General features: G+C 40.9%; 65 protein-coding genes and 1 other RNA gene (2 of these 66 running past the window's edge). 45 read left to right on the top strand and 21 right to left on the bottom strand.

The features are described 5' to 3' along the window. Both trhA and AAZR19_RS13470 read right to left on the bottom strand, forming a co-directional pair. Positions 1 to 591, bottom strand: partial view of a PAQR family membrane homeostasis protein TrhA gene (trhA, locus tag AAZR19_RS13475; protein ID WP_024428144.1) — the 5' portion only. 48 nt of this gene lie to the left of the window's left edge; 591 of the gene's 639 nt are visible here — the first part of the coding sequence; the start codon lies at positions 589 to 591; its stop codon lies off the left edge, out of view. A 14-nt stretch (positions 592 to 605) separates the two neighbouring features. Beyond that, positions 606 to 1,574 carry a sigma 54-interacting transcriptional regulator gene (locus tag AAZR19_RS13470; RefSeq protein WP_076841083.1) on the bottom strand — a complete coding sequence of 323 codons (969 nt, stop codon included), beginning with the start codon at positions 1,572 to 1,574 and terminating at the stop codon, positions 606 to 608. A 181-nt stretch (positions 1,575 to 1,755) separates the two neighbouring features. On the opposite strand from AAZR19_RS13470, the gene ilvA reads away from it, so the two are divergent. The 7 genes from ilvA to ypmT all read left to right on the top strand — a co-directional run bounded on the left by ilvA (position 1,756) and on the right by ypmT (position 6,586). After that, on the top strand, positions 1,756 to 3,024 hold the full coding sequence (ilvA, locus tag AAZR19_RS13465) for a threonine ammonia-lyase IlvA (protein WP_025093104.1): 1,269 nt from the start codon (positions 1,756 to 1,758) through the stop codon (positions 3,022 to 3,024). A gap of 36 nt (positions 3,025 to 3,060) precedes the next feature. Then, complete coding sequence (locus AAZR19_RS13460) at positions 3,061 to 3,312, top strand: YpmP family protein (RefSeq protein WP_076841082.1); 252 nt, start codon at positions 3,061 to 3,063, stop codon at positions 3,310 to 3,312. 187 nt (positions 3,313 to 3,499) lie between these two features. Continuing rightward, positions 3,500 to 4,342 carry a DegV family protein gene (locus tag AAZR19_RS13455; RefSeq protein WP_024422727.1) on the top strand — a complete coding sequence of 281 codons (843 nt, stop codon included), beginning with the start codon at positions 3,500 to 3,502 and terminating at the stop codon, positions 4,340 to 4,342. Positions 4,343 to 4,365: 23 nt separating this feature from the next. Further along, on the top strand, positions 4,366 to 4,956 hold the full coding sequence (locus tag AAZR19_RS13450) for an SCO family protein (protein WP_041109536.1): 591 nt from the start codon (positions 4,366 to 4,368) through the stop codon (positions 4,954 to 4,956). Between the two features lie 69 nt (positions 4,957 to 5,025). Continuing rightward, on the top strand, positions 5,026 to 5,787 hold the full coding sequence (locus AAZR19_RS13445; RefSeq protein WP_239500391.1) for an SGNH/GDSL hydrolase family protein: 762 nt from the start codon (positions 5,026 to 5,028) through the stop codon (positions 5,785 to 5,787). A gap of 10 nt (positions 5,788 to 5,797) precedes the next feature. Continuing rightward, complete coding sequence (locus AAZR19_RS13440) at positions 5,798 to 6,364, top strand: YpmS family protein (RefSeq protein ID WP_024422724.1); 567 nt, start codon at positions 5,798 to 5,800, stop codon at positions 6,362 to 6,364. A gap of 24 nt (positions 6,365 to 6,388) precedes the next feature. Continuing rightward, complete coding sequence (gene ypmT / locus AAZR19_RS13435; RefSeq protein ID WP_024422723.1) at positions 6,389 to 6,586, top strand: protein YpmT; 198 nt, start codon at positions 6,389 to 6,391, stop codon at positions 6,584 to 6,586. A gap of 32 nt (positions 6,587 to 6,618) precedes the next feature. Here ypmT and AAZR19_RS13430 read toward each other — a convergent pair whose 3' ends face one another. The 3 genes from AAZR19_RS13430 to AAZR19_RS13420 form a co-directional block, all read right to left on the bottom strand. Further along, a complete protein-coding gene (locus AAZR19_RS13430; RefSeq protein ID WP_076841098.1) occupies positions 6,619 to 7,284 on the bottom strand; it encodes a DUF4397 domain-containing protein in 666 nt (221 codons plus the stop codon). A gap of 120 nt (positions 7,285 to 7,404) precedes the next feature. Next, on the bottom strand, positions 7,405 to 7,665 hold the full coding sequence (locus AAZR19_RS13425; protein WP_024422721.1) for a hypothetical protein: 261 nt from the start codon (positions 7,663 to 7,665) through the stop codon (positions 7,405 to 7,407). Between the two features lie 54 nt (positions 7,666 to 7,719). Further along, complete coding sequence (locus AAZR19_RS13420) at positions 7,720 to 8,151, bottom strand: MarR family transcriptional regulator (RefSeq protein WP_007500780.1); 432 nt, start codon at positions 8,149 to 8,151, stop codon at positions 7,720 to 7,722. 137 nt (positions 8,152 to 8,288) lie between these two features. On the opposite strand from AAZR19_RS13420, the gene msrA reads away from it, so the two are divergent. Further along, on the top strand, positions 8,289 to 8,822 hold the full coding sequence (gene msrA / locus AAZR19_RS13415) for a peptide-methionine (S)-S-oxide reductase MsrA (protein WP_076841081.1): 534 nt from the start codon (positions 8,289 to 8,291) through the stop codon (positions 8,820 to 8,822). Then, complete coding sequence (msrB, locus tag AAZR19_RS13410; protein WP_041109531.1) at positions 8,822 to 9,253, top strand: peptide-methionine (R)-S-oxide reductase MsrB; 432 nt, start codon at positions 8,822 to 8,824, stop codon at positions 9,251 to 9,253. Before msrA ends, msrB begins: the two co-directional genes overlap by 1 nt. Positions 9,254 to 9,304: 51 nt before the next feature. Here the strand turns inward: msrB and AAZR19_RS13405 are convergent, their stop codons facing one another. Beyond that, positions 9,305 to 10,333, bottom strand: a complete 1,029-nt coding sequence (locus AAZR19_RS13405; RefSeq protein WP_041109529.1) for an SDR family NAD(P)-dependent oxidoreductase — start codon at positions 10,331 to 10,333, stop codon at positions 9,305 to 9,307. Positions 10,334 to 10,583: 250 nt separating this feature from the next. Here AAZR19_RS13405 and AAZR19_RS13400 point away from each other — a divergent pair, with 250 nt between their 5' ends. Beyond that, the gene (locus AAZR19_RS13400) at positions 10,584 to 11,306 is read left to right on the top strand and encodes a cytidylyltransferase domain-containing protein (protein WP_434703482.1); all 723 of its coding nucleotides are present in this window, start codon (positions 10,584 to 10,586) and stop codon (positions 11,304 to 11,306) included. Between the two features lie 29 nt (positions 11,307 to 11,335). Here AAZR19_RS13400 and AAZR19_RS13395 read toward each other — a convergent pair whose 3' ends face one another. Beyond that, a complete protein-coding gene (locus tag AAZR19_RS13395) occupies positions 11,336 to 12,298 on the bottom strand; it encodes a CgeB family protein (RefSeq protein ID WP_434703480.1) in 963 nt (320 codons plus the stop codon). Between the two features lie 15 nt (positions 12,299 to 12,313). Continuing rightward, positions 12,314 to 12,715, bottom strand: coding sequence for a hypothetical protein (locus AAZR19_RS13390; protein WP_041109522.1), 402 nt, complete (start codon positions 12,713 to 12,715; stop codon positions 12,314 to 12,316). A gap of 206 nt (positions 12,716 to 12,921) precedes the next feature. Here AAZR19_RS13390 and cgeC point away from each other — a divergent pair, with 206 nt between their 5' ends. From cgeC to AAZR19_RS13330, 12 genes are all read left to right on the top strand, one after another. Continuing rightward, positions 12,922 to 13,242 carry a spore maturation protein CgeC gene (gene cgeC, locus AAZR19_RS13385; protein WP_024422713.1) on the top strand — a complete coding sequence of 107 codons (321 nt, stop codon included), beginning with the start codon at positions 12,922 to 12,924 and terminating at the stop codon, positions 13,240 to 13,242. A 17-nt stretch (positions 13,243 to 13,259) separates the two neighbouring features. Then, positions 13,260 to 14,555, top strand: coding sequence for a glycosyltransferase family 2 protein (locus AAZR19_RS13380; protein ID WP_434703477.1), 1,296 nt, complete (start codon positions 13,260 to 13,262; stop codon positions 14,553 to 14,555). 146 nt (positions 14,556 to 14,701) lie between these two features. Next, a complete protein-coding gene (locus AAZR19_RS13375) occupies positions 14,702 to 16,078 on the top strand; it encodes a sigma-54 interaction domain-containing protein (protein WP_326149502.1) in 1,377 nt (458 codons plus the stop codon). Between the two features lie 124 nt (positions 16,079 to 16,202). Beyond that, the gene (gene ablA, locus AAZR19_RS13370; RefSeq protein WP_024428317.1) at positions 16,203 to 17,603 is read left to right on the top strand and encodes a lysine 2,3-aminomutase; all 1,401 of its coding nucleotides are present in this window, start codon (positions 16,203 to 16,205) and stop codon (positions 17,601 to 17,603) included. Positions 17,604 to 17,605: 2 nt separating this feature from the next. Next, complete coding sequence (locus tag AAZR19_RS13365) at positions 17,606 to 17,887, top strand: YokU family protein (protein WP_024422710.1); 282 nt, start codon at positions 17,606 to 17,608, stop codon at positions 17,885 to 17,887. A 79-nt stretch (positions 17,888 to 17,966) separates the two neighbouring features. After that, on the top strand, positions 17,967 to 18,191 hold the full coding sequence (locus AAZR19_RS13360) for a YozE family protein (protein WP_024422709.1): 225 nt from the start codon (positions 17,967 to 17,969) through the stop codon (positions 18,189 to 18,191). A 142-nt stretch (positions 18,192 to 18,333) separates the two neighbouring features. Beyond that, complete coding sequence (locus tag AAZR19_RS13355; RefSeq protein WP_434703474.1) at positions 18,334 to 19,014, top strand: hypothetical protein; 681 nt, start codon at positions 18,334 to 18,336, stop codon at positions 19,012 to 19,014. Positions 19,015 to 19,264: 250 nt separating this feature from the next. Then, positions 19,265 to 19,435: a YozD family protein gene (locus AAZR19_RS13350; RefSeq protein ID WP_065214722.1), complete on the top strand. Its 171-nt coding sequence runs from the start codon at positions 19,265 to 19,267 to the stop codon at positions 19,433 to 19,435. Positions 19,436 to 19,485: 50 nt separating this feature from the next. After that, the gene (locus AAZR19_RS13345) at positions 19,486 to 20,094 is read left to right on the top strand and encodes a phosphatase PAP2 family protein (RefSeq protein ID WP_342499590.1); all 609 of its coding nucleotides are present in this window, start codon (positions 19,486 to 19,488) and stop codon (positions 20,092 to 20,094) included. Between the two features lie 54 nt (positions 20,095 to 20,148). Then, positions 20,149 to 20,466, top strand: a complete 318-nt coding sequence (locus tag AAZR19_RS13340; protein ID WP_024422706.1) for a hypothetical protein — start codon at positions 20,149 to 20,151, stop codon at positions 20,464 to 20,466. A gap of 112 nt (positions 20,467 to 20,578) precedes the next feature. Then, positions 20,579 to 21,274 carry a purine-nucleoside phosphorylase gene (gene deoD, locus AAZR19_RS13335; protein WP_041109512.1) on the top strand — a complete coding sequence of 232 codons (696 nt, stop codon included), beginning with the start codon at positions 20,579 to 20,581 and terminating at the stop codon, positions 21,272 to 21,274. Between the two features lie 68 nt (positions 21,275 to 21,342). Further along, positions 21,343 to 22,173, top strand: coding sequence for a M15 family metallopeptidase (locus AAZR19_RS13330; RefSeq protein WP_024422705.1), 831 nt, complete (start codon positions 21,343 to 21,345; stop codon positions 22,171 to 22,173). 50 nt (positions 22,174 to 22,223) lie between these two features. Here AAZR19_RS13330 and AAZR19_RS13325 read toward each other — a convergent pair whose 3' ends face one another. After that, positions 22,224 to 22,475, bottom strand: a complete 252-nt coding sequence (locus AAZR19_RS13325; protein ID WP_024422704.1) for a hypothetical protein — start codon at positions 22,473 to 22,475, stop codon at positions 22,224 to 22,226. A 92-nt stretch (positions 22,476 to 22,567) separates the two neighbouring features. Continuing rightward, a complete protein-coding gene (locus tag AAZR19_RS13320) occupies positions 22,568 to 23,266 on the bottom strand; it encodes a class I SAM-dependent methyltransferase (RefSeq protein ID WP_041109510.1) in 699 nt (232 codons plus the stop codon). A gap of 150 nt (positions 23,267 to 23,416) precedes the next feature. Here AAZR19_RS13320 and AAZR19_RS13315 point away from each other — a divergent pair, with 150 nt between their 5' ends. Continuing rightward, positions 23,417 to 24,802, top strand: a complete 1,386-nt coding sequence (locus AAZR19_RS13315) for a S41 family peptidase (RefSeq protein ID WP_076841075.1) — start codon at positions 23,417 to 23,419, stop codon at positions 24,800 to 24,802. Between the two features lie 33 nt (positions 24,803 to 24,835). Here AAZR19_RS13315 and AAZR19_RS13310 read toward each other — a convergent pair whose 3' ends face one another. The 3 genes from AAZR19_RS13310 to AAZR19_RS13300 all read right to left on the bottom strand — a co-directional run bounded on the left by AAZR19_RS13310 (position 24,836) and on the right by AAZR19_RS13300 (position 27,382). After that, complete coding sequence (locus AAZR19_RS13310; protein WP_434703470.1) at positions 24,836 to 26,323, bottom strand: sodium:solute symporter family protein; 1,488 nt, start codon at positions 26,321 to 26,323, stop codon at positions 24,836 to 24,838. Further along, positions 26,323 to 26,526, bottom strand: a complete 204-nt coding sequence (locus AAZR19_RS13305) for a DUF3311 domain-containing protein (protein ID WP_024422700.1) — start codon at positions 26,524 to 26,526, stop codon at positions 26,323 to 26,325. The genes AAZR19_RS13310 and AAZR19_RS13305 overlap by 1 nt, the downstream gene beginning before the upstream one ends. A 238-nt stretch (positions 26,527 to 26,764) precedes the next feature. Continuing rightward, a complete protein-coding gene (locus tag AAZR19_RS13300; protein WP_024428323.1) occupies positions 26,765 to 27,382 on the bottom strand; it encodes a nitroreductase family protein in 618 nt (205 codons plus the stop codon). A gap of 138 nt (positions 27,383 to 27,520) precedes the next feature. Here AAZR19_RS13300 and AAZR19_RS13295 point away from each other — a divergent pair, with 138 nt between their 5' ends. Further along, positions 27,521 to 27,853: a winged helix-turn-helix transcriptional regulator gene (locus AAZR19_RS13295; protein WP_041109504.1), complete on the top strand. Its 333-nt coding sequence runs from the start codon at positions 27,521 to 27,523 to the stop codon at positions 27,851 to 27,853. A gap of 75 nt (positions 27,854 to 27,928) precedes the next feature. Next, positions 27,929 to 28,147: a hypothetical protein gene (locus AAZR19_RS13290; protein ID WP_087975894.1), complete on the top strand. Its 219-nt coding sequence runs from the start codon at positions 27,929 to 27,931 to the stop codon at positions 28,145 to 28,147. Between the two features lie 41 nt (positions 28,148 to 28,188). Here AAZR19_RS13290 and AAZR19_RS13285 read toward each other — a convergent pair whose 3' ends face one another. Then, positions 28,189 to 28,662 (bottom strand): Hsp20/alpha crystallin family protein, encoded by a 474-nt coding sequence (locus tag AAZR19_RS13285; RefSeq protein ID WP_087975895.1) that lies wholly within the window; start codon positions 28,660 to 28,662, stop codon positions 28,189 to 28,191. An 86-nt stretch (positions 28,663 to 28,748) separates the two neighbouring features. On the opposite strand from AAZR19_RS13285, the gene rarD reads away from it, so the two are divergent. From rarD to bshB2, 4 genes are all read left to right on the top strand, one after another. Beyond that, positions 28,749 to 29,660, top strand: a complete 912-nt coding sequence (rarD, locus tag AAZR19_RS13280; protein ID WP_029705997.1) for an EamA family transporter RarD — start codon at positions 28,749 to 28,751, stop codon at positions 29,658 to 29,660. A gap of 78 nt (positions 29,661 to 29,738) precedes the next feature. Then, positions 29,739 to 30,020 carry a hypothetical protein gene (locus AAZR19_RS13275; protein ID WP_024428326.1) on the top strand — a complete coding sequence of 94 codons (282 nt, stop codon included), beginning with the start codon at positions 29,739 to 29,741 and terminating at the stop codon, positions 30,018 to 30,020. Next, a complete protein-coding gene (locus AAZR19_RS13270; protein WP_008359999.1) occupies positions 30,017 to 30,367 on the top strand; it encodes a YojF family protein in 351 nt (116 codons plus the stop codon). Before AAZR19_RS13275 ends, AAZR19_RS13270 begins: the two co-directional genes overlap by 4 nt. An 18-nt stretch (positions 30,368 to 30,385) precedes the next feature. Then, the gene (gene bshB2 / locus AAZR19_RS13265) at positions 30,386 to 31,051 is read left to right on the top strand and encodes a bacillithiol biosynthesis deacetylase BshB2 (protein WP_024422693.1); all 666 of its coding nucleotides are present in this window, start codon (positions 30,386 to 30,388) and stop codon (positions 31,049 to 31,051) included. Between the two features lie 45 nt (positions 31,052 to 31,096). On the opposite strand, the gene AAZR19_RS13260 is transcribed toward bshB2, so the two are convergent. Both AAZR19_RS13260 and AAZR19_RS13255 read right to left on the bottom strand, forming a co-directional pair. Then, positions 31,097 to 32,458 carry an MATE family efflux transporter gene (locus AAZR19_RS13260; RefSeq protein ID WP_076841071.1) on the bottom strand — a complete coding sequence of 454 codons (1,362 nt, stop codon included), beginning with the start codon at positions 32,456 to 32,458 and terminating at the stop codon, positions 31,097 to 31,099. A gap of 59 nt (positions 32,459 to 32,517) precedes the next feature. Then, entirely contained in the window at positions 32,518 to 32,643 is a 126-nt protein-coding gene (locus AAZR19_RS13255) for a hypothetical protein (RefSeq protein WP_008359993.1), read from the bottom strand. 82 nt (positions 32,644 to 32,725) lie between these two features. Between AAZR19_RS13255 and cdaS the strand changes: the two genes are divergently transcribed. From cdaS to odhB, 7 genes are all read left to right on the top strand, one after another. Then, complete coding sequence (cdaS, locus tag AAZR19_RS13250) at positions 32,726 to 33,352, top strand: sporulation-specific diadenylate cyclase CdaS (RefSeq protein WP_434703463.1); 627 nt, start codon at positions 32,726 to 32,728, stop codon at positions 33,350 to 33,352. Between the two features lie 402 nt (positions 33,353 to 33,754). Next, the gene (locus AAZR19_RS13245; RefSeq protein WP_076841070.1) at positions 33,755 to 35,077 is read left to right on the top strand and encodes a LysM peptidoglycan-binding domain-containing protein; all 1,323 of its coding nucleotides are present in this window, start codon (positions 33,755 to 33,757) and stop codon (positions 35,075 to 35,077) included. A 78-nt stretch (positions 35,078 to 35,155) separates the two neighbouring features. Continuing rightward, a complete protein-coding gene (locus AAZR19_RS13240) occupies positions 35,156 to 35,734 on the top strand; it encodes a superoxide dismutase family protein (protein ID WP_197203070.1) in 579 nt (192 codons plus the stop codon). Positions 35,735 to 35,823: 89 nt separating this feature from the next. Next, on the top strand, positions 35,824 to 36,702 hold the full coding sequence (locus tag AAZR19_RS13235) for an ATP-binding protein (protein ID WP_041109487.1): 879 nt from the start codon (positions 35,824 to 35,826) through the stop codon (positions 36,700 to 36,702). 11 nt (positions 36,703 to 36,713) lie between these two features. Further along, positions 36,714 to 38,630 carry a vWA domain-containing protein gene (locus AAZR19_RS13230; protein WP_197203071.1) on the top strand — a complete coding sequence of 639 codons (1,917 nt, stop codon included), beginning with the start codon at positions 36,714 to 36,716 and terminating at the stop codon, positions 38,628 to 38,630. Positions 38,631 to 38,854: 224 nt separating this feature from the next. Beyond that, on the top strand, positions 38,855 to 41,689 hold the full coding sequence (gene sucA / locus AAZR19_RS13225) for a 2-oxoglutarate dehydrogenase E1 component (RefSeq protein WP_197203072.1): 2,835 nt from the start codon (positions 38,855 to 38,857) through the stop codon (positions 41,687 to 41,689). Between the two features lie 14 nt (positions 41,690 to 41,703). Beyond that, positions 41,704 to 42,960, top strand: a complete 1,257-nt coding sequence (odhB, locus tag AAZR19_RS13220) for a 2-oxoglutarate dehydrogenase complex dihydrolipoyllysine-residue succinyltransferase (protein WP_434703459.1) — start codon at positions 41,704 to 41,706, stop codon at positions 42,958 to 42,960. Positions 42,961 to 42,995: 35 nt separating this feature from the next. Here the strand turns inward: odhB and AAZR19_RS13215 are convergent, their stop codons facing one another. The 4 genes from AAZR19_RS13215 to AAZR19_RS13200 all read right to left on the bottom strand — a co-directional run bounded on the left by AAZR19_RS13215 (position 42,996) and on the right by AAZR19_RS13200 (position 48,570). Then, complete coding sequence (locus tag AAZR19_RS13215) at positions 42,996 to 43,946, bottom strand: bile acid:sodium symporter family protein (protein WP_197203073.1); 951 nt, start codon at positions 43,944 to 43,946, stop codon at positions 42,996 to 42,998. A 149-nt stretch (positions 43,947 to 44,095) separates the two neighbouring features. Beyond that, a complete protein-coding gene (locus AAZR19_RS13210; protein ID WP_218677272.1) occupies positions 44,096 to 44,917 on the bottom strand; it encodes a superoxide dismutase in 822 nt (273 codons plus the stop codon). Further along, positions 44,910 to 46,784 carry a terpene cyclase/mutase family protein gene (locus AAZR19_RS13205; RefSeq protein ID WP_197203075.1) on the bottom strand — a complete coding sequence of 625 codons (1,875 nt, stop codon included), beginning with the start codon at positions 46,782 to 46,784 and terminating at the stop codon, positions 44,910 to 44,912. The genes AAZR19_RS13210 and AAZR19_RS13205 overlap by 8 nt, the downstream gene beginning before the upstream one ends. Before the next feature lie 301 nt (positions 46,785 to 47,085). Further along, entirely contained in the window at positions 47,086 to 48,570 is a 1,485-nt protein-coding gene (locus tag AAZR19_RS13200; RefSeq protein ID WP_024422684.1) for an aldehyde dehydrogenase family protein, read from the bottom strand. Positions 48,571 to 48,782: 212 nt separating this feature from the next. Between AAZR19_RS13200 and AAZR19_RS13195 the strand changes: the two genes are divergently transcribed. The 8 genes from AAZR19_RS13195 to AAZR19_RS13160 all read left to right on the top strand — a co-directional run bounded on the left by AAZR19_RS13195 (position 48,783) and on the right by AAZR19_RS13160 (position 54,525). Then, a complete protein-coding gene (locus AAZR19_RS13195) occupies positions 48,783 to 48,995 on the top strand; it encodes a DUF6501 family protein (protein ID WP_024422683.1) in 213 nt (70 codons plus the stop codon). Between the two features lie 49 nt (positions 48,996 to 49,044). Then, on the top strand, positions 49,045 to 49,182 hold the full coding sequence (locus tag AAZR19_RS13190; RefSeq protein WP_075611524.1) for a DUF4025 domain-containing protein: 138 nt from the start codon (positions 49,045 to 49,047) through the stop codon (positions 49,180 to 49,182). A 279-nt stretch (positions 49,183 to 49,461) separates the two neighbouring features. Continuing rightward, positions 49,462 to 49,800 (top strand): PH domain-containing protein, encoded by a 339-nt coding sequence (locus AAZR19_RS13185; RefSeq protein WP_024422682.1) that lies wholly within the window; start codon positions 49,462 to 49,464, stop codon positions 49,798 to 49,800. A 175-nt stretch (positions 49,801 to 49,975) separates the two neighbouring features. After that, positions 49,976 to 50,623: an SDR family oxidoreductase gene (locus AAZR19_RS13180; protein ID WP_041109476.1), complete on the top strand. Its 648-nt coding sequence runs from the start codon at positions 49,976 to 49,978 to the stop codon at positions 50,621 to 50,623. 91 nt (positions 50,624 to 50,714) lie between these two features. Continuing rightward, positions 50,715 to 51,215 carry a TraR/DksA family transcriptional regulator gene (locus AAZR19_RS13175; RefSeq protein ID WP_041109474.1) on the top strand — a complete coding sequence of 167 codons (501 nt, stop codon included), beginning with the start codon at positions 50,715 to 50,717 and terminating at the stop codon, positions 51,213 to 51,215. Between the two features lie 132 nt (positions 51,216 to 51,347). After that, positions 51,348 to 51,533: non-coding RNA, 6S RNA (gene ssrS / locus AAZR19_RS13170), on the top strand. Positions 51,534 to 51,666: 133 nt separating this feature from the next. Then, positions 51,667 to 53,469 (top strand): DNA helicase RecQ, encoded by a 1,803-nt coding sequence (gene recQ / locus AAZR19_RS13165; protein WP_226014564.1) that lies wholly within the window; start codon positions 51,667 to 51,669, stop codon positions 53,467 to 53,469. A gap of 234 nt (positions 53,470 to 53,703) precedes the next feature. Continuing rightward, positions 53,704 to 54,525, top strand: a complete 822-nt coding sequence (locus AAZR19_RS13160; protein ID WP_024422678.1) for a LysM peptidoglycan-binding and 3D domain-containing protein — start codon at positions 53,704 to 53,706, stop codon at positions 54,523 to 54,525. 153 nt (positions 54,526 to 54,678) lie between these two features. Here AAZR19_RS13160 and AAZR19_RS13155 read toward each other — a convergent pair whose 3' ends face one another. Next, entirely contained in the window at positions 54,679 to 55,191 is a 513-nt protein-coding gene (locus AAZR19_RS13155) for a GNAT family N-acetyltransferase (RefSeq protein ID WP_029708157.1), read from the bottom strand. Positions 55,192 to 55,389: 198 nt separating this feature from the next. Between AAZR19_RS13155 and AAZR19_RS13150 the strand changes: the two genes are divergently transcribed. Continuing rightward, positions 55,390 to 55,656, top strand: the start of a protein-coding gene (locus AAZR19_RS13150; RefSeq protein ID WP_041109468.1) for a DUF420 domain-containing protein. The gene runs 273 nt beyond the window's last position; only the first 267 of its 540 coding nucleotides appear in the window; the start codon lies at positions 55,390 to 55,392; the stop codon falls past the right edge of the window.

Raw genomic sequence — 55,656 nt, 5'->3', positions numbered from 1 at the left:
CGAGGCGCTGCCGCCGAGAACAAAGCTGTGCCAAATCGCATGATGATAGGGGATTTTTCGCCAAATATAAAAGATGGTTCCGACTGAATATAATATACCGCCTAACAGCAAGAGTCCAAAACCTGCACCTGTTAATTGGATATAAAGCGGTTTGATGGCAATGATGATCATCCAGCCCATCAATAAATAGACAAGGGTAGATACGATAATAAAGCGTTTGACGAAAAAGATTTTAAAGACAATCCCACCAGCAGCAAGCGCCCATACAATCGCAAGGAGCGTATAACCCAGTGCACCTTTTAGTGGTCCAAGTAAAAAGGGTGTATATGTACCAGCAATCAATACATAAATAGCCGAGTGGTCGAGGATTTCAAAAATATCTTTTGTTTTTTTGTGCCGAATGCTATGAAGCAGGGTTGAGCTTAAATAGAGCAGCAGCATGGATGCACCAAATATCGAAAAACTGATAATGTCTGTGACGGTGCCGTATTGAACAGCGAATAAGACGAGAAACACAATAGCTGGAATGGATAAAATAACACCAATGCCATGTGTAATGGCGTTTGCAATTTCTTCTTTTACAGTAAACAATGGATGTCCTCCTTTTATTGAACCGGTATATAACCATCAAGCGACTTCAGGAATGAAAGACCTTCAAGTGTAATCTTCGTTCCGGCCCTGCCTTTTCCTTTCGTCACGTATGCTTTTTTCTCAAGATCATCTAAGCGGTTTCGCACCTGCTGAGGGGTCAGCGGGATGTCTCCTTGTTTGCTTAATTCAGACAAGATGCGCCTGCTGGCTGCTTCTCCTTTTTCATTGAGAGATTTAATGGCTTCCAGCAAGAAAACAAACTCTTGTTTTTCCATTAGTGTGAGCTGGTGTTCTTCCTTTTTACCTTTCACGACTGAGGGAAGAGGTGCTAACACAAAGGGCGGTAAATGATGTAAAAATACCGTGTGGCCTTCGAGTATGGACGCAGCGTAATGAACGATATTTTTGAGTTCTTGGACATTTCCTTCAAATGGATACAGCTGCAAGGCTTCCCAAACACTTGGATCAATATCAGGTGCCATGTTCAGCTTTTGAAAGAAAGCATTTGTTAACACAGGAATATCTGTTTTTCGTTCGGCTAAAGCTGGAAGGGCCAAATGAAGAACATTCAGACGATAAAACAGCTCGGGTAAAAAGGTAGAAGAAACCCTGAGTGCCTCTATTGATAAAGACGAAGAAGCGATTACTTTTGTTGCAGGTGACGTTTCTAGAAAGTGAATGACCTGGTGCTGCATAGAAATACTTAATGCACCGATTTCATCTAAATAAAGAATTTGATTGTTTTTTTCTGTGAAGGCTTTCTGTAAGGTTTCTTCATTCAAGATGGGACAATACATGTGTGTCAGTGATGCGTGTGGAACAGATACGTTCGCCATTTCTTGGGCGAATAGCGTTTTGCCTGTGCCGATGTCTCCTGTTATCAAGACCGGCTGTTCGTTTTTCGAAAATTGTTTTGCCAGATGAATTGCATGCTTGATATCTTGATGATCTCCATAGATAGACGCGAATGATTGAGTGGCCATTGGGTGATTCCTTTCTTTATGGTTCTAATTGGTTCAATTGTAACACCCAATTAAAACAAATGTACAGGAAAACGAAAAAGTTTATAAAATTTATGATGGATCGATGATCTATTGGTTTATTTTTTGAATATTCATGTTATAATGACAAATTAAATAAGGTTAAAGAGAAAGGATCTTGTACATGAAACCGTTGCTCAAAGAAAATACGCTAATTCAAGTGAAAGACATCTTAAAAGCCCATCAAAATTTGAAGGATGTAGTCATTCATACACCACTTCAAAAAAATGAGCGACTTTCTGAACGATATGAATGCAATGTCTACTTAAAAAGAGAGGATCTTCAAGTAGTTCGTTCCTTTAAATTAAGAGGCGCTTTTAATAAAATGAGCCAGCTTCCAAAAGATAAACTAGAAAATGGCATTGTCTGTGCAAGTGCTGGAAATCACGCGCAGGGTGTTGCCTATTCTTGTAAATATTTAGGCATCCATGGGAAAATCTTTATGCCTGCTACGACGCCAAGGCAAAAAGTATCACAAGTGGAGCTGTTCGGAAAAGAATATGTTGAAATTATCTTAACCGGAGATACGTTTGATGATTCGTATCATGAAGCCGTAAAATGCGGAGATGAAGAGAAGCGCGAATTTATCCATCCGTTTGATGATCTGGATGTGATGGCAGGACAAGGAACGACTGCTGTCGAAATCTTAAATGATATCGAAGTGGAGCCTCACTTTTTATTTGCAAGTGTCGGAGGTGGAGGTCTGTTATCTGGTGTTGGTACATATATCAAAAATATCTCACCAGAAACCGAAATCATTGCAGTCGAACCGCTTGGCGCAGCTTCACTGCATGCCTCACATGAGAAGGGCGAGGTTGTGACACTTGATTCGATTGATAAGTTTGTAGACGGAGCAGCGGTTCAGCGGATTGGCGAAAAGACGTTTACATCGCTTCAGTCTGTTGTCGATAAAATCAGTCTTGTACCAGAAGGGAAAGTATGTACAACGATTTTAGAGCTGTATAATCAATGTGCGATTGTAGCAGAACCGGCTGGCGCATTGCCGATCGCAGCATTAGATGCCCATCGCGAGGAGATCAAAGGGAAAAATGTTGTCTGTATTGTCAGTGGAGGAAATAATGACATCGGCAGAATGCAGGAAATCAAAGAACGCTCGATGATCTATGAAGGGCTTCAACATTACTTTATTGTCAATTTTCCGCAAAGAGCAGGAGCGCTTCGGGAATTTTTAGATGAAGTATTAGGGCCAAATGACGATATCTCACGCTTTGAATATACGAAAAAGAATAACCGAAGCAAAGGTCCTGCGCTAGTCGGCATCGAATTGAAAGAAAGAGATGACTATGCAGCGCTGATTGAGCGGATGGATAAAAAAGGCTTCCACTATGTTGAAGTGAATAAAGATCAAGATTTATTCCACCTATTTATTTAGGCTTAACAGATAATTGGAAAAGAGGATTGATCGTTTGTGCTGCTCAAAACAATATGTTTTAGACGGATGGATGGAGCTCAGATCAAGGTAACAGAAGTCCCTGTTCTAAAGGGAGATGAGACGTATTGTTTCATGCTCACCTTTAGACTTGAAGCTTTCTTGAAAAAAGTCTATGTATCTAAAGGAAAGAGAGCTGTGTACTCTTTCAGAGAGGATGTGAAACGTAACGTCAAGTGGAGCACATATGAACAGATCTATCAGGAGCCTACACTGAAACACAATGCGTAAGCAGGAATCTTTGTCAAAAGGGGTAAGCAGCCATTTTGAAATGGCCGCTGCTCAGTTTGGCAAGGATTTTTTTCGTGACATGAAGAAAATGTGACAATTTCAAAAACGTTAGGTCAGTTGTTTTCAAGTGTGCAGGAAATAAGGTAATATCATAAGTAAAGACTAAGACAGCAAGGATGAGACGATAGTGAAACAAATTAAAATTGTAACAGATTCAACTGTGGACCTTCCGCAAGAAAAAATCAATGATCTTTCCATTCACGTGATTCCGCTCAATATCTCCATTTCTGGAGTTGATTATATTGACCGAGTGAATATACAGCCAGATGAATTTATTGAAAAAATGGAGGCCGCTGAGGAACTGCCGAAAACGTCTCAACCTGCGATCGGTCAATTTGTCGAATTATATGAAAAGCTGACGGCAGATGGAAGCGAAGTGATCAGTATCCATTTAACTGGTGGAATGAGTGGTACTGTTCAAACTGCTGAAAGCGCTTCGAAAATGGTAGATGGAAATATCACGGTGATTGATTCGAATTTTATTTCCTATGGATTAGGATTTCAAGTCATCAAAGCAGCAGAACTAGCCAAAAAGGGTGCAAGCCGTGAAGATATTATCACAGAATTAGATAAAATCCGTCATCAAACAAAGCTATATGTCACGATCGATACATTAGAAAATCTCGTCAAAGGCGGCAGAATTGGAAGAGGAAAGGCGCTGATCGGCTCACTTCTTCACATCAAACCAATTGCCAGCTTAACAGACGGGGTATATACGCCAGAAGCAAATGTGAGAAGCTACTCTGCGCTTGTCCGCCATCTGACAAAACAGTATGTACAGGCGGTGAAGGGAAAAACAGTTCAAGCCATTGGGATAGCACATGCTGATGCATTAGAACTCGCTGAAAAGCTAAAAAAAGCGCTGCTTGATCACACACCTGAAGCACTGATTGACATCGCCTACACAACACCGATTATTTCGTGTCATACTGGAAAGGGCGCAATAGGCTTTACTTTTTATACCGATTGATAGAAAAAGGGGATGGACATATCATGTATAGAAAAAGGGGAGCCTTACTTAGTGCGCTTATGATGATAAGCGTGCTTCTTTTAGTCTCATGTTCAAATGGGCAAATCAAGGATGCTTTAAATTATCAAATAGAGCCGTTTGAGTTTGAAAATCAAGATGGCCAAAAGGTGTCATTGGATGATTTGAAGGGGAAAGTATGGGTAGCTGATTTTATTTTCACAAGCTGTGAAACGATTTGTCCGCCGATGACTGCTCATATGACAGAGCTGCAAAAACGGTTAAAAGAAGAAAAATTGGATGCGCATATTATTTCCTTTAGCGTGGACCCAGAGGTCGATTCACCTAAAAAGCTAAAGGAATTTGCAAAAGCCTATCCATTGTCCTTTAAAAATTGGGATTTTCTCACTGGGTATTCACAGTCAGAAATTGAAAAATTCGCAATGAAAAGTTTTAAAACCATTGTAAAAAAACCTGAAGATGAAGACCAAGTGATTCATCAGTCCCTGTTTTTTCTTGTCAATCAAGATGGGAAAGTGATGAAAAACTATGATGGGGTGCAAAACACACCTTATGATGACATCATCAAGGACATCAAAACGCTGAACCGAAGCTAGCATAAGGATGTTCAAATGGGCGAAAACATGATACACTTTTTTAATCAGAAAAAGGAGGGACATCATCGTTTGAAGGCTCGTTTGATTTTGATTGTGATGTCTCTAGCTTTTGTTCTTTCTGCATGTTCCGCGCAAGAGGCTGGCATAAAGGATAAACTAGAAGACACACCAAAAGTAAAAGAACATATTACCATCGCAGCGGTTGGAGATTCTTTAACAGAAGGAATCGGAGATCAAGATAAAAAAGGCTATGCAGGCATGACCCGTGACAAGATAGAAGCAGTGGAAGGCGTGCAGTCTGTCACATTAAAAAACTATGCCATTAAAGGCAGTAGAACAGTAGATTTATTAAAAAGATTAAAAGAAAAAAAGGTGCAGGACGGACTGAAAGACGCTGACTATATTTTCTTTACGATCGGCGGGAATGATCTCATGCATGTTGTCCGTCAAAATGTGCTTAATTTGACGTTTGCTCCTTTTCAAAAAGAGCAGGGTCCTTTTGAAGAGCGCTTTAAAACCATTCTTGCTCAACTGAGAGAACAGAATGATCATGCGAAAATCATGTATGTCAGCATGTACAATCCTTTTAAATTCAGTTTGTCTGAGCTGCGAGATATTGATGAAGTCGTTCAAGACTGGAATGCCGCTGCCAAAAAGGAACTCAAAAAAGACGGCAATGCGGATATGGTCAATGTAGCAGATTTATTTGAAGAAGGTTCTGATGAAAAATTACTGGCAGAAGATGATTTCCACCCAAACCAAAAGGGGTACTCTCTTATGGCAAATCGTTTATTCTCCGAAGTGAAAAAAGAAGGACTGCCGAAGGAATAGGGTGAAACAGATGAAAAAATGGAAAAGCTTATTTTTTATTTTACTTGCAATCAATCTATTGATTGTGATTGGCTGCGGTATTTTGATGCTGCTGCCAGGCGGTCAATCCGCTTCAACCAAAGAAGTGAAAAGCGAATATGCTTTTAATATATCCAGCTCAAAGGAATCACTCACCAGCTTTGTGAATGATTATTTGAAAAATCAAGGATCAAATGATATGCCAGACTTTCATGTAGCAATCGATCAAGATGTGAAAGTAACAGGCGCAATTAAAGCTTTCTCTTCAACGATTGATGCAAACGTCTCATTTACGCCAACTGTTGAAGATAATGGTGATGTGCTTTTGAAAGTGGATGACTTTTCAATTGGACAATTGAGCATTCCGATTAGTTTTGTTTTAAGCTACATGGGTCAGTTCTATGAGCTGCCAGAGTTCGTTCATGTAAAACCGGATCAAAAAACGGTTGAAGTGCGTCTTTCAGAAATGCCGCTGACGAATGATATGTATGTGAAAGCAAACAAAATTGATCTACAGAACGATGAAATTGAATTTTCATATTATCATCCAAAGCAATAGAACGTGTGAGTCAGGAGTGAAATCATGAAGCGAGTCTATCAATATTTTAGTTTACTGTCGTTTTTATTTGCTGCGTACTTCGGCATAACAGCTGCCAATGCTTTAAAAGCAGAAAATATCGATCAGTTTTACTTAAATATTGCCTACTGTGCATTATTTCTTGGCACGATGATTCTTGCTTTTGATTTTCAAAAGCAAGAAAAAGCTGAAGATGTCTCGTAAGGAGCCTTTTCCATTTTAGGAAAGGCTCTTTTTTATAGTTGGCGAGACAAGACCACCTTTGCCATAAGTTCAGGTTCTCCGTTCGCAAAACCATGAAGCAGAATCAGGTATGCACACTTTGTTTGCAGATGAACTTTTGGGATATCAAGCAGTACACTTTGAGTGCCGGCGGCTTTCAATTCAAAATGATATTTATTTGGGGAGAAATGATGAATGTGGGTGCTGTTTACATAATCAAGCTCCTTCGATATAACCCCTTGGTCTCGTTCATATATATCTATAGAAGGAAGGTCCGGAGACAGCTGTACAAATGTAAGTGCTGAGAGGTCTTCTTGTTTGATCAAAGCAGCCTGCTGCTCAGTCAAGAGTGCAAAGCCTGCACGGGCACCTGTGATACATAATGTGTAGACCTCGCCGCTCTTAAAGCGAATGCGGGAATGAAGAATTCTCTCATTTGTAGCCAGTTTGAACACTTCTATTTCATACATTCCCTCATCCCACTCCATATAAGCGGTCAAATGGCTGTAAGGCATTGGTTTCATTACCTGCTTCCGGTTCACATAAACAGCGAGCTCACTGAGATCTGGTGCAGCGTGAAATAATCGAATAAAGGCTTTTGATGAAGGGCTGCTTTGAAGATGCTCGTAGGTGTCAGCGAATGTCCGATATGGAAAGTCATGATAAAAGAGCTGCTGCATGTCATCAATCCCTTCTTTCTCATGCAATGGTGTTTTTTGTAGCGTATGCATGAAAAAGACGATCTGTATAGGCAAAAGAAGCATAGAAAAAAGCCTGACGTATTCCGTCAGGCCGGCATGTTAAGAAGGAGAAGAATATTGATGATATTCAGCTAGTTTAATGAACGTTTTTTCATCCTCAATTAAACCACAAACGCCGCACTGGACTTTCATTTGAGGACCTTGATAGCTCAAGTGAAAGGGAGACAGCTGTTCTCCTTCGTATCTTTCGACAACTGCTCCTGTTGCTGGATCTAGCTTGACAGGTTCTGAAAGCTGCTCAATGAGATTAAAGCGCGTTCTGTTTGTTTTACAGTTTGGACAAAGGTAAGGGCTTGTCATGGTTCATTCCACCTCTTTTTATCCGTAGCATGTCCTGAGCGCTAAAATCTATGCTTAATCCTTTTGACTTTTATCCAGCTTTTTAAATAATTTGATCATGGTTTTTAGTTCTTCGTCATCAAATGATTCAAATCGCTCCATAAAGTATTCCGTTTTCTTTTTCTCAAAATGCTCAGTAATTTCCTTACCCTTATCGGTTAAGTGGATTTTGATGATGCGGCGGTCCTCTTTTGAGCGGATACGGGTAATCCAGCCTTTTTCTACGAGTGTGTCAGTCACAGCGGTAATATGACTTGCTGACACTCCAAGAATGGAAGCGAATTCCGTTACTTTTTTTGCACCTTGCTCACGGAGCAGATTTAAAATAAGAAATTCATTCCGAGATAATTCGTTTTCGAGCAGGCTGTTAATTTCATAACGGATCTGCTTAAATACGGTTCTCAGTAAAGTGTCCATTTCGTACATCATTTGTTTTCTTTGTTCCAATCATTAAACCCCCATTATATTTTAAAGATACGACGTAATGCTTTCTTTTATTTTGGTATACAAGTCGTATCATTTTCATTATTTTTTATCATGTTATAATATGATGATACCATTTTTTAAATGAAGGGGGCACTAATATGTCTGAAAAACAAGAATTAGCCACATTTGCAGGAGGCTGCTTCTGGTGTATGGTTAAACCTTTTGATGAACAGCCGGGCATTATCAAAGTTGAATCAGGGTATACTGGCGGACATACAGTGAATCCGACCTATGAGGAAGTATGTACAAATACAACGGGACATAGAGAAGCGGTTCAAATCACGTTTGATCCTGACGTGTTTCCATATGAGAAGCTGCTAGAGCTGTATTGGCAGCAAATAGACCCAACAGACGATGGCGGGCAATTTGGTGATAGAGGGGAATCTTACCGTACAGGTATTTATGTTCATCATGACCAGCAGCGAAAGCTTGCAGAAGCATCGAAAGAGCAGCTGAGCCACAGCGGGATTTTCAAAAAGCCAATCGTTACAGAAATTTTAGACGCAGGTCCTTTTTATCCAGCAGAGGAATATCATCAGCATTATTATAAGAAAAACAAAATGCACTACGAACGATATCATGTCGGGTCGGGCAGAGCCGGTTTTATTGAGTCCCATTGGAGTGATAAATAATGGCAAATGAAAAAGAAAAGCGTATAAAAGAATTAAACCGCATGCAGTACGAAGTCACGCAAAATAATGGCACAGAGCCGCCATTTCAAAATGAATTTTGGGATCATAAAGAAGAAGGTATCTATGTGGATATCGTTTCAGGAAAGCCGCTTTTTTCTTCTTTAGATAAGTTTGATGCCCACTGCGGATGGCCAAGTTTTACAAAACCGCTTGAAGAGGAAGAAGTAGCAGAGAAGGTTGATACGAGTCATGGAATGGTGCGGACAGAGGTTCGCAGTAAAACAGCTGATTCTCATCTAGGTCATGTTTTTCCTGATGGACCAGGGCCAAACGGTCTTCGGTATTGTATTAACTCAGCCGCTTTAAAGTTTATCCCAAAGGATGATCTTGAAAAAGAAGGCTACGGAGATTTGAAACATCTATTTGATTGATCCATTTAAAAATCGTCACATGGAAAGCAGCTGCTTCCGTGTGACGATTTTTTATTTTTTATGATGTGTATGATGTAATTGTTCGATGATGTGGAACAGCTTTTCTTTTGTAATGAGCGGTGCTTCTTTTGAGGTGTAATTCGTTAAGTCGACTTTTTGAAAGGCAGGGTGCAAATGTGGTCTCGGTAAAATGGCATAAAATTGTTCGTGTTCAAACAGTGCATCTGCTTCGTGCGGAAATGTGAGCTCCTCGTGAAGCTTTTCGCCAGGTCTTTTTCCCACTACAAGAATATCCGGAGATTTAGCATTGATTTGAGCGGCATATTCATGAAACGCTTTTAGGAGATCGGCAAGCTGTAAGGATTCCATCTTGAGAATGAAGGTTTCGCCGCCTTTCATCATGATTGCTGCTTGAAGTGTGAGGGAAACAGCCTCTTCAATGGACATAAAAAAACGTGTCATATGAGGATCTGTCACGGTCAAAGGTTTTTCATTTAATAGCTGCTGGAGCATGATCGGAATAACGGAACCTCTAGATCCAAGCACATTACCAAAGCGTACAGAGCAAAACCTCGTTTTTTGATTCGGAATACTTTCGTTTGCTTGGAAAAATAGTTTTTCTGAAATCAATTTTGTTGCACCCATGGCATTCGTTGGAGAAACCGCTTTGTCAGTTGAAATGTTGACGACATGACTCACTTCATGTTCGAGAGCGGCTTCAATGACGTGCTGCCCGCCGATGATATTCGTTTGAACGGCTTCGAACGGATTATCTTCACAAGTGGGTACTTGTTTTAAGGCCGCTGCATGGAAAATGATATCCACACCCTTGACGAGCTGTCTCACGCGGCTTGCATCCCGGACATCTCCTAAAGCGAATACGACCTCTGGATGATCTGCGTACTCATTTTTCATCATGTATTGTTTGCTGTCATCTTTACTGAAGACGATTATCTTCTTTGGAGAGCAACTTGTTAATTTATTCACGATTTGCCGGCCGATTGACCCCGTACCGCCTGTAACCAATATCGTTTTGTCACGAAAAAAGGTCTTCAAAGTCGTTTCTATCTGTTTGGACATATCTAATCCCCCAACTCTCATTTCTCTACTTTGCATCATATGTGAAAGAGCGGCATTCGTTTGAGGAAAAGAACCACTTCATGTATAAATTAGGTGAACAAATTATAACCATCTGCTTGTCGTCTTAATAGAATATGGAGAGATAAGAGATCAACTAGAAAAACGAGAGACCTGAATACTTCAGTACTGCGGTCAGCTCGGGCAGAGAAGAAAATTGTAGGGAGCTGTGCGCGAGGGGAGAAGAGAAGACATGTATAGGGGAAATCGTATTTTAGCCATGATACCTGCATTTAGAAGTCACGACGGCCAGCACGATGAACACATACGCATATTGGCAGAGAGGCCGCTTATCTATTGGACCATTCAGTCGTTATTGCAAATGATTGAATTAGATGAAGTCATCGTCTCCTCAGAGGATGTCAATACGCAAATCATTTCATCTCACTACGGAGCAAATGTGATTGAACTGCCAAGCACACATGTAACAGAACAAACGCCGTCACTGTTAGCTGTGAAGCATGCGCTTGCTTATTTAGAGCGGGAGGGGAAAACCTTTGATATTGTGCTGTATCTGCATCCATCGTCTCCTCTAAGACAGCCGGCAGATATCGACAAGTGCTTGCAGCTTTTAGTGGAAGGGGGATATGACTGCACCGCATCTTTTACAGAGGCGTTAGAAAACCCAAATGAAACTTGGACACTGCATGAAAACAATGAAGCTACTTTATATAAGGACAATCATTACTTTTTCATGCCAAAGCATGAGCAGCCATATACGTATGGCCGGCTAAATGGTGCGATATATGCTTTTCATGCTCATTATGCCAAAGAATGCATTCATTCCTTTTTAGAAGGATCTGTCGGAGCATATATGATGGATCACACGCGGTCACTTGTGGTGAAACAGGAGGCAGATCGGAAAGAGGCAGAGAAAATCTTATTAGCTCGCCGAGATGCGGAAGATCATGCATAAGCTGGCATTCAACGAGAAAAAGCGCCCAGTTATAGGGCGCTTTTTACAATGTCATAAAGCCTTTGTGGCATCGTATCAAATGTATTCCAGCAAACGGCTTGCTCATAGTTGTTCAGTGCGGCCGCCTTTCTTTCACCTGCATTTGATCCATAGTATTCCACCTGTTTTATCAAATCATCCTCATCTTTGTAAAAAGCAAAGCTTGAAAAAGCAGGCGGCGGAGGTAGATCCGTCAATTGAAAACTTCCAGTTGCAGCAATGTCAAATGCTCTGTTATTGAGGCTCGTATTTTGAATCATGGCTTTGTTTTTGTTATACACAAATTGAGCCGGCCTATGCGGATTCAGGACAATTGCTGTCTGCTGATAGATGTCCGCCATTTGCTGAGGACTCAGCCAATTCGTTATCAGTGTGAAATCACGATAATGTCTCCGTGATTTATTTAAGTGACGGTGCCACTCCTTACCTGCAACGAGAATACGCCATTTGTTTTGCTGCAAGAGTGTATTGATGGCTTTGATGCGGTTGGGATAAGGGTAGCCAATGAGTGCAATGTCATACGTGCACATCTCTTCTGGCGATTCATTTTTCTGAAAGACACGTGTATTTGCCGGAATGGGAAAGTAGTGCGTATGATCAGCGCCTAATTGTTTATAAAATGGCAAAACCCCTTCATCAATCGTTAATATAAGCTGAGCTTCATGTGCGCAAGCAGCTGACACATCTGTATAAAAAGGATCTTCTGTCATCCAAAGAACAATCGGGATTTTTTCTTGTTTGAATTGATGAAGCACATCTTTCGGAACATGATCACCGATCATCATCAAAACAAAATCCGGAGAAAATGTCCGGATTTTGTGCATGTTAGTAGGTAGAGATTCTCTATCAATCTTTACACATGAAAAGGGGGAATCAATGAAGCTTTCTTCTACCCATTGATCAAACATGTGATAGATTCCGCCGTAGCCAGAACTGATATAAAGAAGCTTCATGATGATCCTCTCACATTAAGATGTGAATGTAACACTTTCAACTTTATCTACATCTAATAGAGTCGTTGCTGAGCCTGTAGGTGTGACAGAGCTTTCTTGTGTAACAAATACAACACCTGTTGAAGCATCGAATGATACAAATTGAACTGGCCCAATTAAATCTCCTGAGTCAGTGACAATGCTAATGACTGTTCCTGGTGCAAGTCTTGCGAAGATCCATCTTGCTGGCTGAGATACATCGAGTGTTGTAGCAGAATCTGAAGGTGATGCCTCAGCTGCCACTTCACTTAATAAATCGTTCAATTTTTCTTCCATTTGAACTCCTCCTTCTTCGAGATTAGCTGTTAATGCACGAGTAATTGGTTTGAAAAACACTTTCAATAGTTCCTTTTTTAATTCAGCACGCTTTTCGCTCATTTTTTCCCCATCCTTTCTTCATCAATTCAAACTCACCCCTATGTATATGCCGTTCATTTTTTTTGGCATAAGCAGAACGCTGATTCCTGATCTTTTTTTCATTTAATCACTTCACACATTTTTAAAAATGTTTTCAAATGCTGAGGCTAAATGAAGTGACGCTCATACTCTAGTAAAGATTAAATGTGAAGAGAGAGGGATTATGAATGGAATTTGAACAATTATTAGATGGTTGGAACGAAGAATTACTAGAGTCGGAAGGAGTGCTTGAAGTCATCTTGATTTTACTTCTTCTTCGTCTTTTAGAAGAAAGTGGGGAAGAGAATGTGTCAGACATCAAAGAATTACTTCGTCCATGGCTTGAGCTTGGCATTCCAGTGCCGCGTGTTCATTTAGTCAATGGAGATGTACTTCAAAACGTGGTTGTCGTGCAATTGTTTGATACGGTTGCAGTCTTTAAAAACGCGACAAATCAGCTAAGAGTGAGTGTTCCTTATGTGAACATTGTCAGCTGGGGGGCTTTTTAATCTAATCAAAAAGGATAATGATCATGAAAGTATCGGTGATTTTAACAAGCTACAATAAACCAGATTTCATTGATCGTGTGCTAAAGAGTATGGTAGATCAAACGTATCCGCATTGGGAGCTTTTGATTATGGATGATGGCTCAGAAGAGGGCACCATTCAAAAGATCCAGCCCTATTTAAGTGATGAACGCATTCAGCTGTATTCGCACACAGTTCATCCGGCAAAACGGCTGTTAACTGCACGATATGCGACGCTTATTAATGAAGCATTAACCCGTATAACAGGTGAGCTCATTTGTTATTTAACCGATGATACCGTGTACCATCAAGATCGTTTGCTTAAAATGGTGGATGTTTTTCGGTCGAAGCCTCACATAGATATTGTGTATTCCTCGCAGCGGGTCGTGCATGTTGATCAGCATTTAGTGGAAACGATGAGTTTTATTCGAGAAGCAGATCAAATCTTAGAGCATGCGTCCTTTCAAGTGGACCATTGTTCGGTCATGCACAGAAGCTGCTTGCTTCCACTGATCCATGAAAAATACGGACAATATTGGGATGATGAGCCAAAGCACTGGCATCATGCAGATTCTGTATTTTGGATGAGGCTGAATCACTTCGCTGCGTTTTTTCCATTAAAAGATGTACTGGATACAACGTATAAAACGCCTCATTCCTTTCATCATCTGTTTTCGAGTATGCCGTATGATTTAATTGACGGAACGGTCATTGAAAAAGAAGGAGATTATTATCAAATCGCAGACGGGAAACTTCATGGAATTGAAAAACGCTGGATCAATGAAAAGAACAGGCGTGCGATTCGTGTTCCGCTGTTATGTGAGATGAAATATGAAATGAAAGAGAAGCTGGCAGTACCCAATTATACAGTTGTCACCGCAGATTATGGGAAAACGTTCTTTTATATTGAAGATCAGAAAAAAAGACGGTTTGCTTCAAAACGTGACGTGCAATATTTTCAGTTTCATCCAAAGGAGATCTATACGATTTCAAATGATCAGCTCCAGGCATTTGAGGATGGCAGCATCATTCAAGCTTCTCCGGTTTTCAGTCCGCCAAACAGGCGCCTGTTTAAATGGAAACAAGATGTTTATTTACTTGTGCATCATACCTTTTGCCGAATTGATCCTGAGATCGTGAAGCGATTTGCTTTTTATCATCAGCCGATTAAGCTGTACCCATCCCAATTTACGTTTTTTCAGGAAGGAAAGCCGATTGTGCCGCTGTATAGGGAATCGCTGCAAGAATTCGATATGTCTCTTTATCAAACATCCGGACGAAAGCACTCCTCATAAGAGGGGTGCTTTTTTCGCAATGATTGCAGGAAGTAGAAAGGAAAAAGCGAAACATGAAAAGGACAGGAACCTTTTAGAAATGATCAAGCCGCTGAAAACTCGGCAATTGATGCCGGTTTTTTGGCACTGAAAGTGAGGGGGAAAGAATGGGGAAGGTTGTCGAAAGAGCAGATTGGTTTGAATTGATTTTAGAAGCCATTGATGAAGCCATTCACGTTGTAGATGATCGAGGGATGACGATTTTTTACAATCATAATGCCGCTAAATTTGACTGTTTACAAAAAGAAGAGGTGATTGGCAAGTACATCCTTGATGTGTATCCCTCTTTAACTGAAAAAACAAGTACGCTCATGCATGTGTTGCGAACAGGAAAGCCCATTTATCATTCACTTCAAACCTATTTGAATAAAAACGGAGAAAGGATTGAAACAGTGAACACGACATTGCCTATTATCGAAGATAACGAGTTAATAGGCGCGGTCGAAGTCGCAAAAGATGTATCAAAGCTGTCGGCTCTTTCCAATCGTTTAGGGCAAAAAAAGCGAACACAAGACGCGGCTGAGGCCGTACAAATGCATGATTTTGCTTCATTTTTAACAAATGATCCGCTTTTAAAAGAAATGCTTGAAAGGGCAAAAAAAGCAGCTGCTTATCCATCATCAGTTGTTGTCTACGGGGAAACAGGGACAGGAAAAGAAGTGCTCGTTCAAGCCATTGTCCATGAATCTGACCGGAAAAATCAAGTGTTCATTCCGCAAAACTGTGCAGCACTCCCAGAATCATTACTTGAAAGTTTATTGTTCGGATCTGTCAAAGGGAGCTATACTGGTGCACTTGATCGCAAGGGACTTTTCGAATTAGCTGATGGAGGCACACTTTTTCTTGATGAGCTGCAAGCGATGCCGCTCACGCTGCAGACGAAATTATTACGTGTGTTAGAGGATGGCGTTGTCCGCCGCATCGGTGACGCAAAGTCCATTCAAGTGGATGTTCGGCTCATTACTGCGCTCAATATGGACCCATTCGAAGCAGTGAAAAAGCAAATTTTAAGAGAAGATTTATTTTATAGACTGCATGTATCATCTTTTCATATCCCGCCGCTTCGTGAAAGAAAGCAAGATATCACGCTGCTATCCCGCCACTTCATTCAAACCTATCATCAGCAGTTTTCAAAAAACGTCACACGCCTTTCTGAAGAAACGGAACGATTGTTTATGGCGCACCACTGGCCTGGGAATGTCAGAGAATTAAAACATACGATAGAGCATGCCGTGTTGATGATGCCAAAGGAAGCGGAAGAGATCACCCCTCTATTCCTTCCGGCTCATTTACGTGAGCAAAAGCTGGAAAAAGAAACATCTGAATCCTCCTTAAAAAATCAAGTGTCTTCATTTGAACAAACGTTGATTCAAGAAGCTTTACATCAGCATCATGGAAATATTAAAAAAACCGCCGCTGCTTTAAAAATCCCTCGACAAACGCTGCAATATAAATTAAAGAAATATGCAGATGCCGAAATATAGGCACAACATCCAATTGAATATGACGGGTAAAAGCTCCTTTTGTAAAGAATAGGGGCATTTTCCCATGTTGGCACATAACTTGCATAGTATAAAGTGAATGCTGATAGGGGGAATGGGAATGGATATGAATCAGAAATTGTATGAACCGGCACGTCACTGGAAGGACATTGAGCTTTGGAAGGATGTACCTGAGGAAAAGTGGAACGACTGGATTTGGCAGCTGACGCATACCGTGAAAACGCTTGAGGATTTAGAAAAAATCGTAAACTTAACAGAAGAGGAACGAGAAGGGGTGAAGATTTCCACCAAAACCATTCCACTCAACATTACACCCTACTATGCCTCACTGATGAATCCAGACGATCCAAGATGTCCAATACGTATGCAATCTGTGCCAATTGCAGAAGAGCTTCATAAAACAAAATATGATCTGGAAGACCCGCTGCATGAAGATGAGGACTCACCTGTCCCGGGGCTCACGCACCGATATCCAGATCGTGTGCTGTTTCTTGTGACAAATCAGTGCTCCATGTACTGCCGTTATTGTACGAGAAGGCGTTTTTCCGGCCAGATTGGTATGGGTGTGCCGAAAAAGCAGTTAGATGCTGCAATTGGATATATTAGAGAAACACCTGAGGTGCGGGACGTGTTAATTTCTGGCGGAGATGGGCTGTTAATCAATGATCAAGTGCTTGAATACATTTTGAAAAACTTACGAGATATTCCGCACGTTGAGATCATTCGGATTGGAACCCGCGCGCCGGTTGTCTTTCCGCAGCGTATTACAGATGAGCTGTGCGAGATTTTGAAAAAATATCACCCAGTTTGGCTGAACACCCATTTCAATACAAGTATTGAAATCACAAAAGAAGCAAAAGAAGCGTGCGAACGTCTTGTGAATGCCGGCGTTCCTGTAGGGAATCAGGCTGTCATCCTTGCAGGTATTAACGACAGTGTGCCGATTATGAAGAAGCTGATGCACGATCTTGTGAAGATTCGGGTCAGACCATATTATATTTATCAATGTGATTTATCTGAGGGCATTGGCCACTTTAGAACGCCGGTATCAAAAGGGCTTGAAATCATTGAAGGCTTAAGAGGACATACGAGCGGTTATGCAGTACCAAGCTTTGTTGTAGATGCGCCAGGAGGCGGAGGGAAAATTGCCTTACAGCCAAATTATTTATTATCGCAAAGCCCTGACAAAGTCGTCCTTCGTAACTTTGAAGGTGTCATCACCTCTTATCCAGAACCAGAGCATTACGTCGCAGGCCAGGCAGATGCGTATTTTAATGAAATTTATGAAGAGAAACAAGAACCGGCAATTGGTATTACCGCACTATTTGAGGATGAAGCGAGATCGTTTACGCCTGAGAATTTAAGCCGAATGAAACGTAGAGAAGCATATGAGACAAATCCTGAGCATGACACACTTAAAAACAAACGTGAAAAACGAGACGAATTAAAAGAGAAGAAATATCAAGCGCAGCTCAAAAAAGAACAAACCGTAAAGGAGGAGAAATAGCCTTGCTGACATGTGATTGGTGTGAGGAAAACAAAGCAAATGCGGAGCAGACAACAGTCTATTGGGAACTGATCACGGGCACACAATCAATTGAAATCATCGAAACGCCGTCCATTTCCTGCACGCACTGCGGAATGATCTATCAAAAGGATGAGACGGTCAAAGAGATTGAAGATCAATTAATTTTAGTGGATCAGACAAAACTTCCAGAAAAAATCTCCTACGAGGAATTAATGAGCATGGAGCGGTTATTAAAGCGAAATTACTTTGACTTTTCATCATAAGTTGTACCTCCGCCTATACAAGTCATCAAATTGCTGTATAATATAACAACAAAATAGTGTGTCGCGGAGGGAAAAACAGGTGAAGTCGTTTTACCATTATTTAATGAAGTTCAGACATCCAAAACCGAAAGATGAAATCAGCCATTTCGCAAATGCTGCGTATGAGGATCACAGCTTTCCTAAAGCTTCCACAGATTATCATGAGCTGTGCGCTTATTTAGAATTAAATGGTGATTATTTAAGCTCAATGACAACATTTGACGAAGCGTTTGAGCAATACGAAGTAGAAGTCAAAAAAAAATAACACACAACCGCTTATCCGAATGGAGAAGCGGTTTTTTCATGAGAAATAAAATGGCGTTTTGCATGGTGTGGTTGCCCATGCAGAATTCCTTGCGCCGGCATACGATACGTTAAGACCAAAAGTCGGGCAAGGGGGAGACAGAATGAAGGCGAAAGCACCAAAATATCAAGTAGGGGATATTGTCGTCGTTGTCATGTACGGCACAGTCGGAACGATTACAAAAGTCCATCAAATTGACCAGCACTATTTATATGAGGTCAATCATAATGAGGTGCTTTATTTTGAAACATCACTTCAGCTTTACGATGAGTATAGCGGAGTGATTGTCGATACAGAAAAGCTGGACATTGAATATGAGTTCCTCATTGGCGATGTTGTATATGTAAAAGATTACGGAAAAGAGCTATTTAAAATCATCGGTCATCGGACTGAAATTTGGCGTTACCTTGAAGATGGCTGGGAAGATGTCATTTACGAACTCACGAGGCTGAAAGACGGAGAGTGGCTGGAAACAGAAGAGGAAGATTTAACGCTTGTCCTAAGAAAATATGAGATGGACCAGTTTGTTCATCAGCTTCTTTTTGTGCATTACGTCGGAGAAACCTCAAAAGAGTTAGAAGAAGATATAGTTCAAACGGCTTTATTGCAGCTAGAAGAGAAACAAGAAAGCGAATCTTCACTTGAATTTCTGGCTGTATCTATAGTGGATGAGCTTCTTGATATTTATAACGATTATAAAATTCTCTATGAATTTTTCAAAGATCCAGAATATAAGGATATGATGGATTTTATTTTGGAAAGTTTACACGAACATTTTGGTTAAAGAAAGACTTGTCCTAATACGAATAAAAAATAAGGCACACAGAAAAATGCAATCACATAAAACCATCCCCTCAAGATACGGCCCATCACCTGATCAAAAGTTTCTCCATCTAATATGCTTAACCATTTCATTCTTTCAAGCCCCTTTTCTTTTTGTTTACTGCATTTATATGTATGGAATGAGCCATTATGACAAACTGTAATAAAAAACAGCCGGCGTTCATACATCATAAAAAAGGAGGCGGAATGCAATGAAAGAAGCAGATTTGGTGATTGATACAGAGGAAATTGCGGAGTTCTTCTACGTGGAGCTGATCAAAAGAGGGTACATACCTGCTGAGCTTGAAACATTTGAGCTGGCTGACATTACATTTGAATATATGCTGAAAAAAGCAATGATAGTTGAAGAAGAGGCGTGGTAGGCACTATACTTTGAAGAGATTCTGAAGAGAGAGGGAGGGGAATCCTTCGCGTGTACATCCTATTTCTTTTCATTTTATTTGGCGCCATTGCTGCGCTCATGGTATCTGGGGCTTTTCAAGATTTGGACAACCAGATTATCTTATGGTTTGAAAGCATCAGACTCCCTTTTTTAAATGATGTCATGCTGGCTTTGACGGACTTTGGCATCAGCGCGCTGCTCGTTCCAATCATGCTCATTTTTAGTGTGGTCTTGTTTATGTATAAGCGCTACTACTCTATCATGATGCTTTTTCTACTATATCTCACAGAAAAAACAATCAATCATGAATTAAAGGGGCTGTTTGCTAGAGAACGTCCGGCCTTTGATCACCTTGTAGGTGAAACGTATTACAGCTTTCCGAGCGGACATTCGATGAATGCAGCCACAATCTACCCTTTTATTGCTTATCTATTAGTTGAAATGATCCCATGGCTGAAAGAAAGACAAAAAATCGTCTATTTGATCACAGGGCTTTGCGTTCTGGCCATCGGCATCAGCCGGATGTATATCGGGGTGCATTATTTGACAGATGTTGCAGGAGGCTTTGCGATAGGACTCGCTTTATTTCTCATTTGTAAAAAGATTGACGAAAGATTGCCTGTCATTCGACAAAAATAGAAGAAGGAAATTGACAGATCCCAGCCAATTTTATATAAAAGGGGAGGGATTTGAATGCAATTGACGTTGAGATTTTTTCAAAAGAAACCTTCAGCATTTCACTTAACCATTTATCAGACACCTGAATATGGCGCTGCAAGCGGGCATCAGCCTGTGTACCGGACAAAGATTGGCGGCAGAACACACCTTGATGTACTGGAAAAAGCATTCTCGACATTTAATGTACATGATACAGTCCCTAATGATTACAATGCGCGGTTTATCACAACAGGTGATATTGTTGTGATTGATGATAAGAAAAAGGGGAAGTGCTATTATCAGCTCTCTCCGGCAGGGTGGAAACGCAGTGAACGACTAATGACGATAGGTTAAATAGATAATGAATGATGCCAGCTTGAGATCCAGCTGGTATTTTCTTTTTTAAGCTCGATCGTTTATAATAAATAGGATAAAATACATAGTAAACGTAAGTGGAGGCTAAAAAATGAGTGTACATATTGGAGCAGAAAAAGGACAAATTGCAGAAACGGTATTGCTGCCAGGCGATCCGCTTCGTGCGAAATATATTGCAGATACATATTTAGAAGATGTTGAGTGCTATAACGAAGTGCGCGGAATGTATGGCTATACTGGAACCTATAAAGGAAAACGTGTTTCTGTACAGGGCACTGGAATGGGCGTACCGTCTATTTCAATTTATGTGAATGAACTCATTCAAAGCTATGATGTTCAAAACTTAATTCGCGTTGGATCTTGTGGAGCCATCAAAAGAGATGTCAATGTACGTGACGTCATTTTAGCCCAGACATCATCAACAGATTCACAAATGAATCGTGTCGCTTTTGGACCGATTGATTATGCGCCATGCGCTGATTTTGGCCTGCTCAAGAAAGCCTACGACACGGCTCAAGAAAAAAATGTCGCTGTACGTGTCGGAAATGTATTTACAGCAGACCAATTTTATAATGAAAAACCACTTGAGCTCATGGCTCAATATGGTATCCTAGCGATCGAAATGGAGACAACCGCTCTTTATTCTCTTGCAGCAAAATTTGATCGAAAAGCGTTATCAATTTTGACTGTGAGTGATCACGTTCTAACAGGAGAAGAAACAACGGCTGAAGAGCGTCAAACAACGTTTGATGAAATGATCTTAATTGCGCTAGACTCCGTTTTATAATAGTATAAAGGGTGTGCTACAATGTAGCGCATCTTTATTTTTTTAGAAGAGCAAAAGGAAGGTATGTCATGAAGAAAAGCTACAAAATACTCTCAATCGCATCGATTCTTGGTTTGACAGCCGCGCTATCAGGCTGCCAGTTGCTGGATCAAAAAAGCGGTACATCTGAATCAAACAAAACAAACGAACAAAAAAACGCAGCAAGTTCATCTCCCCAGCACAACTCAAACGATAAGGCAGATTCATCGAATCAAGAGCTGACGTTAAAGAGTGAATATTTCAATGACATCAAGGTTGTGAGCGGTCTGAAAACCATTCAAAATCCTGAAAATGTGCTAGCACTTGTCAACAAAGAATATGCATTACCAGGAACCTATAAACCTTCTGATCTCGTTGTACCAAAAGTAGAATTCTCTTTTTCGGAAGATATTGAAAAGCGATATATCCGCAAAGAAGCAGCGGAAGCGCTTGAGAAGTTATTCAAAGGTGCAAAAAAGGAAAACTTCGAGCTTGCTGCAGTATCTGGCTATCGCTCCTATGACCGTCAAAAGGTCATTTTTGATAGTGAGGTCAAATTAAAAGGCAAAGAAAAAGCACAAGAAGCAGTCGCTTTACCAGGCGAAAGTGAACATCAAACAGGTTTAGCCATGGACATTTCCTCAAAAAGTGCCGGTTTTGAGATATCTGAAAAGTTTGGTGAAACACCAGATGGCAAATGGGTGGCTAAAAACGCCTATAAATATGGCTTTATCATCCGTTATCCAAAAGGAAAAGAAGACATTACGAAATACGAATATGAGCCGTGGCATCTGCGCTATGTGGGAAAAGAAGCCGCAAAAGCGATGCATGATCATGATTTAACATTTGAAGAATACATGAACAAAGTAAAGAAAATCTAAACAAGTTAAAGGCCTCCCAGCTATTCGGGAGGCCTTCTCTTATTCTTCTTTTAAAAAAAGAACAATCCTGCTAATGCGAAGCCGGTAATGAAACCGAGGCCGATGCCATACGCTGCACCCCAGCCATAATATCCGCCCCAATAGCCAAAGCCAAAGCCTCCGCGAGACCCGCCGACTGGACGAATATAAACTTTGCGGTTTGTCACACGCTCAATGCGTCCGACGTGTACTCTGCCATTACGGTCAGTAATTCTAGCGACTTTCCCCATGTGCTGCTGACAAAGCTTGTAGTAGCGCTCCATGTTTTTCCTCCTTATGACAAACTCTTTTCACTCTTATCCTATGCGAGAGACTTCATAGAGTTTGGACAAAACATATAGGAGATTCGCTCATTTTATACGGTACATTCAAATAGAATGTGGCTTAGCTGCTTTCGGTGTGCTTGAATGAGATCGTAGTGTGTTTGCAGCGTCTCGTAAAGAGAAGGGGGTATGTGTTCAGATAATTCCATCTCTGTCGGCTCCTCCTGCACCATATGTTCATCGAATGAGAGAATCTGAATGTCACGGAAGCCTGCTTCGGTTAACTGCTCCTTCCATTCTTCAAGCGACAAGAGCGAGTGAAAGCCGTAAAAATTTCGAACAGCTGCCAGCTCTTCAGGCGTAAGAGGGGCTTTTAACACAGCTTCATTTGCAATCAATTGACTGCCAGGAGCAAGCACACGTTTGATTTCAGCTAGTGCATCAGGCAGCTTGGTAAAGCTTAAAACAGATTCACTGATGAGTAGAGAGAACGCTTGATCTGGAAAGGGCAGCTGCTCAATGGATGCCTCTAAAGCACGGATCGGCAGTTCCTCCCGTTTGAATCGCAGGTTCGCCTTTTCAATCATCAATGGATGCGTATCAATCGCCTCCACCTGATAACCTATATTTCCTAAATAGGCGGCGGTCTGTCCTGTACCACATCCAGCGTCCAGTATTCGTGCATGAGGCGGCAGTTTTATATGCTCAATCATCGTTTTTGTTAACTCAATTCCGCCAGGATGGGCACCTGATACGCCAAAATAAGCAAGCATTTCTACATAATCACTCATATAATCCCTTCTTTCCTTATCCTGTTCCTCTCTAAAGATTATGCAATAGAGGGGCAAATGGCTTATCTTTTCAAATAGAAGTTGATCCTTTGGTTGACGGATGAAGCATCGTCCTTGATAATAATGAAAGGAGATAAAGGTGGTGTTTTTTTGAAAAAACAAATGAAGTTCGTGGTAGCCATTCTGGTGACTGCTGCACTGTCCTCAGCGATTACATTTGTGATCACAAAACAAGGTGCTGTCAGCGTCTCAGGAGACGAGAAGTTTAGTAAACTCATGGCTGCGTATACGAAGGTAAAGGATGAGTATTACGAAAAAACGGATGATCAAAAACTAGTAGATGGTGCGATCCAAGGAATGATTGCATCACTTGATGATCCATACTCTACATATATGGATCAGGAGGAAGCCGAAGGATTTAACAATACCATTTCTTCTTCATTTGAAGGGATTGGTGCACAAGTAGAAGAGAAGGATGGACAAATTTTAATTGTCGCGCCGATTAAAGGCTCTCCTGCTGAAAAAGCTGGTTTGAAACCTCATGATCATATTTTAAAAGTAGATGGAAAAAGCACCAAAGGAATGTCGGTCAATAAAGCAGTCTCTCTCATTAGAGGGAAAAAAGGAACGGATGTTAAGCTGCATCTCAACCGTCAAGGAGTCGGCAATGTAGATGTGACCATCACAAGAGACACGATTCCGCTTGAAACGGTGTATGCAAAACTCACAAAAGACAAAATAGGAGAAATCCAAATTACGTCCTTTGCTGAAACCACATCGAAAGAGCTGGATAAAGCAATTGATGACCTCGAGAAAAAAGGGGCGAAAGGTTTTGTCATTGACCTAAGAGATAATCCAGGCGGCATCATGACAGAAGCCATTGAAATGAGCAATGACTTTATTGATAAAGGGAAAGTCATCATGCAGGTTGAAGAAAAAGGGAAGAAACAAGTGTACAAGGCTGAAAAAGAACGCAAAGTCCATCAGCCGGCAGTTGTCCTTGTAAATGGCGGTTCAGCCAGCGCTGCTGAAATCATGGCGGCGGCTCTGCACCAATCTTCAGGCATTCAAATTGTGGGTGAAAAGACGTTTGGCAAAGGAACTGTTCAAAATGCGCAAAACTATAATGATGGTTCTAGTGTCAAGTTAACCATTGCAAAATGGCTGACACCAGACGGTTCTTGGATTCACAAAAAAGGTATCGAACCACAGGTGAAAGCAGCTCTCCCAAGTTATGCAAAGCTGCCGTACTTAAGCCCGAAAAAATCATATGAGCTAAATGACAATGGAGATGAAGTCAAAGCAGCTCAAAAAATGTTCCAAGCGCTTGGCTACAAAGCAAAAGCAAACGGTGAGTACGATGAAGCATTCCAGTCTATCGTCAAAAGCTTCCAAACAGACAACGATCTCAAGGCAGACGGTATTCTGACAGGAGATACAACGACCGTTCTGATGACAAAGATCCAAGATAAGTTAAAGAACAACGATACACAAATGAAAAAAGCCATTGAAGTCTTGAAAAAAGAAATGAAATAAAAAAAGCAGTCCTCATCAGGGGACTGCTTTTTCTTATCTTGTGACCGCTTCTGTTTTTTCATGATCCTTTTCAAATAGATCATTCGTGACAGAATTGGATGTGACCTTCTTTTGGAAGAATGGATTCAAGATCAAGATAACGACGACGTTTGCTAGTAAACCAAGAAAACCTTCATAAAGGCCGAACGTGACTTGTGAGATATTGGCTGTAAAGGTAACGATGATTCCAATGACTAACCCGGCAATCGTTGCTTCTCTCGATTGTTTTTTCCAGAACAAGCTGATGGCAATAGCTGGGAAGATTTGAACCATTCCTGAAACACCAATGAGCTGAAGCGTGACAAGTGCAGTTGGGAACAGCATGCCGAATAAAAGAGCGAGTCCGATGACGATAAACACCATCGAACGTGTAATGATGGTCAATCTTTTAGGTGACACATTCGGATGAATTAAGTCACGGTATAAATTATTGGCAAATAAATTTGATGCGCCAATGGCCATGATGGAGCATGGAATGAGGGAAGCCAGTGCAATCGTTGAATAAGCGAGCCCCTGCATCACGCCGCCATATGATGTTTGAATTAAATGAAGAAGAGCAAATCTTGGATTTGTATCTTCTGGTAAGACTAAAAAAGCAATAAATCCAAGGAAGATGACCAAAATCAATACAATATTATAAAGAGGCAAAAACATGCTGTTTTTACGGATGGCATCTGCGCTTTTGGCTGTAAAAACCCCAGTTGCTGCGTGTGCCCACATAAACAAAGCAAGAGCAGAAACGCCTGAAGCAGTAATGAACCATAAAATTCCCTTAGGACCGCTTTCAGGGATGGTTAGAAGCTGAGGTGCTTCTTTGGCTAACGTGTTCATCATCGGTGTCCAGCCGTTAAAATGAATAATTGGCAGTGAAACGACCATAAACAGCATGATCACCCAAACGAGAATATCCTTAATAATGGCTGTATATGTAGGACCTTTAATACCACTAAAAAATGTATAAAGTGCGACTAAAATAAATGAAATAATAACTACTGCATTCACATTAATATAATTAGTTCCAGCGACAGTTAACGTATCTTGAATTCCGCTCAGCTGAAGACAAATATAAGGAATCAGCATAAGTACTCCAACAATCGCAATCAAACTGGATAACAGCTTGCTGTCAAACCGCTCACGTGCATAATCGGCAAGTGTTGTAAGGTTGTGATTTTTCGCAACCGTCCATAGTTTCGGTAAAAAGAAATAAGCAATAAAATAAGCTAGGACTGAATAAGGAATAGCGAAAAAAGCGACGCTTCCAGCTGTATAGGCTGTACTTGTAAGCCCTAAAAAGGTATAAGCTGTATATAAGTCTGCGCCAACGAGGAACCAGACGAGCAGTCCGCCAAATTTTCTTCCGCCGACAGACCATTCTTCTACTGACTGTCTTGATGATTTGTCACGACCAGCGGCAAATCCGATGACCACGACGATGAAAATAATACTTGCAGTAATCAATAAAGCTGTTAAATTTCCTTGCATTAGTCAGTTCCTCCATTTGAATGTTGCATCTTATAAATGATAAATGTGCAAATTGGTGTGAGTACAATCCATAGCAAGAGCCAGAAGTGGAAAAAGGGCAGGCCGATGACAAATGGATGAATGCGATTCGCAAAAGGCAGCAATGCGAGCTGTCCGATGAATGGAATCGCGATTAGTAGTGCCAGCATCAATTTTTTGTTCATGATTTCCTCCTGAATATTTTGTAATTTCATAATAATAGCAGTTGTCAGATTAGATCACAAGACCATTTTCAGAAAAAACAATCATTTTGGTGAATATCATACTAATATAACGCTTTCATTCTTGAAAAAGGAGAAAGAGTGAAGTTGTAAAGAGGAGGAAGGTGAAAGAAAGTATGTAGAAATAATATTTAAAGCAAATAAAAAAGCCCCAGCATAAAGGCTGAGGCCTTGCCAATTTTTAAAGGAAATCAGATACTTCTTCGATGTCGAAACGGTTGCTTTTATGAGCTTCTTTCGCTGCTTTACCAACTGAAATCAGCATAACCGGCTCGTAGCGGCCGCTTACATTGAATTCTTTGATGTACGCGTCTTTACTGAAACCACCCATTGCACATGTATCATAGCCCATTGCTTTTGCCGCAATCATTAATTGCATAGCAGCTAATGAAGCATTTGAATACGCTGCTTCGCGTGCATATTGCTCGCTTTGGTATGCGCCATTGATTTGAGTCATCAATGTTTCTTTAATGTCTTCTGTAATGAAGCCTTGTTCTGCCAGCTCACTGTAGATTTTTTCGCCATTTTGGTTAGCTTCAAGGTCACCTAGAACTGCAATAACAGCTGATGCCTGTGATACTTGCTTTTGGTTGTAAGCGATTGGAAGTAATTTTGCTTTTGCTTCAGCACTATGGAAAACAGTGAAATGCCAATGCTGAAGGTTCCAAGCAGATGGTGCTTTTGTTGTGATTTCAAGAAGCTCTGTTAACTCTTCTTTTGTCATTTCATGAGAAGTATCATACTCTTTTACTGAAGCTCTTTGTTTTAAGATGTCAATTGTTTTTTGATCGGTCGCCATATGGATATTTCCTCCCGTTTTTGCAAATAATATGGTACAATAACTAAAAAGTGAGAAACTTACTTATTGTAACTAGAGTTATTTTAAATTGTACACCGTTAGTTTGTCAAACAATCATGAAAAGAAAGGCTGAAATTTATGGAATTCCAATTATGTCCACACATTCAGCAAGCTTTTTTACTCCTAGGCAAAAGGTGGAACGGTCTCATTATACATGTATTGCTTGATGGACCAAAGCGTTTTAAAGACCTCTCAGACACGATCCCGTCGATCAGTCAAAAAATGCTCGCAGAGCGTTTAAAAGAGCTCGAGCAAGAAGGGATTATAGAGCGGACCGTCCTGCCTGAGACGCCTGTCAAAGTCATTTACAGTTTAACTGAAAAAGGGAATGCGTTACATGATGTGTTTCATGAGGTATCTCGGTGGGCAGGGGAGTATACAGACTCACACGGGAAAAAGGAGCAAGCCTAGTTTCAGGTTTGCCCAAACATTTTGACTCCTGATGAATATGCTGATGTTAGGCACATGACAAAGGAGGAGAAATGCATGTACCCTCATGCTCCGTATTTTCGAGGCGGCGCCCCTGGCATTCCGCCATATGAATCCAGAGTCCCTTTGTTTTTTGGTTTTGGCGCTCCTTTAGTCGGCGGACTGCTTGGCGGATTTCTAGGAAGTGCGATTTTTAATTATCCCCGTCCATATTACCCGCCGCCACCACCGCCTGCTCCACCACCTTATGGCGGCGGATATCCACCATATTATTAAGAAAAAAGAGTAAGCCTGCTTCCGTTCTTAAAGCAGGCTTTTTATAATGGAATATCAATTTCAGAAATTCCTGGATCATCATGCTTTAAAAACATAATTTCCAATATACCATCTTGATACGACGCCTTCGTTCCTTTTCGTTTCACAGCAGCAGGGAGGACGACTTTCTTCTGCGTCCCTTCTTCAGGAAAATGATCAATAAACAGCAGATTGGCTGTATGTTTGATTTTGACTTTTTCTGTGTTCGGACGAGCAAGTTCAATTTTGACAAACACATGATCAGTCGTCTCGAACACTTCGACTTCTGGCTCTTTTTCTTTTTCGGCATCACTTTCTCTCGTTTTTTGATTTTGAGAAAGGGGGTCCTGAAATGGGAACTGAGCAGGATAATTGGAGCCGAATACACTTTCCATGACTTGATTGACATACTGCTCAACGTCTTTAGGATCTGAATTCTTTAAGGCTTCTTTTGAGAACTGCTTTTGAAAAGGGAATAATCGGTTCCAGTCGAACATGCGAATCATCCTTTCTAAATGCCCTGAATTAGTATATGCCCATTCGCCTGCGTGCGTGCTATAATATACGTTAGATTTAGAAAGGGATGGTTACATTGAACGAACAGCAATCAAAAGGTGTTCTCTACACGGCAGCATCTTTTACTCTCTGGGGTTTATTCCCGTTATATTGGAAGCTGATGGAGCATATTTCGTCAGGCGAAATTTTAGCGCACAGAATTTTATGGTCATTTGTGTTTATGTGCGGTATTCTTTTGTATTTAAAACAAGTCCGCCCAGCAATGCAGACAGTGAAGGGACTCATACTGGATGGTAAAGCATTTTTTTCATTACTTTTATCTGCTATTTTAATTTCGGTCAACTGGTATGTTTACATTTGGGCAGTCAATCATGGTCTTATGCTAGAAGCAAGTTTAGGGTACTATATTAATCCGCTTGTATCCGTTCTATTAGGCATTATTTTCTTAAAAGAACGACTAAATAAATGGCAAACCATTGCCATCCTCATTGCCGCATTTGGGGTGATCCTTTCAACAGTTCAATACGGGTCATTTCCTGTCGTTGCTTTCTTATTAGCCCTTAGCTTCGGCTTTTATGGTTTGATCAAAAAAAGGATGAGCTTCACGAGCGCGATTGGTTTGACGATTGAAACGCTGCTTCTCGCACCGGCTGCACTTGTGTACTTATTATTTTTCTTAAAAGAACCTGTTGTGACTATGAATCCTAACAGCTTCGGGTCGCTCGGTCTCTTATTTTTTGCAGGCGTTTTTACAGCCGTGCCGCTTCTTTTATTCTCAGAAGGCGCAAAAAGAATTCCACTTTATCAAGTGGGCATTTTGCAATACATTGCACCGACAATTACGCTGTTTTTAGGGCTGTTTGTCTATCACGAACACTTATCCGCAGCTAAAATTGTGACGTTCCTTTGTATTTGGGTGGCGATTTTACTGTTTACCACCTCTCAATTACGCATGAAAAAAACAGCGAATTCTCATTAAGCCAATCGAGCAGTTTGCTTTTTTTTGCAGGCGGATCATGTCATAATAAGTTGTTACCAAAACTGTAGAGGTGATCATATGTCGTCAGCTCATGAGCTTGCAGCCGCCTATCAATCTTTATGGAAAAATCGTCAGCTTGATGTTGATGATATGTCTTCTTTACACGAGGCCATATGTGATGACTTACTTGATGCACGAACACATCCGCGGGCAAGGAAATCATTACACCAAAAGTATGTGCTTGCTGTGGAGAGAATTTTAGAAAGTGAGCTTAAACATGATCATCAGCTGCAGCTGATCAGCTTACATACGAAAAAGCTGCGAGAATTAATTCAAAATGAAGGAAGGAACCACTCATGAAACCAATTCAAACGGAAGATGTCACAGCACATCTTGAATCGTTTTTAAATCGTCCAGTCTTCGTTCATCTTGAAACGACAACTGGTTCTTATTCAGCTCATGTAAATGAACAAAATATGACGGTTGTTGCGTATATCCGCAACGCGAAAGTCGTCTATTCACAGGCGAAAATAAAAGGACAAGGTCCATACCGTGTTGGAATGAAAACAGAAGATGGCTGGATTTACGCAGAAGGATTAACCGATTATGTGTTTGATGACCAAGGCCGCCTGCTATTAGCTGGACACTTGCCAGACGGCAAACTAGCGATCTCATTACAAATTAGTGAAACACCATTTCAGGTGTAGAAGAAAGGGTGACAAGTCATGAACGAACATGTACTAGTGATGCTGCCTCACCCCGATGATGAATCTTTTGGGGTTGCTGGTCTCATTGCACAAAGCAGAAAACGCGGAATTCCCGTCACATATGCATGCGGGACACTTGGGGAGATGGGCAGAAATATGGGAAGCCCAACATATGCTAACCGTGAAACACTTCCTGAATTAAGAAAACAGGAATTAATCAATGCCTGCAAAGAAATGGATATCACAGACTTACGTATGCTTGGCCTGCGTGATAAAACATTGGAATTTGAAGACGACGAGTATTTGGCAGATGTGATGGAAACCATCATTGATGAAGTCAAACCGACACTCATTGTGACGTTTTATCCAGGACACGGTGTACATCCTGATCATGATGCGACAGGTGAAGCTGTGATTCGTGCTCTATACCGCAAGAAAAAAGAAGACCGTCCTGTCACATACTGCATGGCCATTACGAAGAATAGAGAAGAAGTGCTTGGACATGCGGATATTGTGATTGATATTACAGATGTTGCAGATATCAAATTAAATGCACTGAGAGCGCATAGAACGCAAACAGAGGGCATGCTGAGAGAGCTTGAACAAAAGCTCAAAAACAAAGAACCAGTTGTCCAAAAATGGTTTGATGAAGAAATTTTCTGGACGTATCAATGGAATGATTAAACAAAAAAGCAGCTGATCTATGTCAGCTGCTTTTTTGTGTTGTATTTAGTGATTCGATACATGCCTGAGTTGACGTTTTTGAATCAATCTGAGACGGATAAAGAGGACGATGGCGCCTGCGGCAAGCCCGGCAATCAGTCCGATCCAATAACCAAACGCCCCAAAGGAGGTATATGTGCCAATGAGATAACCGGCAGGAAGACCGATGACCCAGTAAGAGACAAAAGCAGCAATGAGCGTATAATTCACATCTTTATAGCCGCGCAGAGCCCCTTGAATGGGTGCAGCAATCGCATCTGACAGCTGGAAAAAGATCGCGTAAATCAAAAAGTGCTGTGTCATTTGTAAAACAGCTGATTCAGCTGTATATAAACCAGCGATCTCTGGTCTGAATAGCAAGATGAGGGCGGCCGTACATAATGAGAATAATACCGCCGTTCCAATGCCGATATAGCTGTAGCTTTGCGCGTCTTTATACCTCTTAGCCCCCGCTTCAAACCCAACAACGATCGTTAACGCCATTGAGATGCTAAGCGGTAAAATATAAAGAATAGAAGCAAAGTTCATCGCTGCTTGGTGACTGGCGATTGTAATGGTATCAAAGTGACCCATTAATAGCGTCACTGCTGCAAAAATACTCGTTTCAAAAAAGATCGCAAACCCGATAGGAAGGCCAATTTTCAGTATTTGCCCTATACGGGAGATATTCATTCGAGGCAGTTTTTGAAACAAACGAAATGAGGCAAATGGTTCTGCTTTAATGACAATACAAATACTCATGATGAAAATCGCCCAATACGTCATTGCAGATGCAAGACCGGCACCCGCACCGCCAAGCTTTGGAAAGCCAAAATTCCCAAAAATAAATACGTAATTTAAAACAAAGTTAATAGGAAGTGCTGTGAGCGTGATGAACATCGTCACACGTGTTTTCCCTAATGCATCAATAAATGACCGTAGCACCGAATAACCAAACAGCGGGAGGATGCCAAAAGCAAGAAAGCTGAGAAAATGCCGGGCAATATCCTCTACAGAGTGATCGAGTCCAAGTCCTCCTAGTATGTAAGGAACGCTGATCGTACCAATGACAATCACAGTGATACTTAAAAGAAAGGATAAATAAATCGCCTGAAAGACAGCCCGGGGAACATCTTCTTTATGCCCAGCGCCCATCAGCTGAGCCACAATCGGAGTAACGGCCATCAAAATCCCGGCAAGTCCCGTATAAACAGGTGTCCAAATACTAGAACCGATCGCAACACCCGCAAGGTCTTCTGCACTCACTTTTCCAGACATCACCGTATCTAAAAAGGTAATAAGCGAAAGACCTGCTTGGGTAATTAAAATCGGAATCAAAATGGTTAAAAATAGTGTCAGCCTTGCTCGAATGCTATTCGTTTCTCTCATCATAAGTTCCTCTCTGAACAGAAATAACGAGAGGAATTATATCATGCTATGTAAAAAAATCAATTCTCCGTCGGATTATTTTTCTTAGATGGCTTCGTTTTTTTAAACATTTGGGCATAAATAAAAGAAAGACTGACAACACCTAAAATGCTGCAAGCATATTGGATGATTTTCTGAATGGTCATATTAAGCTCACCTCCATACAAATAGAATGTGCACAATTTGCTATTTTATAACAACAAGCGAAAGAAGGAGGGAAAAGATCGGATGATCCATCGGACAAACGAAGAAGTGATATTTAAAGCCGGGATGAGAACACATTTGATGAACATTATGAAGGATGCAAGTGACATCATTGATTCTTTTGATGAAACAGAGCAGTGTTTACTTTGTGATCTCGAAGCATTGCATGATCAGTTTAATGAAATGCATGCGGAGGCCTCGTCGTTTTATTTACAAGCGTATATGGAAGAATTCACACCAGGATTTGCTCAATTTTCTTTAGCCATTGAGAATTTATCAAAACAAAAGCATGGAGCACTCATTGTGATCCAAAGACGCGATGAGGTTGAGGATTTTATTCAAAAAGGGACAAACCTTCATGCGAAAATTAGCGCTTCCTTAATAGAAAGCATTTTCTACCCGGGAAATCCACTGCATGACGGTGCTCTTTTAGTCAAAGAAAATACACTTGTCTCTGCTGCAAATGTGCTGCCGCTTACATCGAAAAAAGTGAGTCCTTCGCTTGGCACAAGACACAGGGCAGCGATCGGACTCTCTGGTATGACAGATGCACTTGTTCTTGTCGTATCAGAAGAAACGGGAAAAATGTCGTTTGCGAAAGAAGGCGTGCTCTACCCGCTTACCGTAAAAGATCCGGAAATAAGAAAATAAAAACGAACGCTGCATTCTTCATTCGGAAGGATGCTTTTTTATTTGCGGAGAAAAATCAGCCAATTAAGTAAAAAGTCATTTGATACAGAAAAATTTGTCATGTAGAATAGAACTATGAAACTAGCACCGTGCTTGTTTTGACAAATTTCTAAACGTCAACTTAAAAATTCCTTAAAAAATGTTTATAAATACAACAAACAGCCGATAGAAACGATATGGCTTTGTTTTAGCATTTTGAGTTGGCTGCTTTAGCCTATTTGTTATTGCCCAACGTCTTCATGTCGAGTAATATAATAGAAATACAGATAAAATAGTGCAAGAGAAGCAGAACCATTAAATGCTAAACTCAAAACTAGTACATAAGTCTTATTAAACAAAATCACGAAAGGCGGAGATTCCTCTATGAAGAAAAAAGTAGTAACCGGCCTCACAGTTTCAGCGATCGCTGGCTCAGCTGTGTTTGCTGCACCGGCAGAAGCACAGACGATCAAGGTGAAAAGCGGTGACTCACTTTGGAAGATTGCCGAACAGTACAATACAACTATTTCGGAGCTTCAATCTCTTAATCAATTAAAAACGACAATGATTTTTGCAGGGCAAAGCTTAAAAATTCCTGGTGAAAAAAGCAAGAAATCCAGTTCATCAACAGGGTCAAAAGCAAAGAAATCAAGTGCTTCAACGACTTCCAGCTATACTGTAAAGCTTGGCGATTCTTTATGGCTGATTGCAAAAAATCATAAAATGTCAGTTGCAAGCTTAAAAAGCCTAAACAGCTTAAACAGCGACCTGATTCGTCCTGGTCAAAAGCTAAAGGTCTCTGGCAGCACGAAGACGAGCGGAAGCCAGTCATCAAATTCAAACTCATCTTCAAATTCCAGCTCAAGCAATAAGACAACGAATTCAAATAGTTCATCATCTTCAAGTACATACAAGGTTAAATTAGGGGATTCACTTTGGAAAATTGCGAATTCGCTAAATATGTCGATTGGTGAAATCAAAACATTGAACGGATTAAAATCTGATATGATTTATCCGAATCAAGTATTGAAAGTAAAAGGAACGGCTGCATCAAAACCAAGTCAGCCCAAACCTACTAAACCAAGCAATTCAAACAGTAACCAGTCTTCTAGCGGGAAAACAACATCTTATACTGTAAAATCAGGCGATTCGTTATGGAAAATTGCGAATCAATTCAAAGTACAGGTTCAATCAATCCGCACAGCCAACAGCTTGAAAAGTGATGTGCTTAGAATTGGACAAGTATTAAAAATTAATGGTGCAGCTTCCGGCTCAACTGGATCGAATGGTTCTACGTCTAACGGTTCAACAACTCCGGTCGACAATAACAAAAACAATGTACCAATGAATGCAAAGATCACGACAATGATCCAAGAAGGGAAAAAGCTGACAGGCGTTCCTTACAGATGGGGCGGTAATACACCAGCAGGATTTGACTGCAGCGGCTTTGTTTACTATCTCATTAACAAAGTTTCATCTGTATCCAGATTAAGCACAGCTGGCTACTGGAATATGATGACTCCTGTAAGCACACCACAAGTTGGAGATTTTGTTTATTTTACAACGTACAAAGCAGGCCCTTCTCATATGGGGCTATACCTTGGCGGGGGAGATTTCCTTCATGCAAGTGACAATGGAGTAGGAATCTCGAACTTAAGCAATCCATATTGGAAAAAAGCCTACTTAGGTGCAAAACGTTTCTTCTAAAAAAAGCCGATTTTCGGCTTTTTTTGTTTGCCCGCTGCTGTGATTGTCCATACTGATAACAAAAGGGGGCAGTCATAAATGAAAAAGTCAGTGTGGATGATCATGATATGTTTGATCTTTACCGCATCAGCATGTCATGCACCGCCAAAAAAAGAAACGACAGAAGAAACAAGCGAAGTTGCAGCACCTAAACAAGCACCAGTCACGACGTCACTCATAAACGAAAGCGGGCAAAAAATAGGAAGCATTGAAATAAGAGAGTCCTCAGAAAATGGCCTGGATCTGCATGTAAAAGCGAAAGGGCTGCCGCCAGGAGCTCACGGTTTTCATATTCATGAAACAGGAATATGTGAAACGCCAGATTTTGAAACGGCAGGAGCTCACTTTAATCCAACCCATAGAGAGCATGGTTTTGACAATCCAAAGGGGCACCATGCTGGAGATATGCCTAATTTAGAGGTAGGAGCAGATGGACAAATTGATGTTGTTGTGAACGTACCAGATGTGACGTTAAAGGGAGGCCCGAATCAATTAATCGATCAAAATGGGCGAAGCTTTATCATTCATGCAGAAGCAGATGATTACTTAAGTAACCCTTCTGGTAACTCAGGGAAACGAATCGCTTGCGGATCGATCACAAAAGAAATGGTAAAATAACAGAAGTCTAACCTTTATGTATTGAGTGCATAAAGGTTTTTTTAGTATACTTGGTGAGGAAAATGATCGAAGAGAGGAATTAATCATACATGTTTAACGAACAATCACTCCCAGAAGAAATTCAAGCAATGATTAAAGCAAAAGCAAAAGTGCTGGAAGAAGAATTTCGTCCACTTATTGGAACAGGCGGCTATGAATCACAGGATACTTCTATCATTCAAGATGCCATGATTGCATTAGCACTTGGAAAAAACGTTCTTTTAAAGGGACCGACCGGCTCAGGTAAAACAAAACTCGCAGAAACATTATCCGCTTTCTTTCAGCAGCCGATGCACAGTGTGAACTGCTCGGTTGATCTTGATGCCGAAAGCTTGATTGGCTATAAAACCATCCACAATGATGGTCAGGTGGCTTCGATTGAATTCATTGAAGGACCTGTGACAAAAGCAATGAAAAAAGGCCATCTTTTATATATTGATGAAATCAACATGGCGAAGCCAGAAACACTGCCTATTTTAAATGGTGTACTCGACTACAGAAAAATGATGACAAACCCATTTACAGGTGAGGTTGTTCGAGCAGAAGAAGGCTTTGGGGTCATTGCGGCAATCAATGAAGGATATGTCGGCACAGTGCCTCTAAATGAAGCGTTAAAAAACCGTTTTGTGGTCATTGACGTTCCATATATCGGGGGCGGAATTCTGAAAGATGTACTGCAATCTCAATCTGTTTTAAAGGATGAGCGGTTAATTGATCAATTCGTTCAGCTCTCATCAGACCTCATTACACAAGCTCATAACGGACAGGTGAGTGAAGAAGCAGCATCCATCCGCGCGCTCCTAGATACTTGTGATCTTGCGCAATACATTCCGCCGCTTCGTGCCGTTGAACGAGGCATTGTTGAAAAGCTGGAAGATGACCGGGAAAAAGCAGCGGTAAGAAATATCGCCCAAACATTATTCGAGTGAGGTTCTGACTTTTGAAATTCATCAAATTTAATGACAGCAGAATCGATTCATTTTTATTTATGGAATTAACGGATTTAGCCAAAACGTTAGCAAAAAGTGATGATGTCGAGCTTGAATACGGTGTGCAGTCCTACTATGAACCGTTTGAAAAGAAAATTTTCATCAGTCATTTTTGGGATGATCGTAAACAAGAAGATATGCTAGCAGGGCTGAAAAGTGATGTGTTCCTTCGTGCAGTAGGCACGGTTTATAGTGATCTTACGGTATTTCAGGGGATCATTCGCTTTGCTCATACATTATCCATTCCTGATGTATGTAAACAATTGTTTATGCTGTTTGAAGATATCCGGATTGAAGAGCGGATTAAACATGACCGCCCAGGAACAAAAAAGGTATTTAAACGAAGAAGAGAGCTGTACCGGCGTCACTTTAAGACACAATTAACGATTAACCAAGAACGAAGTATTTTAACAGATGCACTCTTTTGTGCGATTTATGTGAAGCTGACAGCTGATTCTCCGCTCGAAGAGATTCCGCCTCTTCATGAGCAGATCAACCCGATGATTCCGTTTATTGAGTCAAGTCTTGAACGTGTGTATGATGCGGGTTCAACAGCAGACATCGCAGCTATTGTCAAAGAATTGATGGAAGGGTTCGATGAACTGCTTGAAAAGGATATGCTGAATACGTACTTTTTCTTCCCTGAATTGGACTATGAACAAGCGGCAAAAGAACCGCTGTTCCATGACTTAAAAAGAAAACCTACATTAAGTGAGGACATCAAAGTCGACCGAGAAAAAGAAGGCGATGAAGACATTCACCAAGAGTATATGGAAGTGTGGCATCGAGAAACCGAAGCGCCATCCAAAAGCTTCCTTCAATTTGATTTAGAGCACGGCGGTAAAAGTGATCTTGGTAAGGATGCGGCAAGAGAAGGTGATGACGGAGATCAGGCACTCGGAACTGTCCAAGGCTCTGCAAAGCAAACACACCGAAAAGATTATTCAAAGCTTGAAGCGCTGGAAGAGGCTGAAGGTGAAGAAAGCGGAGCAGATGGCCATGAGAATGGAAAAGAAAACAAATATGCGTTTCCAGTCATGATTTCACCAGATCCTCCTAAGCCAGAACAAATCGATGCATACAAGCAGCATGCGAAGGAAATTGAGCCTTATCAGAAACGCTTAAAACAAATGATCCAAAAAACACTTGAACATAAAAAATCATGGCCTAAAACAGACCTTCATGCAGGACGTCTCAGTAAAAAGCTGATTCGCTACTTTACAGAGTCTAACCCGCGTCTTTTCTATAAAAAACAGGCACCGTCTTCTCAGATTGATGCTGTTTTCACCTTATTAGTAGACTGTTCAGCGAGCATGTTTGACAAGATGGATGAGACGAAAAAAGGCATTGTTCTCTTTCATGAAGCGTTAAAATCCGTGCAAGTCCCACATCAAATTGTTGGGTTTTGGGAAGATACAAACGACGCAACAGAAACAAGTCAGCCAAACTACTTCAACACAGTCGTGTCGTTCAAAGATTCTCTATTTGATGCAGGGCCTTCTATTATGTCTCTTGAGCCAGAAGAGGATAACCGGGATGGCTATGCGATCCGTCAAATGACAAAGATGATTTTAAAGCGAAGAGAAGAGCAAAAGTTTCTGATTGTCTTTTCAGACGGAGAGCCAGCTGCTTTCAGCTACGAACAAAACGGGATTGTCGATACGCATGAAGCAGTTCTTGAAGCGAGGAAAAAGGGCATTGAGGTGATCAATGTGTTTTTATCCAATTCACCGATAGAAGAAGCACAGATGAAAACCATTCAAGATATGTATGGCAAGTTCAGCATTTTTGTACCAGATGTCGATACATTGCCAGATGTTTTATATCCATTACTGAAGAAACTGCTGCATAAAAGCATTGGGGCATAAGGTTTTGCCCCTTTCTTCAAATTATTTTTCGGAATGATTTAAATTTTTTGTTTTTCTGTGAATTTTTTATCTTTAATTGAACAAAGAATGTAGAAAGTAATCCAAAACAGTGGTAGAATATTATTGGAAGCGTTTTATTACATAAATTTGGTCATTGTGTTCTGGAAGTTATATCGAGATAGTGTTCAATCACTTGATGATCAAAGTTGGGGGTAGTGTTCAAAATGTTTCAAAATGATGTGAAACAACCGTTGAGTTGGGAAGAATTTCATGGTCCGAACCTCGGCTATGTGCTCGAGCTCTACGATCAGTATGTCCAAGATCCTACTAGTGTTGATGAAGATCTAAGAGGCATATTTGATGAACTTGGTGCACCACCGAGTGAAATGAAGGAGGAAATTGGGAAAAAAGAAAATAGCGTAGTTACTTCTGAACAAATCCAAAAGATAGCATCAGTCGTTAAACTGGCAGAAGACATCAGAACGTATGGCCATTTAAATGCTTCCGTCAATCCTCTTCGCAAAGAAAAGGAATTACAAGAGCTGTTTCCTTTAAAGGAGTACGGTTTAACAGAAGAAGATGTCAAGAATATTCCGATATCTATTATTAGTCCGGATGCACCAAAACACATCTCAAACGGCATAGAAGCCATTAACCATTTGAGAAATACGTATAAACGTACCATTTCATTTGAGTTTGATCACGTGCATGACTTCGAAGAGCGAAACTGGCTCTCAAAATCAATCGAATCTGGTGAACTATTTAAGAAAAAACCAGCAGATAAACTAGTTTCTGTATTCAAGAGATTAACAGAAGTTGAGCAGTTCGAGCAGTTTCTTCATAAAACATTTGTTGGGCAAAAGCGCTTCTCTATAGAAGGTTTAGACGCACTTGTCCCAGTACTTGATGAAATTATTTCAGAGTCTGTTACACAAGGGACTTCAAATATTAACATTGGAATGGCACACAGGGGCCGTTTAAATGTATTAGCACATGTGTTAGGAAAGCCATATGAGATCATTTTCTCAGAATTCCAGCATGCGCCAAATAAAGAGCTCGTTCCATCAGAGGGCTCTATTGGCATCAGCTACGGATGGACAGGGGATGTTAAGTACCATCTTGGAGCTGACCGTCAAATTAAAGACGAAGATACAAAGAGTGCGAGAGTTACGCTTGCTAATAACCCAAGTCACTTGGAGTTCATTGATCCAATCATTGAAGGAAGCACGCGTGCCGCTCAGGAATCACGTACTCAAAAAGGCTATCCAGTTCAAGACGTTGAAAAAGCGTTAGCCATCTTAATTCATGGGGATGCAGCATTCCCTGGAGAAGGAATTGTGGCAGAAACATTAAATTTAAGTCAACTTGTAGGCTATCAAGTGGGCGGAACCATCCATATTATTGCCAACAATATGATCGGGTTTACAACAGAAAGCAATGAATCTCGCTCGACGAAATATGCGAGTGACCTTGCAAAAGGATTTGAGATTCCTATTGTTCATGTCAATGCAGATGATCCAGAAGCGTGTTTAGCGGCTGTTCAGCTAGCAGTAGAATACCGCAAACGCTTCAAGAAGGATTTCCTTATTGACTTGATCGGTTACCGCAGATACGGTCATAACGAAATGGATGAGCCTTCTACAACTCAGCCAATGCTGTACGATGCGGTTAGAAAGCACAAAACGGTCAAGAATATCTTTGCAGATAAACTTGTCTCAGAAGGTCTTTTGACAAAAGAGCAGCGTGAAGAAATCGAGCAGGCTGTGACAGCAAAAATAGAAGAAGCTTATAAAAAGGTGCCTTCAAAGAAAGAGCATACGATTCAAGAAATCGAACTGCCAGAGCCTGTATCAAACGGCTTCCCAGCAGTGGATACATCAGTAGAATTTGATGTATTGCGAAAGCTGAATGAAGAATTGATCAGCTGGCCGAATGATTTCCAAGTATTTGGTAAGCTGAAGCGGATCCTTGAAAAACGTGCAAAAGTGTTTACAGATGACCGTAAAGTAGAATGGTCACTTGGGGAAGCACTCGCATTTGCATCTATATTAAAAGACGGTACGCCAATTCGAATGACCGGACAGGATTCAGAGCGTGGTACTTTCGCTCAAAGAAACCTTGTTCTTCACGACAGTCAAACGGGAGATGAATTTATTGCTCTTCATGAACTAAGTGATGCAAATGCATCGTTTACAGTTCATAACAGTCCACTGTCAGAAGGCTCAGTCATCGGGTTTGAATATGGTTATAATGTCTATTCTCCTGAAACGTTAGTGATTTGGGAAGCTCAATTCGGAGACTTCGCAAATGCGGCTCAAGTGTATTTCGATCAATTTATCTCAGCTGGCCGTGCAAAATGGGGACAAAAATCAGGTTTAGTCATGCTGTTGCCGCATGGATATGAAGGACAAGGTCCTGAGCATTCAAGTGGAAGAACAGAGCGCTTCCTGCAATCAGCTGCTGAGAATAACTGGACAGTTGCGAACCTGACAAGTGCAGCGCAATATTTCCATATTCTTAGAAGACAGGCGAAAATGCTGCTTCGTGAAGAGATTCGTCCGCTTGTCATTATGACACCGAAGAGTCTGCTTCGTAACCCGAACACATTGTCTGAAGTCCAAGAATTAACAGATGGACAGTTCCGTCCAGTTCTTGAACAGCCAGGTCTTGTACATGAACACGAAAAAGTATCGCGTCTCGTGCTATCTAGCGGGAAGGTATCCATTGATATTAGTGATCGTTTTACTCAAATGGAAGAGCCGAAAGATTGGCTTCACGTTGCAAGAGTGGAACAGCTATATCCGTTCCCAGCCAAAGATATTAAAGGAATTTTAACAAAGCTGACAAACTTAGAAGAAATCGTATGGGTGCAAGAAGAACCGCAAAATATGGGAGCTTGGGGATACATTGAGCCATATTTACGTGAAATTGCGCCTGAAAAAGTAAAAGTACGTTACATCGGCCGAAGAAGACGTTCAAGTACGGCTGAGGGTGATCCAACTGTGCATAAAAAAGAACAAGAACGAATTGTATCTGATAGCTTGACTCGCAAAAACTAAGGGGGAAATGAAAAATGGCGGAAATTAAAGTACCTGAATTAGCGGAATCAATCTCGGAAGGAACGATTGCTCAATGGCTAAAGCAGCCGGGCGATTATGTGGAGCAGGGGGAGTACCTGCTAGAACTTGAAACAGATAAAGTCAATGTCGAACTGACTGCTGAAGAATCTGGTGTATTAAAAGAAGTGCTGAAAGATTCTGGTGACACTGTACAAGTTGGAGAGGTCATCGGAACGATTGCAGCAGGTGAAGCTGGCGGAAGCGAGTCCGCAGCTCCAGCACCTGAGCAAGCTTCTGCACCAGCATCGAAAGAAGAACCGGCAGCTGCTCAAAAAGAAGAAGCAGTGAAAGAAGAGCCGAAAGCTGGTAATGGCAGAACCATCGCTTCTCCTGCAGCTAGAAAATTAGCGAGAGAGAAGGGGTTAGACTTATCTGAGATTCCAACCGTAGATCCGCTGGGCAGGGTACGAAAGCAGGATGTCGCTTCTTATCAAAAGAATGAAGCACCTGCAAGTGCACCGAAAGCCGCGCCAAAAGCAAATGCTGCGGTGCAAACTGAACAACCAGGTAAGCCTATTGAACGTGAAAGAATGTCACGCCGCAGACAAACAATTGCAAAACGTTTAGTTGAAGTTCAACAAACGGCTGCGATGCTGACGACATTTAATGAAGTCGATATGACAGCGGTGATGGATTTAAGAAAGCGTCGTAAAGATGCCTTCCTAGAACAAAATGATGTCAAACTTGGCTTTATGTCCTTCTTTACAAAAGGAGTTGTAGCAGCACTGAAGAAATATCCGCTGCTTAACGCAGAAATTCAAGGTGATGAGCTTGTCTTGAAGAAATTCTATGACATCGGCATCGCTGTTGCTGCAAACGAAGGACTTGTCGTACCGGTTGTCCGTGATGCAGACAGATTGTCATTTGCGGGGATTGAAAAAGAAATTGGTCATCTAGCGAAAAAAGCAAGAGATAACAAATTGTCTCTTAATGAGTTACAAGGTGGATCATTCACGATCACAAACGGCGGAACATTTGGTTCTCTGCTATCAACTCCGATTTTAAACAGCCCGCAAGTTGGAATTTTAGGGATGCATAAAATTCAGCTTCGTCCTGTGGCGATTGATGAAGAACGTTTTGAGAACCGTCCGATGATGTATTTAGCTCTTTCTTATGACCACCGCATTGTCGATGGTAAAGAAGCAGTTGGATTCCTTGTTACGATTAAAAATCTGCTTGAAGATCCTGAGCAGCTATTACTTGAAGGATAATCTTCAATTATAAAAAGCTAGCACCTGTTAAGGTGCTAGCTTTTTTTCTTTTCACTGTCATGTTGTCCTCGTTTTGACCAATACGTCGAAAGCCAGGAACCAGATAAATTATGCCACACACTAAAAATCGCACTTGGTACGGCTGCGAGCGGTGAGAAGTGTGCTGTTGCTAGCGCTGCACCGAGCCCGGAGTTTTGCATGCCTACTTCGATCGAGATCGCTCTACGAGAAGGGATATCCATTCTCCACCACTTTGCGATCAGGTAGCCAAAAAAGAGACCAAGTCCATTATGTAATATAACTACGGCAAATATCAGCAATCCAGATTGAAGAATCTGCTCTTTATTTGCACTGACAACCGCTGCAATGATCAACACAATTCCAGCAACAGATACAAGCGGCAATGCTTGAACCGCATAGTTTACTTGTTTTTTCAAAAATACCTTAACGATAACCCCTAAGATAATAGGAATTAGCACAACTTGGACAATCGACAAAAATAATGCCTCCGGTGATACAGGTAACCATGATCTTGCAAAAATATAGATAAAGAGAGGCGTTAAAAAGGGAGCAAGAAGGGTCGATATAGTTGTGACCGCTACGGATAATGCCATATTGCCTTTTGCCAAGAAAGTCATGACATTGGATGCTGTACCGCCCGGGCAGCAGCCCACAAGAATAACACCTACTGCAATTTCAGACGGCAGCCGTAATCCGTAAGCTAATAGAAAGGCGATCAGCGGCATGAGTGTGTACTGCGCCAAAACCCCGATTAACACATAGAGAGGTTTACGAAAAAGCTCCTTAAAATCTTCACCAGATAACGTAAGCCCCATCCCAAACATAATGACACCTAGTAAAAAAGGGATATACGGTCCAATCTGAGAAAATATGTCAGGAAAAGCAAATCCAAGACATGCAAAGATAATGACCCAGATTGCAAAGGTTCTTCCTGCAAATTGACTAATGGTTAAAAGAATATTCATTCATTGCTTCATCTCACTTTCCTCACATATCTTTCTTATTTTAAACGAATTTTCTGAAAAAACAACCTATTCTTTATAAAGGTGTTAATAATAAAATTATGTAAACTAAAAATACCCCATATAAGCATTAGCCTATATGGAGCATCGTTTTAAAAAGGGGTCCATCTCACTTGCTGTGCTTGCTTAAGCCTAGCTTCTGGCTCACGCCAGTCGACTACATTCCACCAACGATCTACGTATTTCGCTTTTTCATTCAGATATTGAAGGTAGTAGGCGTGCTCCCATACATCAAGGGCTAGAAGGGGGATCACGTCCCATTGTGACAAAAATTGATGGCGTTCTGCTTGTAAAATCTCTAATCGCTGAGATCTGGGCGCCCATACGAGAATAGCCCAGCCAACACCTTCTACTTGTTTGGCCGCTGCTGAAAATTGAGATTTAAATGCATCATAGCTCTCAAACGATTGTTCAATGAGACGAAGCATTTGTCCAGTGGGCTTTCGTTTTCCTGAAGGACTCATGGAAAACCAAAAAATACAATGTAAATAGTGCCCCGCACCATTGAAGGCAAGCTCCCGTTCCCAATGCTTGATCATTTTAAAATCATTGGTTCTTCTTGCATTTTTTAATGCAAGCTCAGCTTGGTTCAAACCATCAACATATGATTGATGATGCTTCTGGTGATGCAAATACATAATTTCTTTTGAAATAAACGGTTCTAGTGCATCATACCGGTAAGGGAGAGGAGGTAACTTGTGACTTCCAGCTGCTACCTCTCGCATGTCTTCTTGTGGGTTCATGTCCTCAGCAATACGTTCTGCCAGTTCGTACCACTCTTGTTCACTGGAATGTTCATCATCCATTGAGAACCATAATTGGTCTACTTTCTGACGGATGTTGTCATCTTGAATCGCGGGTTGAATGGAGCTAAGCCACTCTTTGAGCTGCATTCGATACTCTTCCTTATTCATTCTTACGCCTCATTTCTTCTAAAAATGTGGAACAAGCCATCATCGGAAAGACAAATGGGTAGCTATGATAAGTGATGTAAAATTGCTTTGGCAGGCCAATGCCTACTGGATAGTGCAAGGCTTCACTCGTGTGCTGATGATGGATCAAAAATGAGATGGCTTTTAAAATTGTCTTGTCTTCTGGCTTCTCATATTGTAAAAGTGCCTCTGCTGCCCAAGCCGTCTGAACCACTGTGCCAAACGGAAGGGGGACATACGTTTTTACCTCTGCACTTTTACATGATTCTCCGAAGCTGCCATCTTCTCGTTGAATCTGCTTTAAAAATCGGCATGCTTTTTGAACAGCAGGATGGGTGGAGGGGATGCCGGCAGCTTTTAGACCTGTTAATGCTGCCCACGTTCCATAAATATAGCAAACCCCCCATCTGCCAAACCATGATCCATTTTTCTCTTGATGATTTAGGAGCCATTTGACACATTGATCTTTTTGCCTCTGAATAGGCGGTGACATGTTTTTCTCTTCAAGACCAATGAGATGAAGCACGCGGCCTGTAATATCGGGAGTCGATGGATCAATTGCTGCATCCTCCGCAGATTCAAGCGGCAGATGTCGAAGCAGGAAGTGATCTTGATTTTTTTCAAAGGCAGAGAATCCGCCGTCACGGTTTTGCATGGAAAGAAGCCAATGAAACCCTCGCTTCCACTGAACTGGTGCGTATATTTTAGGAATGGCTTTTAATACAATTTGCGTATCATCACAATCAGGGTTATTCGTATTGATATCTGAAAAACCAAAGCCTCCCGGAGCAGCATGCCGGTTATGAATCGCCCAATCTGCTTTCTTCATTTGCTGCCGGTTCAGTAAGTATGAGAAAGATTTTGTGATGACTGGGTCTTCTTGTTTTTTGCCAGCTTTTTGAGAAGCATAACTGACAAGCGCTGTATCCCAAACTGTGGATGTGGAATTTTCTGCATACATTCTGCCCTGACAGTCAGTGACTAGCTTTTTCATGCCTTTGACTGCTTTTAAAATGAGGTGATGTCCTGGGGAGTACCCAAGACTCATAAGTGCATAGACCATAAAAATACTTGCACTTAAATAGCTGTACAGTGTGCCATCTTTTTCGAGGCGGTCAAACATATATCGCTTTGCTGCTTCATATCCGAAAAAGTCCAGCCGGCTGTCGAGTGCTGTATACGATCGCATGTAAGTCAGAAAGTGATGAGTGGAACGTTCTTCTCTTGCCATAAACCAGTCAAATGGATTCTTAGACATGTTTGCATCAAGGTGTGCTAGGCTTGGAAATTTCTCATGAGAAGTATATCGTTTGTTGAGTGCAATCATCATTGGCACAAAGTGAATTCTTGCATATGCACTAAGATGATAGAAGTGAAGCGGAAAGTATGTAGGGATGAGTAAAAAGGAAAGTGGTGCATAGAAGTACGGCCACGGGTGCATGCCGTTGACGGCGAGCATCCACTTTGTCATAAAGTGAACGTTCTTTAATCCGCCATTTGATCGAATATATTGCGCTGCTTTTTCCATATGAGGCTCATCTTGTTGAAACCTGCCTGAAACGAGCATTCCGCAATAGCCCTGCACAGTGGCTGTTACATGTCCCGTTTGATCATGATACAAAGAAAAAGACCCATCCTCATTTTGTTTTTCGCGTATCGCTTCTGCTAATTGATGAACCAAAGCCTGATCCGAATCGCCAACAGCCTTTAACAGCATAATCAAAAAAGCATTTGTCATCATTGGACCTTCAAAGCAGAAAACAAAGGCGCCATCTTCTCGTTGTCTTCGCTGCATTTCTATGTGCAATTCTTCAATAAATTCGTTTACTCTCAATTTAAAATCTTGCATATGCTTGCCATGCTCCTTTCCTTTCATACTATATTCAGGAGCTGGCCTGTCACATGCAAACACAAAAAAAGCCGATGACAGGGTCACCGGCTCAGCGTGTAGACAAACCCTCGCATTCGGTGTCAGGTCTGCGCGCTGGTGCTCACGAATGTCAATTCGCTCCGCGCCAGTGCTCGTCCTTCCTAGACTGCAAAGGTTTTCTATCACGCTGAAAAGAAGACAAAGTGCTAAAATAAAAATCATTTTAGCACTTTGTCAACGATCTGAGCCGATGACAGGGTCACCGGCTTTCTTGACGTCATTAGTCTTGAAGATTAATCCATACACTTTTGACTTCTGTATAGTTGTTAAGGGCATATGATCCCATTTCTCTGCCAAGACCTGATTGCTTATATCCTCCAAACGGGGAGGCGGCATCAAAGACATTATAGCAGTTGACCCAAATCGTTCCTGCTTCAAGACGTGCAGCGATATCATGGGCATGCTTTAAGTTTTCTGTCCAAAGTCCTGCTGCTAATCCATATTCAGACTGGTTAGCTCGTTCAACCACTTCATCAATGGAATCGTAAGGAATGGCAGATAAGACAGGTCCAAAGATTTCTTCTTTGGCAATGGTCATTTCATCTTCTACATCTTTAAAAATAGTAGGGGAGACGAAATAGCCAGCCTCATAAGGGCAATCGCCCCCGACAACGGCTGTTGCCCCTTCGGATTTACCTTTTTCAATATAGCCTAACACGCGTTCGTGCTGTTCTTTACTTACAAGAGGTCCAATTTGCGTATCTTGATGAAGACCAGCGCCTTGCTTGAGGGATCCTGCATATTTGGCCATTTGATCGACCACTTCATCGTATTGGCTCCGATGAACAAAGACTCTGGACCCTGCGCAGCATACTTGGCCTTGGTTAAACATAACGCCATTTAAAGCACCTGGAATGGCTTTCTTTAAATCGGCATCAGGTAAAATAATATTCGGTGATTTTCCGCCAAGCTCTAATGTGACCCTCTTAATGGTTTTAGCCGCTTTCTCCATAATTAATTTCCCAACACTTGTTGACCCTGTGAAGGCCAGCTTGTTCACGTCAGGATGATCAGTTAAGGCTTCTCCGGCTGTTTCGCCAAATCCAGGAACGATGTTAATCACGCCTTCTGGGAAGCCGGCTTTGTCCACTAATTCTGCTAAGTAAAGAGCAGAGAGTGGAGTTTGTTCGGCTGGCTTTAAAACGATGGTGCACCCTGTTGCAAGTGCGGCGCCCATTTTCCACATAGCCATGAGCAGCGGGAAGTTCCATGGGATGATTTGTCCTACAACCCCAACCGGCTCATGGCGGGTATAATTAAAATATCCTTGACTGACAGGAATGGTTTGTCCATTCATTTTTGTCGTCCAGCCCGCATAATAGCGCATGTGCTCTATAGCGAGGGGGATATCTGCATTTGTTGTTTCATTAATTGGTTTTCCGTTATCTAAAGTTTCTAGCTGTGCAAGTTCTTCCTGATTTTCTTCCATTAAATCAGCAAGCTTGAACATGAGGCGGGCGCGTTCAGCGGCAGACATGGAGCGCCAAGGACCATGAAAGGCTTTTTTTGCAGCTTTTACGGCCTCATCAATATCTTTTGCACCTGCTTCATAAACATCAATAAGGGTTTCGCCTGTGGCTGGGTTAGGAGTAGCAAAGGTTTTGTTATCGTGACTTGTGACAAACTGACCATTAATGTAGAGTTTTTTCGTCCCTTGGAGAAAGGATTCGAGTTTTGAACTAATTTGAAGTGTTGTAGAGCTCATAAATAAACAAACCTCCTTAAAGATATGGATTGTTTTCTGCGAGTTCTAGGTGGGAAAAGCGGACATGCAACGAAATTGTATACGCACAAAGATGTAAACGTATACAATTATCATATTACACGACATGTTTGAAAGCAATCCATAACACTCATTGCATTTCGCGAAAATTTGGCTACAATAAATGTATAGATGAAAAAAGGAGTTTTTAAATCATGATCCATCAAAACTGGCAAACGGCTCAAACGTTAAAACAAGTAAAATGTGTACATACAAATGCGAAAAAATATATGGTCGACCGGGCATTAACGGTTGGAAGCACATATGAAGTGAAAAATGAAACAGAAGAATTCCTGTTTGTCGTAGACAATACGGGTAAAGTAGGCGGGTATTACAAGGAGTATTTCGAAGATATTTCAGCTGAATGATTTTGAGGGTCATCACTCATACTAAGAAAAACAGTAAAGGGTGATGATGATGAAAAAGCAGCAAAATGACGAGCAGAAAAATCAAAATGCATGGCATGAACACGAGGACGCTGATATGGCGATTACGCTTGAACAGATTTCCGATGTGTATGCCGAGGGAACGATTGATACACCAAAAGACGAATAGTCATTTAAAAACAGTGATTTGGTATAATCACTGTTTTTTTATTGGAAATGATTCATCATTTTTCTCGAAAAGAACTGAAACTTTTTTCCTGCTTTAACAGTCTAAATAAGTAGAGGAAAGAGCATCGGATCAAAAAGAAAAAGTTAAATGAAATTTAATCTATTCGTAATGGAATAACAACCATTTATAGCGTATTCTATAAGTGAGAATAAAACGTACCCACAGAGCCGTGTGGCCGTTTTGTCATAAAGGAATTTGATGCAGGAAGAGGGGGTTTACGTGGGTATTTTTTCTGTCAGTAAACAAAATGATAAGAAATTCGAATCCTTATTGATTGAAGGGGAAAGAATTGAGGCTGTTTACAGACTGCGTCACGACCAAATTTGCTTTACCAATAAACGACTGATCTTTGGCGATAACCGCGTATTTTCTAAGAAGAAAGTCAGGGTCTCCTTGCCGTATCGATCAATTGAAAGTTTTGCCATACAAGAAGCTGGCGTGTTTGATCAGGACACAGGTATGCTGCTTGTCACAAGCTCAAAAGTATTTGAACTCGACTTTTCTAAAGAGACGGATTTGAGTGATGTGCAAGCCATTTTGACAAAACATCTTTGCTGATCAATCTTGCGATTACATAGATCATATGCACTTTTCTCATTCTTCGTTCTTATTTTTATAGATCGCACATTGCTAAGCCCTTCCCATCTGATGAGAAGGGCTTTTTTCTGCTTAAGTGTTTGAATGATAGCAAAAAAGGATAAAGATGAAACAGATACAGAAAGGAGAATGAACAATGAAAGTGTTAGTTGCAGGAGCAAATGGACATACAGGCAGACTCGTCGTTCGTTATTTAAAAGAAAAAGGACATGAGCCGCTTGCTCTCATTCGAGATGAAAAACAAGCTGATGCACTAAAAGAACTTGGTGCAGCACCTGTCATCGGTGATCTTGAAAAAGATGTGACAGATGCTGTGAAACAAGCAGACGCTGTCATCTTTGCAGCTGGTTCAGGCTCAAAAACAGGTGCAGATAAGACCATTGCGGTCGATCAAGAAGGTGCAAAACGCCTCGTTGATACAGCGAAAAAAGAAAACATCCAGCATTTTGTTATGCTTAGTGCATATAATGCAGATGATCCGAATCAAGGAAAAGGGCAAGGAAGTATGGAAACTTATTATGAAGCAAAAAGAAAAGCCGATGAGCACTTAAAACAGTCAGGTCTTTCCTATACGATTGTCCGCCCAGGTGCCCTGCTGCATGAGGAGAAGACAGGAAAGATTGAAGCTGCCGAACATATTCCAGATGATCAAAACATCGAGATTTCAAGAGAGGACGTAGCCATTGTTCTTGTGGAGAGCTTAACAGAATCCAATGTGAAAAATAAGTCCTTTGACTTGATGAAAGGCGAAAAATCAGTAGAAGAAGCACTTCGCCATCTGTAAGAAAAGAAAGCTGCTGCCAAAGAGGCGGCGGCTTTTTTGATGTTTTCTTTTCCCTTTCAGCGGGAAGGTAATGAGAAAGGAGTGATTGACCGTGGGCTTAACGAAAGAACAACAAGCTGATTTATACGAAAGATTGATTCAATTAAAAGAAGATGTGAAGGGATCAAAAAAGAAAGAAGAATCGATGCTCGTTGAATCGAGTGAGATTTCAAATGGTGTTGGAAATCATATCGCTGATCATGGGAGCATCTATTTAGACCGCATGACAGAACAAACGCTGGATCAAGTCGATGATCAGCTTGAAGGTGAAATCGATGCAGCACTGAAACGAATGGAAGACGGAACATATGGGATATGTGAGAAAACGGGGAAAGAGATCCCATACGAGCGTTTAAAAGCAGTTCCATATACACGTTATTCAATAGATGCAAAGAAAAATGAAGAAACCACTCAAGATCCAAACGCATTTGACCGTTCATTCTCCGATCAAATGCGCGATTTAACAAATAGAGAAACAATGGATCAGATGCATTCAGATACGTATGAAAGATTAGAGGAAGAGCAAGATGTTGATGTAGATGAGGAAAAATAGGATCATAAGCGAAGGTTAAATTTTTTCAGAATAATTTTTTCTTATGTACACATGAACAAATAACTTGTATACATGAGTATTTCACAGAAAAAAGATCTCTTGAAATTTAATAAACTTTCGTGTAATATAGTTTAAAGGCTGCGATGCGCGTAATGTTAATTAAGTTTTAACCTTTAAGCTGTAATAGGGAGTTTTATATTGAAGCCGGAATGTCATGCCTCCTTAGCGAGGAAGACAGGAACGTTTCTGCAAACACCCACTTTGAGGAGTGGTGGTTTAAAACTTTCTTACTTAGATTACGGCATCCGCAGCTTTTCCTAGGATGATTCAAGCCATTTTCCATTGCGGAAAATGGCTTTTTATTTTGTGAAAAAACGAAATTGCACAGTCGGCCGGAAGAGGCATGAATGTATGTTAAAATAGACAAAACAAAAGACGGAGAGGGAATTGGATGTTAGAACAAGCAGAAGCACTCCTGAAACAATACTTTGGCTTTGACGCCTTTAGGCAGGGACAGAAACAAGCCATTGAATCGATTGTAAACAAACAGAAGGATACCGTCTGTATTATGCCGACAGGCGGGGGGAAATCGGTTTGCTACCAGATTCCTGCCCTGATGATGGAAGGAACAACGATCGTTGTATCCCCGCTAATTTCTTTAATGAAAGATCAAGTCGATGCGCTAAATGAGATGGACATACGATCGTCCTTTTTAAACAGCACACTTTCCGTAGCTGAAATGAATAAAAGGCTGAAAAAATGTGAAGATGGGGAATATCAGCTGCTTTATATCACACCTGAACGTTTACAAAATGAGCGTTTTTTTCAGCTGCTTGACCGGTTAACGATCCCTTTAATTGCAATTGATGAAGCGCACTGTATATCTGAGTGGGGGCATGATTTTAGGACAAGCTACCGCTTTATTCAAGAATGCTTAAATCGGCTGACAAAAAGGCCAGTGATTGTCGCATTAACTGCTACAGCCACGAAAAAGGTTCACCGAGATATATGTGAACAGCTTGGCATGAACGAAGAAGAAACCATTTTTACAGGGTTTGCTAGAGAAAATTTATCTTTTCAGGTGGTCAAAGGAGAAAATAGTGACCGCTTTATCACACATTATATGAAGAAAAATAAGCTTGAGTCCGGCATTATCTATACTGCTACAAGAAAAGAAGCCGAAAACATTTACAATCGGCTAAAGAAACAAAAGATCAAAGCTGGCATTTATCATGGCGGGTTAGATGATGATATGAGAGAAGAGCAGCAAAACCTGTTTTTAAACGATGACATCCAGGTTATGGTCGCTACATCTGCATTTGGCATGGGAATTAATAAGTCAAATGTCCGTTTTGTGATTCATCATCAAATTCCAAGGGATATTGAAAGCTACTATCAAGAAGCTGGACGCGCCGGCAGAGACGGGCTCCAAAGTGAATGCATTTTACTGTTTTCGCCGCAGGGCGTACGAATGCAGCGATTCCTCATTGAACAGTCAACAGAAGATGAAGTGCGCTTTCAGCATGAGCTGCTTAAACTTAGACAAATGGTCGATTACTGTCACACTGAGCAATGTCTGCAGCAATTTGTGATGGACTACTTTGATCAATCAGCAAGTGCCCCTTGCCAAAAATGCAGTAATTGCCTTGATGAAAGAGAGCGTGAAGAGGTCACTCGAGAAGCGCAAATGGTTTTATCGTGTACGGTTAGAATGAACGAGCGCTTTGGAAAAATGATGATTGCTCAAGTACTGGCAGGCTCTAAAAATAAAAAAGTGCTTGACCTCGGTTTCGACCGTCTTCCTACATACGCTTTAATGAAGCAGCAATCAGCCCAGCAAATCAGTGATTTCATCGAATTTTTAATTACAGAAGAGTATTTGCACATGTCTGAAGGAGCTTATCCAACATTAAAAGTGACACATAAAGGAAGGAAGGTGTTAGTCGGGCAAGAGGCTGTGTATAAAAAGCAGGCAGTGAAAAGAGAGGCGATTCAAGAAAACGATGCATTATTTGAGCAGCTGAGAGCGGTGAGAATGAAGCTGGCGAGAGAGCAGGGCGTTCCGCCATTTGTTGTATTTTCTGATCAAACCTTGAAGGAAATGTCAGCCGTTCAGCCTAAAACAGAAGAAGAACTTCTCCATATTAAGGGAATAGGCGCTCAAAAAAGAGAGAAATACGGGGATGTTTTTTTAGAAGAAATCCGTTTATTTATAGAAAAAGAGAAAAATAAAAAGGTTGAAGAAGAAAAATAAATTTTTTTCGCTGCGTTTGGACACGTTTTCAACAGGAGGTTTCTGATCCTTTCAAAACCTTGATATGGCGGGTAATCGAGCTGCTTTGTGGTCTGATTTACCAATGGAGAGAGATGTTTCATGTAAAGGAACTGTAATCTAAAACATATCGTTTTGTTATTGAATTGACATTTACATATGTTACGATAGCACTCGTTAGCCGCCATAAAAAGCTAACAAGGGAGGATTTACTTTATGAAGAAGACTATTATGTCCTTGGTTGCTGTTGCAGCAATCTCTACAACAGCATTTGGAGCACAGCAAGCTTCTGCAAAGGAAATCACTGTGAAGAAAGGTGATACACTTTGGGGAATCTCTCAAAAAAATGATGTGTCTCTAAAGGACCTAAAGGGTTGGAACAATTTATCAACAGACATGATTTATGTAGGTGATAAATTGACAATCTCTTCAAAAGAGAAAACTCAGGAGCAGTATAAAGTCCAGAAGGGGGACAGCCTCTGGAAAATCGCTCAAAAATTCAATGTGTCAATTAGCGATATTAAGTCTTGGAATAACTTAAACTCAGATATAATTATGATTGGTTCAACACTAAGTGTTGCTGGTCAAAGCTCAGCTCCGGTAAGCTCAGAGCCTGTACAAAAACAGGAGCCTGTCCAAAAAGAGCAAACAACACAAAAAGCTGCTCCTAAACAGGAAGCACCGAAAAAAGCTGCTCCTAAACAGGAAACAGCTAAAGCAGAATCATCTTCTGCTAGTCAAAGTGTACAAAAAGAAATGACTGTAACGGCTACGGCTTATACAGCAAATGATGGTGGCATCTCAGGTATTACTGCAACAGGGGTAAACTTAAACAAAAACCCAAATGCGAAAGTGATTGCAGTAGATCCTAATGTCATTCCATTAGGAAGTAAGGTTTATGTTGAAGGCTACGGTGAAGCCATCGCAGCAGATACTGGCGGCGCAATTAAAGGTAACAAAATTGATGTTCATGTACCAAGCAAATCCCAAGCAAAAAATTGGGGCGTAAAATCAGTCAAAGTGAAAGTACTTAACTAGTAACTTATTGTTTTTTGGAAGAAAGCATCAGGTGGCGGCCTGATGCTTTTATTGTACCCTTTTTTTGGTCAAAAAAACACACATTTTTCAGAAAAATTTGCATTTTCGACAAATAACAGCGTATATTCCATCATACACGCTGTTTTTTTGTCGTTAGCTGTCCACCCAATAAATTTCTCCGCTTTGTTCTTTCCAATTGATTTGGACATCAAATTGGTGCTTTTCATAAAAGTGAATCAATCGGTCTACGTGATTCCAATCTCTTTTGACGAGGTCACCTGTGATAACTGGGATGTTCTGCTCTCTTGCGATTTCTTTTAAATGCTTCATACAGATTGAGCCGTATCCATTATCGGGAGGGCCTTTTATATCAGCAATATGAATCTTTCCTTCTTCAGGATATTCAGCAATTAAGGAAAAATCAGATTGTCCGCGAAAAGCTTTTTCACAATCGGTCAGCATGATTTTACATGTATCAGCATTTTCAATGGCAGAGACAATCATCCATTCATCTTCTTTCGCCTGATCAATGCCAATGATCTTTGCCTTTTTCGAAATATCTTTCATGTTTTCTTGCATTCGATACATTTGGAACTGCAATTGCTGTAATTCTTGCTCTAACGCCTTCACATCTTTGGGTGTTTCCTGTAAGATTGACAAGTCCATTACTCCTTTCATATAAGAAATGATAAAAATCACATAAATTCCAATTTTAAAGGAAGTGGATGGATCTTTCAAGCCGTTAGAATGCCGATTATCGGCAAGTTTGTCTAAAATTCGACGAAGACAGCGAATTCATTGACTTTATAGAGAAAGTTAAATAACATACTCTTAGTCGGAACTAATAAAGAGAGGTTTTCAAACATGAACGAACAGAATCAAAAACCGAAAAATTTCACCGGCATTGTTGTCATTTTAACAATTGCCATAAACGGATTAATCGCTTTATTATTTTTAATGCCAAAATCAGATAAATTTAGTCATCTGGATATTACATTTCTGCCTTTACTGAATGCCGTGATGAACAGCTTTACGTTTATCTTCTTACTTTCAGCACTCATTATGATTAAACAAAAGAACATTAAAGCACATAGACGATTTATTTTTGCTGCATTTTCAACAACACTTGTC

The sequence above is a fragment of the Bacillus sp. Je.9.29.b genome (genome assembly GCF_051129925.1).
Taxonomy (GTDB): domain Bacteria; phylum Bacillota; class Bacilli; order Bacillales; family Bacillaceae; genus Bacillus; species Bacillus safensis.
Note: the sequence above shows the minus strand (reverse complement) of the source record. Positions and strands in the feature narration are given on the sequence as shown.

Bases quoted from the DNA above. Each gene is read 5' to 3' on its own strand.
- AAZR19_RS13310 (WP_434703470.1), bottom strand. From the start codon at position 26,323: ATGCAAGGAAATTTAACAGCTTTATTGATTACTGCAAGTATTATTTTC.
- AAZR19_RS13245 (WP_076841070.1), top strand. From the start codon at position 33,755: ATGAAGAAAAAAGTAGTAACCGGCCTCACAGTTTCAGCGATCGCTGGC.
- AAZR19_RS13390 (WP_041109522.1), bottom strand. From the start codon at position 12,715: ATGAGCGAAAAGCGTGCTGAATTAAAAAAGGAACTATTGAAAGTGTTT.
- AAZR19_RS13260 (WP_076841071.1), bottom strand. From the start codon at position 32,458: ATGAGAGAAACGAATAGCATTCGAGCAAGGCTGACACTATTTTTAACC.
- AAZR19_RS13195 (WP_024422683.1), top strand. From the start codon at position 48,783: ATGATCCATCAAAACTGGCAAACGGCTCAAACGTTAAAACAAGTAAAA.
- AAZR19_RS13380 (WP_434703477.1), top strand. From the start codon at position 13,260: ATGATCATGAAAGTATCGGTGATTTTAACAAGCTACAATAAACCAGAT.
- AAZR19_RS13320 (WP_041109510.1), bottom strand. From the start codon at position 23,266: ATGAGTGATTATGTAGAAATGCTTGCTTATTTTGGCGTATCAGGTGCC.
- AAZR19_RS13395 (WP_434703480.1), bottom strand. From the start codon at position 12,298: ATGAAGCTTCTTTATATCAGTTCTGGCTACGGCGGAATCTATCACATG.
- AAZR19_RS13240 (WP_197203070.1), top strand. From the start codon at position 35,156: ATGAAAAAGTCAGTGTGGATGATCATGATATGTTTGATCTTTACCGCA.
- rarD (WP_029705997.1), top strand. From the start codon at position 28,749: ATGGTTACATTGAACGAACAGCAATCAAAAGGTGTTCTCTACACGGCA.
- AAZR19_RS13160 (WP_024422678.1), top strand. From the start codon at position 53,704: ATGAAGAAGACTATTATGTCCTTGGTTGCTGTTGCAGCAATCTCTACA.
- AAZR19_RS13205 (WP_197203075.1), bottom strand. From the start codon at position 46,784: ATGCAAGATTTTAAATTGAGAGTAAACGAATTTATTGAAGAATTGCAC.
- AAZR19_RS13210 (WP_218677272.1), bottom strand. From the start codon at position 44,917: ATGAATAAGGAAGAGTATCGAATGCAGCTCAAAGAGTGGCTTAGCTCC.
- AAZR19_RS13275 (WP_024428326.1), top strand. From the start codon at position 29,739: ATGTCGTCAGCTCATGAGCTTGCAGCCGCCTATCAATCTTTATGGAAA.
- AAZR19_RS13400 (WP_434703482.1), top strand. From the start codon at position 10,584: ATGTATAGGGGAAATCGTATTTTAGCCATGATACCTGCATTTAGAAGT.
- AAZR19_RS13355 (WP_434703474.1), top strand. From the start codon at position 18,334: ATGAAGGCGAAAGCACCAAAATATCAAGTAGGGGATATTGTCGTCGTT.
- cdaS (WP_434703463.1), top strand. From the start codon at position 32,726: ATGATCCATCGGACAAACGAAGAAGTGATATTTAAAGCCGGGATGAGA.
- sucA (WP_197203072.1), top strand. From the start codon at position 38,855: ATGTTTCAAAATGATGTGAAACAACCGTTGAGTTGGGAAGAATTTCAT.
- AAZR19_RS13200 (WP_024422684.1), bottom strand. From the start codon at position 48,570: ATGAGCTCTACAACACTTCAAATTAGTTCAAAACTCGAATCCTTTCTC.
- odhB (WP_434703459.1), top strand. From the start codon at position 41,704: ATGGCGGAAATTAAAGTACCTGAATTAGCGGAATCAATCTCGGAAGGA.
- AAZR19_RS13235 (WP_041109487.1), top strand. From the start codon at position 35,824: ATGTTTAACGAACAATCACTCCCAGAAGAAATTCAAGCAATGATTAAA.
- AAZR19_RS13305 (WP_024422700.1), bottom strand. From the start codon at position 26,526: ATGAACAAAAAATTGATGCTGGCACTACTAATCGCGATTCCATTCATC.
- AAZR19_RS13300 (WP_024428323.1), bottom strand. From the start codon at position 27,382: ATGGCGACCGATCAAAAAACAATTGACATCTTAAAACAAAGAGCTTCA.
- msrB (WP_041109531.1), top strand. From the start codon at position 8,822: ATGGCAAATGAAAAAGAAAAGCGTATAAAAGAATTAAACCGCATGCAG.
- AAZR19_RS13430 (WP_076841098.1), bottom strand. From the start codon at position 7,284: ATGCAGCAGCTCTTTTATCATGACTTTCCATATCGGACATTCGCTGAC.
- AAZR19_RS13405 (WP_041109529.1), bottom strand. From the start codon at position 10,333: ATGTCCAAACAGATAGAAACGACTTTGAAGACCTTTTTTCGTGACAAA.
- AAZR19_RS13470 (WP_076841083.1), bottom strand. From the start codon at position 1,574: ATGGCCACTCAATCATTCGCGTCTATCTATGGAGATCATCAAGATATC.
- AAZR19_RS13325 (WP_024422704.1), bottom strand. From the start codon at position 22,475: ATGGAGCGCTACTACAAGCTTTGTCAGCAGCACATGGGGAAAGTCGCT.
- AAZR19_RS13190 (WP_075611524.1), top strand. From the start codon at position 49,045: ATGAAAAAGCAGCAAAATGACGAGCAGAAAAATCAAAATGCATGGCAT.
- AAZR19_RS13450 (WP_041109536.1), top strand. From the start codon at position 4,366: ATGTATAGAAAAAGGGGAGCCTTACTTAGTGCGCTTATGATGATAAGC.
- AAZR19_RS13255 (WP_008359993.1), bottom strand. From the start codon at position 32,643: ATGACCATTCAGAAAATCATCCAATATGCTTGCAGCATTTTAGGTGTT.
- AAZR19_RS13155 (WP_029708157.1), bottom strand. From the start codon at position 55,191: ATGGACTTGTCAATCTTACAGGAAACACCCAAAGATGTGAAGGCGTTA.
- AAZR19_RS13180 (WP_041109476.1), top strand. From the start codon at position 49,976: ATGAAAGTGTTAGTTGCAGGAGCAAATGGACATACAGGCAGACTCGTC.
- AAZR19_RS13285 (WP_087975895.1), bottom strand. From the start codon at position 28,662: ATGTTCGACTGGAACCGATTATTCCCTTTTCAAAAGCAGTTCTCAAAA.
- msrA (WP_076841081.1), top strand. From the start codon at position 8,289: ATGTCTGAAAAACAAGAATTAGCCACATTTGCAGGAGGCTGCTTCTGG.
- ablA (WP_024428317.1), top strand. From the start codon at position 16,203: ATGAATCAGAAATTGTATGAACCGGCACGTCACTGGAAGGACATTGAG.
- ilvA (WP_025093104.1), top strand. From the start codon at position 1,756: ATGAAACCGTTGCTCAAAGAAAATACGCTAATTCAAGTGAAAGACATC.
- bshB2 (WP_024422693.1), top strand. From the start codon at position 30,386: ATGAACGAACATGTACTAGTGATGCTGCCTCACCCCGATGATGAATCT.
- AAZR19_RS13330 (WP_024422705.1), top strand. From the start codon at position 21,343: ATGAAGAAAAGCTACAAAATACTCTCAATCGCATCGATTCTTGGTTTG.
- AAZR19_RS13375 (WP_326149502.1), top strand. From the start codon at position 14,702: ATGGGGAAGGTTGTCGAAAGAGCAGATTGGTTTGAATTGATTTTAGAA.
- AAZR19_RS13340 (WP_024422706.1), top strand. From the start codon at position 20,149: ATGCAATTGACGTTGAGATTTTTTCAAAAGAAACCTTCAGCATTTCAC.
- AAZR19_RS13440 (WP_024422724.1), top strand. From the start codon at position 5,798: ATGAAAAAATGGAAAAGCTTATTTTTTATTTTACTTGCAATCAATCTA.
- cgeC (WP_024422713.1), top strand. From the start codon at position 12,922: ATGGAATTTGAACAATTATTAGATGGTTGGAACGAAGAATTACTAGAG.
- AAZR19_RS13215 (WP_197203073.1), bottom strand. From the start codon at position 43,946: ATGAATATTCTTTTAACCATTAGTCAATTTGCAGGAAGAACCTTTGCA.
- AAZR19_RS13350 (WP_065214722.1), top strand. From the start codon at position 19,265: ATGAAAGAAGCAGATTTGGTGATTGATACAGAGGAAATTGCGGAGTTC.
- AAZR19_RS13425 (WP_024422721.1), bottom strand. From the start codon at position 7,665: ATGACAAGCCCTTACCTTTGTCCAAACTGTAAAACAAACAGAACGCGC.
- AAZR19_RS13290 (WP_087975894.1), top strand. From the start codon at position 27,929: ATGTACCCTCATGCTCCGTATTTTCGAGGCGGCGCCCCTGGCATTCCG.
- ypmT (WP_024422723.1), top strand. From the start codon at position 6,389: ATGAAGCGAGTCTATCAATATTTTAGTTTACTGTCGTTTTTATTTGCT.
- AAZR19_RS13270 (WP_008359999.1), top strand. From the start codon at position 30,017: ATGAAACCAATTCAAACGGAAGATGTCACAGCACATCTTGAATCGTTT.
- deoD (WP_041109512.1), top strand. From the start codon at position 20,579: ATGAGTGTACATATTGGAGCAGAAAAAGGACAAATTGCAGAAACGGTA.
- AAZR19_RS13295 (WP_041109504.1), top strand. From the start codon at position 27,521: ATGGAATTCCAATTATGTCCACACATTCAGCAAGCTTTTTTACTCCTA.
- recQ (WP_226014564.1), top strand. From the start codon at position 51,667: ATGTTAGAACAAGCAGAAGCACTCCTGAAACAATACTTTGGCTTTGAC.